52 protein-coding genes (2 of these 52 cut by a window edge) are annotated in these 57,671 nt (G+C 59.2%); 17 read left to right on the forward strand and 35 right to left on the reverse strand.

All coding sequences use genetic code 11. The annotated features are described in order from the left end of the window. The 10 genes from AC07UB_RS08400 to AC07UB_RS08445 all read right to left on the reverse strand — a co-directional run. Positions 1-186, reverse strand: partial view of a cyclase family protein gene (locus AC07UB_RS08400; RefSeq protein ID WP_492792406.1) — the 5' portion only. The gene continues 765 nt to the left of window position 1, outside the view; the window shows 186 of its 951 coding nt (coding positions 1-186); the start codon lies at positions 184-186; the stop codon falls past the left edge of the window. 72 nt (positions 187-258) lie between these two features. Further along, positions 259-963 carry an ABC transporter ATP-binding protein gene (locus tag AC07UB_RS08405; protein ID WP_492792405.1) on the reverse strand — a complete coding sequence of 235 codons (705 nt, stop codon included), beginning with the start codon at positions 961-963 and terminating at the stop codon, positions 259-261. Between the two features lie 4 nt (positions 964-967). After that, on the reverse strand, positions 968-1,735 hold the full coding sequence (locus AC07UB_RS08410; RefSeq protein ID WP_492792404.1) for an ABC transporter ATP-binding protein: 768 nt from the start codon (positions 1,733-1,735) through the stop codon (positions 968-970). Beyond that, positions 1,732-2,718 carry a branched-chain amino acid ABC transporter permease gene (locus AC07UB_RS08415; RefSeq protein WP_492792403.1) on the reverse strand — a complete coding sequence of 329 codons (987 nt, stop codon included), beginning with the start codon at positions 2,716-2,718 and terminating at the stop codon, positions 1,732-1,734. Before AC07UB_RS08415 ends, AC07UB_RS08410 begins: the two co-directional genes overlap by 4 nt. 15 nt (positions 2,719-2,733) lie before the next feature. Beyond that, a complete protein-coding gene (locus AC07UB_RS08420; protein ID WP_492792402.1) occupies positions 2,734-3,618 on the reverse strand; it encodes a branched-chain amino acid ABC transporter permease in 885 nt (294 codons plus the stop codon). A 57-nt stretch (positions 3,619-3,675) separates the two neighbouring features. Further along, a complete protein-coding gene (locus AC07UB_RS08425; protein ID WP_492792401.1) occupies positions 3,676-4,929 on the reverse strand; it encodes an ABC transporter substrate-binding protein in 1,254 nt (417 codons plus the stop codon). A 46-nt stretch (positions 4,930-4,975) separates the two neighbouring features. After that, positions 4,976-7,369, reverse strand: a complete 2,394-nt coding sequence (locus tag AC07UB_RS08430) for a xanthine dehydrogenase family protein molybdopterin-binding subunit (RefSeq protein ID WP_494651395.1) — start codon at positions 7,367-7,369, stop codon at positions 4,976-4,978. Continuing rightward, entirely contained in the window at positions 7,369-7,851 is a 483-nt protein-coding gene (locus AC07UB_RS08435) for a (2Fe-2S)-binding protein (protein ID WP_494651394.1), read from the reverse strand. The genes AC07UB_RS08430 and AC07UB_RS08435 overlap by 1 nt, the downstream gene beginning before the upstream one ends. Continuing rightward, positions 7,848-8,729, reverse strand: coding sequence for an FAD binding domain-containing protein (locus tag AC07UB_RS08440; protein ID WP_494651392.1), 882 nt, complete (start codon positions 8,727-8,729; stop codon positions 7,848-7,850). Before AC07UB_RS08440 ends, AC07UB_RS08435 begins: the two co-directional genes overlap by 4 nt. A gap of 190 nt (positions 8,730-8,919) precedes the next feature. Continuing rightward, the gene (locus AC07UB_RS08445; RefSeq protein ID WP_492792397.1) at positions 8,920-9,867 is read right to left on the reverse strand and encodes a LysR family transcriptional regulator; all 948 of its coding nucleotides are present in this window, start codon (positions 9,865-9,867) and stop codon (positions 8,920-8,922) included. A gap of 101 nt (positions 9,868-9,968) precedes the next feature. Between AC07UB_RS08445 and AC07UB_RS08450 the strand changes: the two genes are divergently transcribed. The 3 genes from AC07UB_RS08450 to AC07UB_RS08460 are packed head-to-tail and all read left to right on the forward strand — an operon-like array spanning position 9,969 to position 12,990. Next, entirely contained in the window at positions 9,969-11,075 is a 1,107-nt protein-coding gene (locus tag AC07UB_RS08450; RefSeq protein WP_494651390.1) for an LLM class flavin-dependent oxidoreductase, read from the forward strand. A gap of 30 nt (positions 11,076-11,105) precedes the next feature. Further along, the gene (locus AC07UB_RS08455) at positions 11,106-11,981 is read left to right on the forward strand and encodes a polysaccharide deacetylase family protein (RefSeq protein WP_494651388.1); all 876 of its coding nucleotides are present in this window, start codon (positions 11,106-11,108) and stop codon (positions 11,979-11,981) included. A 19-nt stretch (positions 11,982-12,000) separates the two neighbouring features. Beyond that, positions 12,001-12,990: a Gfo/Idh/MocA family protein gene (locus tag AC07UB_RS08460; RefSeq protein ID WP_494651387.1), complete on the forward strand. Its 990-nt coding sequence runs from the start codon at positions 12,001-12,003 to the stop codon at positions 12,988-12,990. On the opposite strand, the gene AC07UB_RS08465 is transcribed toward AC07UB_RS08460, so the two are convergent. The 7 genes from AC07UB_RS08465 to AC07UB_RS08495 all read right to left on the reverse strand — a co-directional run bounded on the left by AC07UB_RS08465 (position 12,958) and on the right by AC07UB_RS08495 (position 19,438). Then, positions 12,958-13,659 carry a TetR/AcrR family transcriptional regulator gene (locus tag AC07UB_RS08465; RefSeq protein ID WP_492792393.1) on the reverse strand — a complete coding sequence of 234 codons (702 nt, stop codon included), beginning with the start codon at positions 13,657-13,659 and terminating at the stop codon, positions 12,958-12,960. The genes AC07UB_RS08460 and AC07UB_RS08465 overlap by 33 nt on opposite strands. Before the next feature lie 15 nt (positions 13,660-13,674). After that, complete coding sequence (locus AC07UB_RS08470; RefSeq protein ID WP_492792392.1) at positions 13,675-14,211, reverse strand: flavin reductase family protein; 537 nt, start codon at positions 14,209-14,211, stop codon at positions 13,675-13,677. 12 nt (positions 14,212-14,223) lie between these two features. Beyond that, a complete protein-coding gene (locus tag AC07UB_RS08475) occupies positions 14,224-15,450 on the reverse strand; it encodes an acyl-CoA dehydrogenase family protein (RefSeq protein ID WP_494651384.1) in 1,227 nt (408 codons plus the stop codon). Between the two features lie 16 nt (positions 15,451-15,466). Further along, positions 15,467-15,976, reverse strand: a complete 510-nt coding sequence (locus tag AC07UB_RS08480; RefSeq protein ID WP_494651382.1) for a VOC family protein — start codon at positions 15,974-15,976, stop codon at positions 15,467-15,469. A gap of 241 nt (positions 15,977-16,217) precedes the next feature. Beyond that, entirely contained in the window at positions 16,218-17,120 is a 903-nt protein-coding gene (locus tag AC07UB_RS08485; RefSeq protein ID WP_494651380.1) for an NAD(P)-dependent oxidoreductase, read from the reverse strand. A gap of 626 nt (positions 17,121-17,746) precedes the next feature. Next, positions 17,747-18,082 (reverse strand): hypothetical protein, encoded by a 336-nt coding sequence (locus AC07UB_RS08490; RefSeq protein ID WP_494651379.1) that lies wholly within the window; start codon positions 18,080-18,082, stop codon positions 17,747-17,749. A gap of 288 nt (positions 18,083-18,370) precedes the next feature. Beyond that, positions 18,371-19,438: a glycosyltransferase family 4 protein gene (locus AC07UB_RS08495; protein ID WP_494651377.1), complete on the reverse strand. Its 1,068-nt coding sequence runs from the start codon at positions 19,436-19,438 to the stop codon at positions 18,371-18,373. Between the two features lie 288 nt (positions 19,439-19,726). Here AC07UB_RS08495 and AC07UB_RS08500 point away from each other — a divergent pair, with 288 nt between their 5' ends. From AC07UB_RS08500 to AC07UB_RS08515, 4 genes are all read left to right on the forward strand, one after another. Then, entirely contained in the window at positions 19,727-21,490 is a 1,764-nt protein-coding gene (locus tag AC07UB_RS08500) for an ABC transporter ATP-binding protein (RefSeq protein WP_494651376.1), read from the forward strand. Between the two features lie 71 nt (positions 21,491-21,561). After that, positions 21,562-23,757 (forward strand): amylo-alpha-1,6-glucosidase, encoded by a 2,196-nt coding sequence (locus AC07UB_RS08505; protein ID WP_494652645.1) that lies wholly within the window; start codon positions 21,562-21,564, stop codon positions 23,755-23,757. Positions 23,758-23,809: 52 nt separating this feature from the next. Further along, the gene (locus tag AC07UB_RS08510; protein WP_492792385.1) at positions 23,810-24,355 is read left to right on the forward strand and encodes a PRC-barrel domain-containing protein; all 546 of its coding nucleotides are present in this window, start codon (positions 23,810-23,812) and stop codon (positions 24,353-24,355) included. Between the two features lie 72 nt (positions 24,356-24,427). Continuing rightward, positions 24,428-25,699 carry an MFS transporter gene (locus tag AC07UB_RS08515; protein WP_492792795.1) on the forward strand — a complete coding sequence of 424 codons (1,272 nt, stop codon included), beginning with the start codon at positions 24,428-24,430 and terminating at the stop codon, positions 25,697-25,699. 148 nt (positions 25,700-25,847) lie between these two features. On the opposite strand, the gene AC07UB_RS08520 is transcribed toward AC07UB_RS08515, so the two are convergent. Further along, the gene (locus AC07UB_RS08520) at positions 25,848-26,741 is read right to left on the reverse strand and encodes an alpha/beta fold hydrolase (RefSeq protein ID WP_494651374.1); all 894 of its coding nucleotides are present in this window, start codon (positions 26,739-26,741) and stop codon (positions 25,848-25,850) included. Positions 26,742-26,755: 14 nt separating this feature from the next. After that, positions 26,756-27,769 (reverse strand): LacI family DNA-binding transcriptional regulator, encoded by a 1,014-nt coding sequence (locus AC07UB_RS08525; RefSeq protein ID WP_492792383.1) that lies wholly within the window; start codon positions 27,767-27,769, stop codon positions 26,756-26,758. A 138-nt stretch (positions 27,770-27,907) separates the two neighbouring features. On the opposite strand from AC07UB_RS08525, the gene AC07UB_RS08530 reads away from it, so the two are divergent. From AC07UB_RS08530 to AC07UB_RS08555, 6 genes are all read left to right on the forward strand, one after another. After that, on the forward strand, positions 27,908-28,798 hold the full coding sequence (locus AC07UB_RS08530) for a dioxygenase family protein (RefSeq protein ID WP_492792382.1): 891 nt from the start codon (positions 27,908-27,910) through the stop codon (positions 28,796-28,798). A gap of 7 nt (positions 28,799-28,805) precedes the next feature. Beyond that, positions 28,806-29,552 carry an SDR family NAD(P)-dependent oxidoreductase gene (locus tag AC07UB_RS08535; protein WP_492792381.1) on the forward strand — a complete coding sequence of 249 codons (747 nt, stop codon included), beginning with the start codon at positions 28,806-28,808 and terminating at the stop codon, positions 29,550-29,552. Between the two features lie 10 nt (positions 29,553-29,562). After that, positions 29,563-30,459, forward strand: coding sequence for a beta-keto acid cleavage family enzyme (locus AC07UB_RS08540; protein ID WP_494652643.1), 897 nt, complete (start codon positions 29,563-29,565; stop codon positions 30,457-30,459). Positions 30,460-30,481: 22 nt separating this feature from the next. Further along, positions 30,482-31,489: a quinone oxidoreductase family protein gene (locus AC07UB_RS08545; protein WP_494651371.1), complete on the forward strand. Its 1,008-nt coding sequence runs from the start codon at positions 30,482-30,484 to the stop codon at positions 31,487-31,489. A 66-nt stretch (positions 31,490-31,555) separates the two neighbouring features. Beyond that, positions 31,556-31,843 (forward strand): cupin domain-containing protein, encoded by a 288-nt coding sequence (locus AC07UB_RS08550; RefSeq protein ID WP_494651369.1) that lies wholly within the window; start codon positions 31,556-31,558, stop codon positions 31,841-31,843. 29 nt (positions 31,844-31,872) lie between these two features. Further along, a complete protein-coding gene (locus AC07UB_RS08555; RefSeq protein ID WP_494651368.1) occupies positions 31,873-32,838 on the forward strand; it encodes a Bug family tripartite tricarboxylate transporter substrate binding protein in 966 nt (321 codons plus the stop codon). Positions 32,839-33,022: 184 nt separating this feature from the next. Here AC07UB_RS08555 and AC07UB_RS08560 read toward each other — a convergent pair whose 3' ends face one another. The 10 genes from AC07UB_RS08560 to AC07UB_RS08605 form a co-directional block, all read right to left on the reverse strand. After that, positions 33,023-33,076: a hypothetical protein gene (locus tag AC07UB_RS08560; RefSeq protein WP_494652641.1), complete on the reverse strand. Its 54-nt coding sequence runs from the start codon at positions 33,074-33,076 to the stop codon at positions 33,023-33,025. Then, positions 33,057-34,079, reverse strand: coding sequence for an NAD(P)H-quinone oxidoreductase (locus tag AC07UB_RS08565; RefSeq protein ID WP_494651367.1), 1,023 nt, complete (start codon positions 34,077-34,079; stop codon positions 33,057-33,059). Before AC07UB_RS08565 ends, AC07UB_RS08560 begins: the two co-directional genes overlap by 20 nt. 7 nt (positions 34,080-34,086) lie before the next feature. Next, positions 34,087-35,592 (reverse strand): tripartite tricarboxylate transporter permease, encoded by a 1,506-nt coding sequence (locus AC07UB_RS08570; protein WP_494651366.1) that lies wholly within the window; start codon positions 35,590-35,592, stop codon positions 34,087-34,089. Beyond that, on the reverse strand, positions 35,583-36,044 hold the full coding sequence (locus AC07UB_RS08575) for a tripartite tricarboxylate transporter TctB family protein (RefSeq protein WP_494651365.1): 462 nt from the start codon (positions 36,042-36,044) through the stop codon (positions 35,583-35,585). The genes AC07UB_RS08570 and AC07UB_RS08575 overlap by 10 nt, the downstream gene beginning before the upstream one ends. A 13-nt stretch (positions 36,045-36,057) precedes the next feature. After that, a complete protein-coding gene (locus tag AC07UB_RS08580) occupies positions 36,058-37,056 on the reverse strand; it encodes a Bug family tripartite tricarboxylate transporter substrate binding protein (RefSeq protein WP_494651364.1) in 999 nt (332 codons plus the stop codon). Between the two features lie 28 nt (positions 37,057-37,084). Further along, on the reverse strand, positions 37,085-38,302 hold the full coding sequence (locus tag AC07UB_RS08585) for an alpha/beta hydrolase family protein (RefSeq protein WP_494651363.1): 1,218 nt from the start codon (positions 38,300-38,302) through the stop codon (positions 37,085-37,087). A gap of 48 nt (positions 38,303-38,350) precedes the next feature. Beyond that, a complete protein-coding gene (locus tag AC07UB_RS08590) occupies positions 38,351-39,481 on the reverse strand; it encodes an alpha/beta hydrolase family protein (protein WP_494651362.1) in 1,131 nt (376 codons plus the stop codon). Between the two features lie 409 nt (positions 39,482-39,890). After that, positions 39,891-40,679: an XRE family transcriptional regulator gene (locus AC07UB_RS08595; protein ID WP_494651361.1), complete on the reverse strand. Its 789-nt coding sequence runs from the start codon at positions 40,677-40,679 to the stop codon at positions 39,891-39,893. Between the two features lie 155 nt (positions 40,680-40,834). Then, positions 40,835-42,601 carry a hydantoinase B/oxoprolinase family protein gene (locus AC07UB_RS08600; protein ID WP_494651360.1) on the reverse strand — a complete coding sequence of 589 codons (1,767 nt, stop codon included), beginning with the start codon at positions 42,599-42,601 and terminating at the stop codon, positions 40,835-40,837. 8 nt (positions 42,602-42,609) lie between these two features. Continuing rightward, positions 42,610-44,673: a hydantoinase/oxoprolinase family protein gene (locus AC07UB_RS08605; RefSeq protein ID WP_494651359.1), complete on the reverse strand. Its 2,064-nt coding sequence runs from the start codon at positions 44,671-44,673 to the stop codon at positions 42,610-42,612. 175 nt (positions 44,674-44,848) lie between these two features. Between AC07UB_RS08605 and AC07UB_RS08610 the strand changes: the two genes are divergently transcribed. Then, positions 44,849-45,610, forward strand: a complete 762-nt coding sequence (locus AC07UB_RS08610; RefSeq protein WP_494651358.1) for an SDR family NAD(P)-dependent oxidoreductase — start codon at positions 44,849-44,851, stop codon at positions 45,608-45,610. Positions 45,611-45,646: 36 nt separating this feature from the next. Here AC07UB_RS08610 and AC07UB_RS08615 read toward each other — a convergent pair whose 3' ends face one another. From AC07UB_RS08615 to AC07UB_RS08625, 3 genes are read right to left on the reverse strand one after another with little or no spacing between them, the layout of a single operon-like run. Beyond that, positions 45,647-46,447, reverse strand: a complete 801-nt coding sequence (locus AC07UB_RS08615; protein ID WP_494651357.1) for a GntR family transcriptional regulator — start codon at positions 46,445-46,447, stop codon at positions 45,647-45,649. Positions 46,448-46,488: 41 nt separating this feature from the next. Then, positions 46,489-47,814, reverse strand: a complete 1,326-nt coding sequence (locus AC07UB_RS08620; RefSeq protein WP_494652639.1) for an aspartate aminotransferase family protein — start codon at positions 47,812-47,814, stop codon at positions 46,489-46,491. A gap of 23 nt (positions 47,815-47,837) precedes the next feature. Continuing rightward, entirely contained in the window at positions 47,838-48,887 is a 1,050-nt protein-coding gene (locus tag AC07UB_RS08625) for a phosphotransferase (protein ID WP_494651356.1), read from the reverse strand. A gap of 852 nt (positions 48,888-49,739) precedes the next feature. Here AC07UB_RS08625 and AC07UB_RS08630 point away from each other — a divergent pair. After that, complete coding sequence (locus AC07UB_RS08630; RefSeq protein WP_494651355.1) at positions 49,740-51,131, forward strand: FAD-dependent oxidoreductase; 1,392 nt, start codon at positions 49,740-49,742, stop codon at positions 51,129-51,131. Between the two features lie 36 nt (positions 51,132-51,167). On the opposite strand, the gene AC07UB_RS08635 is transcribed toward AC07UB_RS08630, so the two are convergent. Further along, positions 51,168-51,881: a GntR family transcriptional regulator gene (locus AC07UB_RS08635; RefSeq protein WP_494651354.1), complete on the reverse strand. Its 714-nt coding sequence runs from the start codon at positions 51,879-51,881 to the stop codon at positions 51,168-51,170. Positions 51,882-51,953: 72 nt separating this feature from the next. Here AC07UB_RS08635 and AC07UB_RS08640 point away from each other — a divergent pair, with 72 nt between their 5' ends. Further along, on the forward strand, positions 51,954-53,633 hold the full coding sequence (locus tag AC07UB_RS08640) for a GMC family oxidoreductase (RefSeq protein ID WP_494651353.1): 1,680 nt from the start codon (positions 51,954-51,956) through the stop codon (positions 53,631-53,633). A gap of 29 nt (positions 53,634-53,662) precedes the next feature. Beyond that, positions 53,663-54,694 (forward strand): Bug family tripartite tricarboxylate transporter substrate binding protein, encoded by a 1,032-nt coding sequence (locus AC07UB_RS08645; protein WP_494651352.1) that lies wholly within the window; start codon positions 53,663-53,665, stop codon positions 54,692-54,694. A 547-nt stretch (positions 54,695-55,241) separates the two neighbouring features. Here the strand turns inward: AC07UB_RS08645 and AC07UB_RS08650 are convergent. Both AC07UB_RS08650 and phnY read right to left on the reverse strand, forming a co-directional pair. Further along, positions 55,242-56,558 carry an MFS transporter gene (locus tag AC07UB_RS08650; protein ID WP_494651351.1) on the reverse strand — a complete coding sequence of 439 codons (1,317 nt, stop codon included), beginning with the start codon at positions 56,556-56,558 and terminating at the stop codon, positions 55,242-55,244. A 110-nt stretch (positions 56,559-56,668) separates the two neighbouring features. Beyond that, positions 56,669-57,671: the 3' portion of a phosphonoacetaldehyde dehydrogenase gene (phnY, locus tag AC07UB_RS08655; RefSeq protein WP_494651350.1), read on the reverse strand. The gene runs 446 nt beyond the window's last position; the window shows 1,003 of its 1,449 coding nt (coding positions 447-1,449); its start codon lies beyond the right edge, outside the window; the stop codon is at positions 56,669-56,671.

Genomic DNA, 57,671 nt, shown 5'->3' on the forward strand with positions numbered 1-57,671 from the left:
CTGAATGGGCTCCTTCAGCGACAGGCCGAGCGAGAATACCTTGCCCTTTTTGATGAGCTTGCCCGCGTTGATGACGTCCTGAGGGCTCACGTTGTTAAGCGTGCCGATCTGGTCGTCTGCGCCCCAGCGGCCCCAGTTGGAAAGCTTTTTCGCAGCTTCATAGATAGCGGCTCTGTCGACCTTCATGATCTTGTTCCTTTTCTTTATTTATCAATCGATAATTATATCGGCGCAGTCGGGCGCGCCGCCAGCCATCTGTCAGACCGAGCAGTAGCGTTCTTTGATTTCATCGTCCGCAAGCAGCGCAGCCGCCGTGGCATGATGCACAACCGAACCCTGATCCAGCACGTAAGCGCGGTCGGCGATATCGAGCGCGAGTTCGACATTCTGCTCAACCAGAAGAATCGTCGTCCCTTCTGACTTCATTTTGCGGAACAATTCGAACATTTCGTCGACCAGCACCGGCATGATGCCCTCCGAAGGCTCATCGAGCATGATGAGATCCGGCTTTGCAATCATGGCACGCGCAATCGCAAGCATCTGCTGCTCACCGCCTGACATCGTGACGGCTTCCTGATCCAGCCGCTCGGCCAGACGCGGAAATATCTCCGCTATTTGGGCGATACGTCGAACCTCGTCCTTCTTGTCGGGCGAGGCGACAAGGCCGAGACGCAGATTTTCGCGGACCGTCAATCCCTGCACGATGCGCCGCTCTTCCGGGACGTAAGCAAGACCCAAGGCAAAGCGGACGTGGGCGGGCTGACCCAAAACTTCCTTGCCCTTGAAAGTCACCGACCCGCTAGTCTTGTCGAGCAGCCCGATAATCGACTTCAGCGTCGTGGTCTTGCCGGCGCCATTGCGACCGATCAGACAGACGATCTCGCCTTTGTTCACTTCGAGACCAATGTCCTGAAGCACATGGCTTGCGCCGTACCAGGCGTTGAGATTTTCGACACGCAACATCGCTTCAGTGCTCCCGCTGGCCAAGGTAGACCCGCTTGACCTGTTCGTTCTGGCGGACTTCCGTTGGTGTGCCCTGCGCCAACAGTTCTCCATGATGCAGCACGAGAACGCGGTCGCTGATCCCCATCACCAGTTTCATCTTGTGTTCGACGAGAATAACGGTGCGCTCCTTCGCCAATTTGACGATGAGGTCCATCATCACCCGGGTCTCTTCCGGGCTCATGCCCGCCGTCGGCTCGTCCAGCAGCAACAGCCGCGGATTGGCAGCCAGCGCCATTCCGATTTCGAGCGCACGCTGTTCGCCATGCGCCAGTTCCTTGGCAAGCCGCTCGCGGCGATCCCACAGTCCGACCAGCGCCAGCAACTCATCCGCTTTCTCGACGAGCCCCGGAAGTCTGGCGCGCGGGCGCCAGATATCATAGCGCGAGACGAAGGCTTGCAGTCCGACGCGGACATTCTCCCGCGTCGTAAGGAGCGGAAACACGTTGGTGATCTGGAAAGACTTCGCGATGCCCATATGGGCGAACTCGTGCTGTGCGACATTGGTGACATCGCGGCCTTCAAACTCGACCTTGCCGCTGGATGGCGGGAAGGCGCCGGACAACAGGTTGAAATAGGTGCTTTTCCCAGCACCGTTCGGTCCGATGATCGAGGTGATCGCGTCGCGCGAGAACTCGGCAGAGATATTGTTCAAGGCTACGAATTTGCCGAACTTCTTGCTCACGCCGGTCGTGCGCAAGATGACTTTTGAAGTGTCCACCGAAGTCGTCATGGCTTGACCCGCTTCAAGATCGTTCCCCAGATTCCGGCCGGGAAAAACAACACACAGATCACGAAAACCGCACCGACAATCAGCTGCCAATGAACGGTCCAAAGCGAAACCAGATTCTCGAGCAGCAGGAAAACGGCCGCGCCAATGAACGGGCCGAAGAATGTTCCCATTCCTCCCAACAGCGACATCATCACCACCATACCTGATGTCTCGATGTGCAGGATCTCGATCGGCACAATGGACAGATGGAGGGCCATCAGCGCGCCAGCCAAACCACAGAACGCACCGGACAGGATGAACGTAATCAGCCGGGTTCGCGTCACGTCATAGCCGGAAGCCCGCGCTCGCGCCTCATTTTCCCGGACGGCTTCGATGACAGCGCCAAACGGCGACGCCAATATTCGCGACAGCACGAACAGAGCCATGATCACGAACGCCGCGATGACATAATAACGCGTCAGCGGATTGATGAAGTCGAATTTCAGGCCGAAGATATCGATGATGCGAACGTTAATACCGCGCAAGCCGTTCTCGCCACCGGTCCAATCGACCGCCTGATAAAAGAGATAGAAAACGCATTGCGAGAGAGCCATCGTCACCATGGCGAAATAGATTCCACGGGTGCGGATCGCCAATGCACCAATACCAGCCGCCATGACAGCACCACCCACTATGCCCATCACGATCGCGGCATACCATGGCCATCCAAAATGGACGATCGCGATGCCGCAGAGATAGGCACCTGTGCCAAACAGCGCCGCATGCCCGAACGACAGAAGTCCGAGATACCCGAACAGCAGATTGAACCCGACCGCATAGAGGCCATAGATCAGGATGTTCACCGCCAGCGCGGTGAATGGCATGACCAGCGGAAACACCAGCACGGAGAGACTTGCCAGGATGGCGCGGTGGCGCTTGGCAAAATCGAACCAGCCGGCCGATGCGACGCCCGGCGGCGTCAGAGTTTGAGAAAGCTCATTCATCTTTGTGTACTCGCCTCAGCTCATGAGCCCGGCACGGCCGAAAAAGCCCTGCGGACGGATGAGGAGAACAATTGCCATCAAGGCAAAAATTGAAACCTTGGCCATTTCCGGCGCGAACAACGACGTCATGCTGACAACCACGCCGACCAGAAGACCGGCAATAACGGCGCCGCCGATCGAGCCCATGCCGCCGACAACCGTGACAACAAATGCCTCGGCCAAAATCGTTGCTCCCATTTCGGGGATCACACCCTGCAACGGCGCGGCGAGAAGTCCTGCAAGTCCCGCGATACCGGAACCAATCCCGAAAACAAACAGCCAGACCCGCGCGACATTGACGCCCAGCACACGGACGATCTGCGGATCGCGAGCACCCGCGCGGATGATCAGGCCGAAGCTTGTGCGCTCAAGGAAGAGCCAGAGCCCGAGCAGAACTGCTGCCGCGATGCCGATCACAAACAACCGATAGAGCGGGAAATATCCGACGCCAATATTGACGGCGCCCTGGAGAATTTCCGGTGTGTCGAACGGATAGCCGCTCTTGCCGAAAGCAATGCGAATAAGTTCGACCATTACATAGCTGAGGCCGAACGTCAGCAGCAGCGGATAGTCGATGCCGCGGCCATAAAGCGGCCGGATCAGGAAACGCTCCACGACAAGGCCGACTGTGCCGACGATCAACGGAACGGCAACCAGACAAAGCCAGAAGTTGCCTCCCAGGGAGAGAAGGAACAGCCCGACATAAGCTCCCACCATATAGAAGGCGCCATGCGCGAAGTTCACGACGGTCAGCATGCCGAAGATCAGCGACAGACCGATGGCGAACAGCACATAAATCGCACCGAGCGCAAGACCCGTGAACAACTGCAACGCGATCAGATCAAAACTCAGGCCGGCCATGAATATCTCCAGTTATGACGCGCGCCCGCGACGGGCGCGCGTCCGTCAGTCAGCGGCTCAGGACTTGTGACCAAGCGCTTCGCAGGTCCGCAGGTTCTGTTCGCTGGGTTCTTCCGTCGCCACAACGTTGAACACGTCGGAATCGCCCCTCTCCGGCTTGCTTTTGGACTCGATGATGAGAACCGACTGCACAGCCTGATGATCGCACTTGCGATAGTATTCGGGGCCCTTGTAGTAATCGTACTTCAGCGCTTCGACTGCGGCGATCACCTTGTCAGTGTCGAGAGTACCAGCCGCCTTGGCGCCCATCAGCAGCGTCTTTACACCGGCATAACCCAATGCGCCGTAATCCGATGGCACCTTGCCGCCGTGCATCTTGCGGAACCGATCGTTGAACGCCTTGGCCGACGCAACCTTGTCTTCGATGCCCCAATAGTACGAGGTGCCGCCAATGACGCCCTCGAACGCCTGAGCGCCGGCTGCAATACGGCCCGTGTACAACAGAATCGGCGCAACGATCTTCATGCTTTTCTTCAAGCCGAAGTCGGTCGCCTGCTTGAGCGCAATCTGCTGATCGCGTCCGAAATTGCTGATGACGAGAATATCCGGCTTCAACGCCTGGATACGCGGCAGAAGCGCCGAGAAGTCCGTGGTGCCGAGCGGGTGACGAATATCCGCCAGAGTCTCAACGCCGAGGGCCTTGCCTGCGGTCTGGAAGCCACGAACCATTTCATGGCCGTAGGCGTAGTCGGCCGTGAGGAATGCGACCTTCTTGCCGAACTTCGAGAACGCGTAACGTCCGACGGCACCCGCGGTGAGATGGGGCGTCAGCGCTTCGTGGAAGGTGTACTTGCTGAAGTCCTTCGCTTCGTTGATTTCGTCAGACTGGCTGATCGAATTGTAGATGATCTGGCGTTCCTTGGTGACGTTGTTCACGGCAAGCTGAACGGAGGCTGAGAGGCTGCCGACGATGAAGCTGACCTTCTCCTTCTCGATCAATTCCAGCGTGCGCGTCGCGGCCTCGCCCGGATTGAGCTTGTCGTCGCGAACGAGCAACTCGGCCTTACGACCGTTGAGGCCCCCACCTTCATTGAATTCCGCGATGGCTACTTCCGCGGCGCGAACCTGGTCCTGCGCTTCGGTGCCGTAAGGTCCGGTCAGCGGAACGGGGAATCCAACCTTGATGGTTGCTTCCTGCGCTTGAAGAAGATTGATGCGAAATGGCGATGCCGCCAGAACAGCGCCTGCGCTTGCCGTCGTCAGCAGGCGGCGGCGCGAGATCGAGCTAGAACCCGTTGTTTTCTTGGCCATGTATTCCTCCGTGGTTGGGTGTTTGGTGTTTTTGCAGAAACTTCGGTCAGATGTGTCCGAGCGCCTTGAGAATGATCCGCGGCGTCAGCGGTATTTCAGTCACAGTGACATTGAACGGCGAAAGCGCATCGTTCACCCCGTTCGTGACGACAGCGGCAGCGGCGGCGGTTCCCGCCTCTCCGGCTCCCTTGGCGCCAAGTTCACTCTCCATTGTCGGCGAGACGACGTGTCCGACATCGATATCCGGAATTTCGCCTGACATCGGGACAAGATAATCCGCCATGTTGGCGTTGGTCAGCTGACCCCGGTCATCGTAAATGCAGTGTTCGTAAAGCGCCGCGCCGAGGCCCTGAACCACACCGCCTCGAATTTGCTCATCCACGAGTTGCGGATTGATGACGGTGCCGCAATCCTCCACCACCCAGTGCTTGAGAAGCTTGATGAAGCCCGTTTGCGTATCCACCTCCAGCCACGAGGCCTGAATGCCGTTTGTGAACGCGAAGGGATACTCGCGTGGCACAAAGTGACGGGTTGCCATCAGCTCGGGCTGGAAGCCCGGCGGCAACGTGTCGGGCCGGAAGTAAACAATGCGCGCCAGTTCATGCAGTTCAATGCGTTGCTGGCCACCCTGAACATCCACTACGGAATTATCGACGATGTCCAGGTCGCTGGGCTTCGCTTGAAGAATGGCAGCAGCGACGTCCAGAATATTCTTGCGGAGCACCTTGGCCGCCTGCAGCGCGGCTTCGCCGCCGATCCCCGCGCCGCGCGAGGCCCATGTGCCGCCGCCATAAGGCGTGTTGTCGGTATCGCCGAGAATCACGCGCACGCGCTCCATCGAAACCCCGAGCACACTGCCGACGATCTGGGCGGTGAGCGATTCCGATCCCTGGCCCTGCTCGGTGATGCTTGTCTGGCAGATCACGCGGCCGGTCGCGTCCAGACGCACGGCCACGCCATCCTGCGATGAAATCCGCGCGCCGCCGACACCGTAGAAGGCCGCACTCGGATTGGTGACTTCGATGAAGCTCGCAATGCCGATGCCGCGATAAACTCCGCGCTTGCGCAACTCCGCCTGCTCGGCGCGCAGCGCATCGTAATTCATCATCGCAATCAGCTTATCAAGCGACGCGTGATGCGATAGCGATTCGAATTTCAGCCCTGATGGAGATCCACACGGATATGCGTCATCGCGAATGAGGTTTTTGCGGCGGATCTCGATCGGATCCATACCAATTCGCTGCGCGGCGAGATCAACGAGCCCCTCCGTGATGGAGCACGCAATGGGGTGACCCACGCCGCGATATTGGCAGGTGACGTTCTTGTTCTGATAGACGACACGGGTCCGCGCTCGATAGTTGGGCGTGGTGTATTGTCCGCCGACCAAATTGACCACCTGATTGGCTTCGATGGCGCTGGTGCGCGGATACATCGAATACGGCCCTACCCCGGTGAGATCATCGATCTCGAAGGCGTTGATCGTACCGTCCCTGCTGACTCCAATGCGCGCCTTGCAGACGTGGTCGCGTGCATGGATATCGGTGTTGAAACTCTCGACCCGGTCGGCGACGAACTTGACCGGGCGACATAGCAGCTTCGACAGCGCAAGGGTGGCCATCTCGTCGGCATAGATATGAACCTTGATGCCGAACGAACCGCCGACATCCTTGCAGACCACGCGAACCTGCGACTCATCCAGACCCAGATGTATCGCGGCAATATTCTGCACCATGTGCGGCGCTTGAGTGCCGAGATAAACGGTCAGGCGCTCCTCTCCGCTGTTCCAGTCGGCAAGCACCGCGCGCGGCTCCAGCGTGACGCCGGTGTGACGACCGAATACGAACTCGGTTTCGACAATCTCGTCGGAATCCTTGAAAGCCTGATCGACTGCGCCGGCATCGAGATTGCGCTCAAACGCCAGATTGTCCCCGAGATCCGAATGAATCACCGGCGTGCCGGAGTCTAGCGCGGTGCGCATGTTCGTGACCGGAACAAGCTCTTCATATTCGACCGACACGAGTTCGGCTGCATCCTCGGCGAGAGCGCGGCTGGTCGCGACGATGGCCGCCACGGCCTCGCCCTGCCAGCAAGCACGGTCAATCGCGATGGCATGCTGGGGCGCAGATTTGAGTCCCTTGAGATGCGAGAGGACGCCAACCCACGGCGTGATGACTTTCGCCAGTTCGGCACCGGTCACAATCGCGATCACACCGGGCATCGCCCTTGCCTCGGTCGCATCGATCTTCACAATTCTGGCGTGAGCGTGGGGCGAGCGCAGAAACGCGACATGCGCCATGCGCGGCAGCACCATGTCGCTGACATACTGCCCACGGCCTTGCATCAGCCGCCCCAGATTAGGTCGCGGGACGATCTTGCCAATATACGAATTCGGGCGATCCAGAACCGAAAGGCTGGGTTGTTTTCCGGAGCTATCGTTCATCACACCCGCTCCGAACGCTTACGCGCCGTCGTCTCCACGGCATCGACAATCGCATGATAACCTGTACAGCGGCAGTAGTTGCCGGACAGATGCTCGCGGATCTGTTCGCGATCGGCTTGCGGCTTTTGCTTCAGGATATCCTGCGCAGCCATCATCATGCCCGGCGTGCAAAATCCGCACTGAAGGGCGTTACGATCCTGGAAGGCCGCCTGCAAATCCGAAATCTCTCCGCTGTCCGATAATCCTTCGATTGTTTCGACGGACGCGTTTTCCGCCTGCACCGCCAGCAGCAGGCAAGAACGAATGATGTCGCCGTTCACACGGACAGTACAGGCGCCGCAAACGCCGTGCTCGCAGCCAACATGCGTTCCGGTGAGACCCAGATGCTCGCGAAGAAAATCCGCCAGATTCAGCCGGGGAAGTACATGCGCGGAAACGCGCTCGCCATTGACGATCAGCGAGATCGGCGTCGGGGCTGTCATGCCGGCATCCTTGCTTCGAGATCTGGCCGGCCAAGGAGCACCGTCACACATCGAACCATCAACAGACGAGCGAGATGGCGGCGCATCGCGATGGAAGCCTGCTGGTCTTCCTGTGGATCAAGTTCTGCGTCAAGCGCGGCCTGCGCATCGGCCAGCATCGATGCCGTCACCGGCTTGCCGACAAGATGCCGTGACGCCGCTGCGAGCAACGGCCGGTCGCCAACGGCAAAGAAGCCGAGCCGAAGATCGGTGAGCACATCGTTATCGAGAACTCCACACGCCGCCAGTCCGACGATGGCGTAATCGCCCTTGCGGCGCGCGTACTCGTGGAAAAAATGAACGGTGTTCGGTTTAGCGACAGGCACCTCGACTGCAACCAGCAACTCTTGCGGTGACAGCACCGTCTCGTAAATGCCGGTAAAGAAATCGACGGCCGGAATGCGCCGCTCACCGCTCCTGCCACGCACGACAATGGTTGCGTCGAGAGCAACAACGCAAGCCGGAAGCTCCGATGCGGGATCCGCATGCGCAAGGCTCCCGCCGATGGTGCCTCGGTTCCGAATTGCGGGATGCGCAACATGCGCAATGGCTTCTGTCAGAAGCGGTGCATGCTTCGCGATATCGGGAGAGTTCAGAATATCGACATGACGGGTCAGCGCGCCAATCGTCAGGACGCCCTTCGAGGCGGAAATCCCGCGCAGCTCGGAGATCGCGCCAATATCGACCAGCAGTGCCGGAGCCGACAACCTCAAGTTTAATGCAGGCATAAGACTTTGCCCGCCGGAAAGGACCTTTGCCTGGTCACCGTGCAGGGCAAGCAATTCCAATGCGTCAGTTACGCTCAATGCACGCGAATAGCTGAAAGCCGAAGCTTTCATTCCGGCCGCCTCCCTCACTCGCCTCATTTTCTGATGGGCTTGAACAGATTAGACGGCGCGGACAATTAAACGTCAAGCGTTATTTATCGAACGATTATTTCATGATCGTGACGCTGTGCCTCGGACGACGATTGAAAACCACTTCAAAGTCAGAAAACGCCGATCGGAATATCGCGTCGCACCATCGTGATCAGGATTGCTTTCGTCCCATGCGACGCCGTGGTGTTCGCTGTGAGCCTGTACGTTCCCGGAACACAAGCCGCGATTGTTTGGCCCCCATTTCAAGAATATCGGCGAATAATGCTGCAGCCGGAGACATGACCTTGCGTGCAGGTTCGATCAAAACGAACTCGGAATAAAACGGTGGGTCCAGCGGCCTGACGTCGAACCGACCGCCATCGAGGTCCGATACCATCATTACAAATGGTAAAATGGCGACCCAGTCGCTCGCTGCGACAAATTGCAGCGTTCCCATCATCGCATCGAGTTCGAGTCGCTGGGCAACGGCAATGCCATTCGCGCTAAAGTAGGTTTCGATGTTGCGTCGCCGGGTATTCTGAAGGCCGGGCAGCACCACTTTCAGCGGACCAAGCTCAGATAACTTAACTGGCTTCAAGTTGTGGCCCCGCTTCGCGCTGACAAGCATCTCCCTGTCCCGCGCAAGCAGACGATGCGATATTCCGGTGGCTCCCTCGAAGGCAGGGACCACGGCAAAATCCAATTCACCCTTCAGGGTCATGTCCGTCAAAACACCCGAATAGGCTTCGATGACGCTGATCTCCGAGCCGGGCGCGGAGCTGAGAAACTTGTCGAGTGCGGGAGCGAGAATCGATCTGGTGAAGGTCGGCATCAAGCCCACGCGGATCGTGCCGCGGACGTGGTTGACCGCAACGCTTTGCTGAGCCGCTTCCAGCTTCTTCAGAACGTCGACGCATTCACGGTAGTAAAGCTTCCCTGCGAGGGTTGGTTCGACGTCGCGGCCATCACGCTCCAGCAACACAGCGCCAAGTTCAGATTCCAGTTGTTTGATGTGTTGCGAAATGCCCGACTGGGTCGCACCTTCCCGTCTGGCCGCCGACGTGAACGAGCCTTCCTCATAGACAGCGACAAAAGATCTGATCTGGCGAAGCGAGAGCATCCATCAAATTTCCTAATGCGGGAAAGTAAGAATAATCATTTTTCTAATAGCTCACAATCGCTAGTCTTCCCGACAACCATAAGCAATGCAGGAAATGCGCTATGAATCTGGGCTTTTTCACCATGCCGATCCATCCCCTGGATAAGGACTGGCGGCAGTCGCTGGCTGAGGACCGTGAGGCCTTCCTGCTCGCCGACGAGCTTGGATTTACGGAGGCCTATGTTGGGGAACACGTCACCGACAAGGCCGAAAACATCACATCCTGCGTGACGTTTCTGGCGTGGGTCGCCGCCGCTACCCGGCAAATCAAGTTGGGTACAGGCACCGTGAACATGCCCAATACACATCCCGCGACAGTGGCAGCCGGCATCGCCATGCTGGATCACATGCTTGATGGCCGTTTCATTTTCGGCATCAGCCCGGGCGGACTTTTGTCTGACGCTGAACTGTTCGGCAATCTCGATTTCAACCGCAATGAGATGTTTCTCGAGGCGATTAATCAGGTGCTCGGCATCTGGTCGGGCGAGCCGCCCTATAACCTCCAAGGCAAATACTGGACAGTTTCGACACAGCGCACCCAGATCAAGGAAATCGGCCAGGGCTATATCCCCCGTCCGCTGCAACGTCCCCATCCTCCGATTGTCGTGACGGCCGTTGCTCCGTTCTCCAAGGGAGTGACCGAAGCAGCCGTGCGCGGATGGGACCCGATCTCGGCAAACTTCCTGATGCCCGCATGGGTCAAGAGCCACTGGCCGAAATATGTGGAAGGCTGCGAACGTGGCGGCCGTGCTGCGGATCCGGCCAACTGGCGCGTCGCCAAGAGCGTTTTCGTCGCGGACGACGCAGCAACCGCGAAAGCCTACGCCACTGACCCCGACGGTCCGTATGTGAACTACTATCGGTCGCTGTTTACGAAGCTCAAGAAAAACGGACGCATCGAGCTTTTCAAAACACGCCGTGACCAGCCTGATGACGAGGTCACGCTTGAGATGATCTGCGACAAGCTGATCATCTACGGCACGCCCGATAGCGTCGCCGATCAGCTTCTTGCCTTTCAGAGCGAAGTCGGCACATTCGGGACGCTGCTCTACGCCGGCAAGGATTGGAAAGATCGCGAACTCGGGCGAAGGTCCATGATACTGACGGCTGAGAAAGTCATGCCGCTGGTGAACGCCAGCTCGCCCAGACAAATCAAGGCCGCGGAATAAGCGGAATAACAAGCAAGACAGGACGTTCAGTTGGCCCTCACCGATCGCATCCCCTATCAGGCTCTTATCGACCGTCCCAAGCTCGTCCTTCCGGGCGGCAAGAAGCTCGCGGTCTGGATTATTCTGAATGTCGAGGAATGGCGGATCGAAAACGCCATGCCCCGCACAGTGCTCAGTCCGCCGATGGGGCAGCCGCTGCTTCCGGACGTACCGAACTGGTCATGGCATGAATATGGAATGCGCGCCGGCTTCTGGCGTCAGTTGAAGGCGCTTACGGACCGAAACATTCCGACGACGCTGGCAATCAACGGAAACGTCTGCACGTCATATCCGCGTGTCGCGGAGGCCGCGCGCGAAGCGGGATTCGAGTTCATGGGGCATGGCTTCCTGCAGGGCCCGATGCACAAGCTCGAAAATCAGAGCGACGCCATCAAGCGTGCCGTAGACACCATCGCGAAATTCGCCGGCAAGGCGCCGCGGTCGTGGGAAAGCCCGGGGCTCACCGAAACCGAGGAGACGCTCGATCTGCTGCGATTGAACGGCATCGAGTATGTCGCGGACTGGGTGATCGACGATCTCCCGCAGGATATCGCGACACCTCATGGAACCATGACGACAATCCCCTACACCGTCGAGACCAACGACATCGTCGTTCATGCGCTTCACCATATGGCGTCGGACCAGTTCCTGCGCCGCTGTATCGATCAGTTCGACCGGCTCTATCTCGAAGGCAATGACAATGCCCGCGTGATGGCGATCTCGATTCATCCCTACATCACCGGCGTACCGCACCGGATCAAATATCTCGAACAATTGCTCGATTATATCATCGGCCACGATGGCGTTGCCTTGATGACTGCGAGTGAAATCGGCGACTGGTATCGCGGCCAGATGGCCAAATTCTAATTTTTGCTGGAGCGCAAACATGATCCGTGCCGCCATTGTCGGGCTGGGATGGTGGGGACAGACCCTGGCCAGCAGTCTCGCGACCAGCGACGTCATCAAGCCAATTCTGGGGATAGACCCACTCGAGCCGATGCGCGCCAAGGGCGCAGCCCTGGGACTTGAAACGTCCGCAAGCTTTGAAGACGCACTGGTGCGAACGGATATCGATGCCGTTATCCTCTGCACCCCGCAGGATCATCATGCCACGCAAATCGAGGCCGCAGCGAAGTCAGGCCGTCACGTATTTTGCGAGAAGCCTCTTTGCACGACGGCTGCTGACGCCGAACGAGCGATTGCAGCGGTGAGAAAGGCAAAGGTGCAACTCGGCATCGGCCACGAGCGACGCTTCGAACCGGCCGTGATCGAAATGCGCAAGCGATTCGCGGACGGCGAATTCGGTAATGCACTCATGCTGGAGGGAAATTTCAGCCAGGACAAATTTCTCAACCTCCCGCCCGACAACTGGCGCCTGTCGAACACGCTGAATCCAGTTGGTCCCTTGTCCGCCACCGGCATCCATCTGGTCGACCTTTCGATCGCCATTCTCGGGAAACCGATCCATGTGTGGGCGCGGCTGGCCACGCTCGGAAGCCGTTTTGCCAACGGCGACACGCTTTCGATCACCATCGGTTTCGAGACCGGCACAACAGCCACGCTCAACGCGGTACTTGCCACGCCGTTCATGGGGCGGCTCGCGCTGCTGGGATCTAAAGGCTGGATGGAAATTCGCGACCGGACCCATCCCGAGAGCCCGACGGGCTGGGATGTGACGCGCGTCCACCGCGGTCAGCCGCCGGAAACAGCTTACTATCAGCCTCATCCGGCCGTGCGCGACAACCTGGAATCGTTCGGACGGGCTGCGCTCGGCAGAGGTTCATATCCGGTCTCTCATGACGAGATGCTGTCGAACGTGCGCACGTTCGAAGCCATTCAACGGTCAGCGAGCAGCGGTCGTGTCGAGGCGGTTTGATTTTGTCGCCGGCCGCTTCGCGGCCGCACCGGACACCCGGGCGAAGCCGGCGAGATAACCATCGATTGCGTTGGCAATCATTTCACTTTTATCCTGAATATCAGGCATCTCGTAAATGTATCGTCGAACGCCGTAGTAGAAAACACCGCCGTGGAAAACCCACGCCATTTCGATTTCGGATGCCGACGGCTTGGCCTGCGTCGGCAGGCCAAATTCGAACCTGCATTCCTTGATGATGCGGGTCAGGATCTTGTCGCGCACGACACCGACATACCAACGGTTGATATCGAGACCCTTGAGGCCTGAGAACAGATAGATTCTGAGCCATTTTCGCGTAAAAATCACATTGGTGTAAGCTTCGTAGAACTGCACAAGCCGCTCGCGGATCGGGCTTGACCGATTGGTGAGAAGCTTTTCCCAGCCGGTGTCGAGCGGCTCAAGATACACCTTGCGATAAACTTCCTTGATCAATTCTTCCTTGCTCGGGAAATAGCGATACAGCAGCGGCTGGGTCACGCCCAATCGGCGTGCCAGCTCGCGCGTGCCGCCATCGAATCCCTCTTCGGAAAAGAATTCCGTAGCCTTGCGGACAAATTCCTGACGGCGATCTTCAGGAGACAGACGCTTCTGTTTCACACGCGCGATCGACGAAGATGGTTTCTTTTTCATGATGATCTGCGGGGGTCATGCCTCGGGAACAAAGTGACCGAATTTGCCGCGAGCGAAAAGCAGCGGCTCTGCATGGTTGTAAGCATAAGCCTCCACGGCACCAAGAAAAATCACATGGTCGCCCCCGTAATAGCGGTCGGCGCTGCGGCATTGAAATGTGGCCACCGCATCGGCGAGCACCGGGGCATCGCCTAAACCCGGTTTCCACGTGACCCCGGCAAACTTGTCGTCCGCGCGCGTGGCGAACTGGGTTGCTAGTTTTTGCTGGGACGCGCCCAGCACGTTCACCGCGAAATGGCTGGCATTCTGAAAAATGCTCATGCTCGGAGAATAGCTAACCAGGCTCCAGAGAACGAGCGGCGGATTGAGCGAGACCGACGCGAACGAATTACAGGTCAATCCGGCCCTGCCACTCGGCGTCGCGGCCGTGATGACCGTGACACCCGTGGCGTAGGCACCCAGAGCATTCCTGAAATCGCGAGGATCGATCGAGGAACTGTCGCTCGAGAGCTCTTCGCCATGCTCGGTCGGATGTTGCGAAACAGCAGCCATCGGCCTGACCTCTCAAAGAGTGAGATTTTCGGACGGCAGATCCAGCGCGACGCGGCCAAAATTCGTTCCGGCGGCATCGAAGCTGAAGGCGATGTGCGCGTTGATCGCATGGGCGTCGCGGAACTGCCGCTGAAGCGCGCCCGTTGTATAAAGACCGCGCGCACCGCTCGCCGAAAACAGCAACGAGACCGCTTCCGTGCAAAGATTCACCGCGTAGGCGCCGTCACGCCGGTATCTGGTTTTTTCCGCAAGCTTGGGAATTTCACCGTGACGCGCATCCGTCATCGCATCGATGCAGGTCCGCCGCATGATGAGACGCGCAGCATCAATCTTGGCCGACGCTTCGGCAACCTTGATCTGCGTCGTCTGCAAATCGCCAAGTTTGGCGCGATTATAAGTCGACGCACGATGCCGGGCGATCTCGATATAGTCGTCCAGGCAGGCTTGCGCGTTGCCAAGGGCGGCACCCGACAGAACAAAAGGAAACAGCGCGAACACTGGCAGCGCATACAGCGGACCGGGATTCACAGCGCTTCCCGGCGTAGCGCCTCCGGCGACATCTTTCACCGCAAGCGTCATGTAATCGGGGACGAAGACGTTCTTGGCCTCGACGTCGTTCGATCCGGTCCCCTTCAGGCCGGTTGAATTCCATGTATCGATGATCTTGTAGTCATCCTGCTTCAGCAGAAAAATCCGGTACTCAACGCCGTCTGCATCGTCTTCGGAGGAAACGATGCCCGCAAGCATGTTCCAGGTACTCGAATTGACGCCTGATGAGAACGGCCATCGGCCTGACAAGGTGTACCCACCCGCCACCTTCGTCGCGCGACCAGCCGGAAATACAAATGATGACGCAATGAGAGCGTTGACGTCGTCTTTCCAGATCAGATCCTGCGCACGCGGATCGAACATGCCGAGCATCCAATGATGACTCGCCAAATTCGCGAGATTCCATGCGACCGACGCATCGGCAAGCGCCACGACATCGGCGAAATCGACCAGCGCGACGTAATCCAGTTCCGAACCACCGACCCGCTTCGGCTGAAGAATTCTGAACAGCCCCGCCGTATGGAGGTCTTGCTCGGTCTCCGGTGGGAGACGCCGCATCTCCTCGGTCGTTGAGGCACGTTCACGCAGTTTCGGCAGAAGCGCGTATGCGCGCTCCAGCATCGCGGAATATGCATCGTCTTGACCGTTTGAGCGCCGGTCCAGATCAAGCTTATGGACTGTACCTGCCATGAATCTCTCCCGGACGTTAACGCGCTGCCGCTTTGCGGGGCGCGTTCGGTTTGATATGCGGACGATCGAGATAGAGCGATGCCTTAAGCCCTTCGTCGTCTTGCGTCGCGAACTCCGACAACAGCTTCATCTCTGGAATACGCGAACGGTCCAACGTGGTCACATCCGGCCAATCGATCTCGACCAGATTGCCGGCAGGATCGCGCAGATACATCTGCACGCAGCCATCCGGTAACTCGTTAACCGGATTGCGGAAGGCCGTGGAATCTAGCGCGCCGATCGCCTTGGCCTGTTCGTAAGCGGCATGAAAATCGTCTACGTCGAGCGCGAAGTGCTGATAAACCGGAATATGGTCCTCAAGCTCGAACAGATGGAGTTGAAGGTCGCCACAACGCAGATACTTGGTCTTGAAACCGAAATTGTAGGTCGGGATCAACTCCATGCCCAGCACGGTTTGATAGAAACGAGCGGACTCTTCCAGATCCTTCGCGCCGATGGAAAGATGGTTGAAACCAAGGACTTTCATGTCTGCACTCCCGCGAATTTCATTGAAGCTTTTTGATTTATCACCCGATAAATAACGCGGCCCGGACGAAAATGCAAGCACGTTGGCGCGGAATGCACCGCACAAAGCGTGCTGCGTGTGCGCCATGCTTTATTCAAATTTGGGATAGTGCGTGGTCAGACCAGCTGCGACAGCCTATCCGGCCGTCCGAACGCCCTCGATCATTGCGCCCGCGATGAAACGGCCGCTGAAGCGTGCCCCACTACGAAGCGGGTTTTTTCCGGTCAATTCCATGCATCGTCTCGAGCACGGCGCAGACTGCAGCTGTATCCTGCTCCTTGCGACCGAGGGCCGCGCCTGCATGATAGACCTGCGAAGCGGCGGCGTAGACAGGCAAGGCACAATCGAGATCCGCAGCAAAGTCGTCGATAATCGAAATGTCCTTGAGCTGCATGCGGATCGTTGCCGTCGGCACGTCATACGTTTCATCGCGCATCAACGGACCTCGCATCTGAAACATGCGTGATGTCCCGGCGCTGTCAGCAAGCGTGTCGTAAACCAGCGCCGGATCTATCCCGGCCTTGATGCCGAGAACCATTGCTTCCGCTGCCGCCACGTTGTGAATCGTAACAAGATGATTCGCGATGTATTTCATGACGCTCCCCCGGCCGAAGGGCCCGAGATAGCGCTGCACGCGGGACATCCCTGCGAAGACTGCCCCGCAACGAGCGAAGGCCGCTTCGTCACCACTGCCAAGAATAACGAGATCCTTGGTGACCGCCTGCGCGCCAGTGCCGCTGATCGGACAATCCAGAAGGATCTTCCCGTTCTTTTCCATGATCGCGAGCGCCGCGCGCTTGATGTCCAGCGGGAGCGTGGAGCATTCGATAACGATCTGCCCTGCCCCTTTCGCATAAGCAATGCCGCCGGAACCGCCAATCGCTTCGGTCAATGCCTCTGCCTTCGGCAACGACATGACGATGATCGGTGCGACCTCAGCCACCTCACGGGGTGAATCCAGAGCCTGACCACCCAATTCTTCCAGCCGCACACATGCCTCTGGCGTCGGGTCGAATCCAACCACGGCAAAGCCAGCCTCGCGCAAATTCCGCGCAATGGCCGTACCCATAATTCCAACGCCTACAATGCCGACTTTCTGATTCATCAAACAAACGCCTTCACCAGGGAAAAATGTGACTCACGATGTGAACGGACAATCGACGATCCGACGGCAAGCGTCAAATGACCGCGATCCTGACGTAGCCGTCGTATCCACAGACCGTTGAGCCCCTGCCAACAGTGACGACCGGGGCCCTGAGTTCCCCTGCCTCATACTTTTCATCGTCCTGCCTTGGTATGGTCAAAGCGCGATGCCCCTCTGCATCCGCAGATTGGCTGGATTATTCCGCCGCGCATCGCACCTCGTAACATCACGGAGCGTCAATGCAATTCAAGTTGCAACATGCGGACTCGCAAGCCGACGATCCGCACGACGTCATCGCAGCGCAACTGCGCGACCTGGCACCCCGCCTCTCACCTGGTCCGGACGCGCCTCCCCTCACGCCTGCAGTACCTGCGGAGCCCTCCAGCAGCGAACCGTCGCCTCGCGCTGCGCCTCTGAATGACAACTCAGGCCACGTCCATGATTTGACGCCGCGCCCGCGGTCCGGTCGAGGAGCTATGCTGCTCATCGCCTGCGCTGGCATCGCCGCAGTGGCGGCCTGGCATTCTTATGGGGACGAGGCGAAGCAGAGGCTTTCGTCTCTTCTGCCGCAGCTTCTCGCAGGCACTTCAGTTCCAGCGCAAAATGCCAATGCCGCCGAACCGCAGGACGCGGCCTCTCAGGTAGCGCCTCCCCAACCGGCCGGCGATCCGGCCGTGCAAGAAGCGGCCGGCGCGGCATCTGTGACGCCGACAGAGCCCGCGGTAGCGGCTCCCTCGACTGCCGAGCCTCCCCCGGCACAGGCGGCGCTTCCACCCGAGCTTGCGCAATCGATTGAAACGATGGCGCGCGAAATCGTTTCGCTCAAGCAAACGGTGGAGCAGCTTCAGGCTGGCCAGCAGCAACTGAGCCGCGATGTTGCGAAGGCTGCCGAGCAGGAAGCGCGCCGCAAGTCGGCTGTGCAAGCCTCGAAGCCGGCCGCACCGCGACCGCAGCGCGCATCAACACCCGCTCCGGCCCCACGCGCTTTCGCGCCGTCATCCCAAACCTATCCGCAGGGACAGACTTATCCGCAAGGTGCCGCGCAACGTGACGCTTACATTCCACCCCCGCCGCCTGCGCCCGCGCAACTACCGCCACAGCCCGGCGACTTGAGTGCCCCACGGCCACCTATGCCACTGCGGTAGGTCTACAACCCGGCAAGTCCTGTTCAAGGTTCAATCCTCTTCGGGGACTTGCCAAGCGCTTACATGCTATTCGGCGCTGCTGACCAGCCGCATTCGCGGAGCCGCTGCGTCCGTCAATCCCTGATAGGCGGCGAGATAGTCCAACGCCATGCGACGCGCTGTGAACCGTTCATCGAACCGCTTGCGAACGGCGCCCCGATCTATCTGTGGCAGCAAGCCGACGGCTGCAACCGCACTGATTTCGTCCTCCACGACAAAGCCAGTGACACGCTCGTCAACAATCTCCGGAACGGAACCGCGATTGTAGGCAATCACGGGCGTTCCACAGGCCATTGCCTCGATCATGACAAGACCGAATGGCTCGGGCCAATTGATCGGCAACAACAGTCCGAGCGCGCCACTTAAGAAAGCGGATTTCTCATGGTCAGCGATCTCGCCGATATACTCTACAAGCGGATGGTCGATGAGTGGACCGATGACCTCGTCATAGTACTCCTGGTCGGCACGATCGATCTTCGCCGCGATTTTAAGCGGCATGCCGCATCGAATAGCGATCCTGATCGCCGTATCCACTCCCTTCTCCGGCGCGATTCGGCCTAGCACCGCCAAATAGCTGGGCGTCACCGGCCGGGGCGTCAGAAGCTTTTCGGGAATTCCGTGATGAATGGTGCGTATCCAATTGGCTTGGGGTACCGGTCGCCGCTGCGTGTTCGATATTGAAATAACCGGGATTGATGAGAACGTATTAAACACCGGCTGGTGCTCCGGCAGGTCTAGCCGACCGTGCAGCGTCGTGAGAAATGGCGTCGGCTGACGCGCGAACAACGAGAACGGATAGTAGTCGAGATGAAAATGCAGGAAGTCGAATTCCTCATTGTCGCATTTTCTTCGGACCCGTTCGAGCATCACCATGTGAAGCGCATTGGCATCGCGGACCGATCCGTCGAGACGTAAGGCCCTCGGCCATGTTGCGTCCAGCTTCGCGGAGGATTGAGAGTCCCCGCTGGCGAATAGCGTAACGTCGTGGCCAAGCGAGACCAGTTCTTCTGTCAGCCAATGCACAACGCGCTCGGTTCCACCGTAAAACTTGGGTGGAACAGCCTCGGTGAGCGGAGCAACCTGCGCAATCCGCATACATCTCTCCCATCGTCCCAAGGGGTGAACAATTCTGTGGTCTTCAGTTTGTGCTGAAGTCCCGAAGCGGAACGTTCTCGCAGATGCGAAGTTCCTATTGAGGGTCCATTACTTTCCACGACGCTGTCTTGTTAACGCCATCTCGGTCGATCAGCCTTCCTCAAACCGACGGTCGAGAGGTTTTGCATTAACGATGGCAAAACGATGAGCATCGCGCGGATGCGCATGGTGTGACCGGAAGGAAACTTTTCTGCAGGATCGATTCCTGCAACGCTTCTCAGGGGTTACATGGATAGTCTTTCGGGATACACACATCGTCCCTTCGCTTTCGTGCTGCTCTACCTTCAGCAGCGAATGATGTCGCATGTCGTGATCGTGACTACAGTTGCAGCAGCCGTTGCTTGCTCGGTAGGCACACAGTATGGCGTGAAATATCTCGTCGACTGCCTTGCCGCCGGACCGACCCACAATGCTGTATGGCTGGCATTCGGAATTCTTGTGGCTCTGATCGCGGCCGACAATTTCCTTTGGCGGGTCGCAAGCTGGATCGCGAGTTTCACATTTGTGGGCGTGACCGGAGATTTACGCAGGGATATTTTCCGCCATTTGACCGGCCATGCACCGGGTTATTTCTCAGATCGGCTGCCAGGAATGCTCACCAGCCGCATCACCGCAACGTCCAATGCCGTGTACACCCTGGAAAACATGTTCGTCTGGAACGTGATGCCACCGTGTATCGCGACTGTTGCCGCGATCGGGTTAATTGGAACCGTCAGCTCCATGATGGCGGCGGGATTGACCCTTGTCGCAAGTGTGGTCGTAATCGCGATGTTCCGCATAGCGGCAGCGGGGAAACCCCTGCACGACGAGTTCGCCAACAAGGCCGCCGCGGTGGACGGGGAGATGGTCGACGTCATCAACAACATGCCGCTGGTGCGGGCGTTTGGCGGTCTCGATTACGAACACGAACGCTTCGATGCCACGGTCAATCGCGAGCTGAGCGCAAGGGGTCGCAGCTTGCGCTATCTCGAACGGCTGCGGCTCACGCACGCGGCTATCACCATCGTCCTCACGATCGGGCTGCTGGCATGGGCGATCCGGCTTTGGCAGCAAGGCAGCGCAACCACCGGCGATGTCGTACTGGTTTGCACGCTCGGTCTCTCTATCCTGCATGCCACACGCGACCTGGCCGTGGCGCTCGTCGATGTCACCCAGCATGTCGCAAGGCTGTCCGAAGCCACTGCAACACTCCTTGTGCCGCACGAATTGCGCGATCATCCCGAAGCCGAACCTCTGGTGAGAGCCGGCGCCGTCATTGCCTTCAACAACATCTCGTTCAGCTATCCTGGCGGCACGCCGTTGTTCGACAAGTTCAGCCTTCGGCTCAATTCAGGCCAGCGGGTCGGGCTTGTTGGTCAGTCCGGCGGAGGGAAGTCGAGCTTGTTTACTCTGCTGCAGAGATTTTACGACGTCCAGAGCGGCAGCATCACCATCGATGGTCAGAATGTTTCGAAAATCACGCAGCAAAGTCTACGCGAAGCGATTTCCGTCGTCCCACAGGACATCTCGCTGTTTCAGCGTTCGATCATGGAGAACATCCGTTACGGCCGCCCAACGGCGACCGACGACGAAGTCTTGCGTGCGGCCATCGCGGCGCGCTGCGATTTTGTCGAGGACCTGCCGGACGGACTTGAAACCATGGTCGGAGATCGCGGCCTCAAGCTATCCGGCGGGCAACGTCAGCGCATTGCAATCGCGCGCGCGTTCCTGAAAGACGCGCCGATTCTTCTGCTTGACGAGGCGACTGCGGCTCTGGACAGCGACTCCGAGGAAGCCATTCGGGAAGCACTCGCGAGACTTATGCGCGGAAGAACCGTGATTGCAATCGCGCATCGCCTAGCGACGCTGCGCAACTTCGATCGTGTTATTCTGCTTCAGGCAGGACGGATCATCGAAGACGGTTCACCAGATCGATTGATGCAGCGTCCAGGACCCTACCGCGAACTGGTGACACGAGAAATGAACCGACTGGCGAAGCACGCCGCTGCCTGACACGTCCTCCGGCCCGCTTGACCTGCCAACCACTGGCCGCCCTGTCATCATCTGAGGGTCAACACATGGCAATGGAATCTTTGACGGAAATAACGGCGATCCGCGAAATGGAAACACTTACGGAATCGCCATTCTACATCCCGATGACCGGTCCCGCCGCGCGTCCGCGCCGCGCGCTGAAGCATGACGACACCTTCATCGTGCTCGATAGTCATGGCGACATAGGAGCTTCTGCCGGCGGACCTGATGGTCTTTTCAACACCGATACCCGGTATCTTGCACGGCTGGAATTGCTGCTGGATGATATGCAGCCACTGCTGCTCGGTTCCAACCTGCGTGACGACAACTCGTCACTGACAGTTGACCTCACCAATCCCGATGTCTTCCGCGATGGAAAGATCGTACTGCGAAAAGACATGCTGCACATCGTGCGCACGATCTTCTTGTGGCGCGGTACTGCATATCAGCGGATCGGCCTTCAGAACCATGGGGAATGCCGCGCCAGTTTCAATTTGAGCCTGCTTATCGACAACGATTTTGCGGATCTGTTCGAGGTTCGGGGCGAGCAGCGCCCACGGCGCGGGGTTGGCTCCGGCCGCCTTCTCAGCCCCGCCGATGTTTTCTTCGAGTATGTGGGACTCGACGAAAGGCTCCGGGACACCACATTGCATTTCGACCCTGCTCCGTCGCATCTCGCTGTGAATCGCGCAATCTATCATCTGGATCTCGCCCCACGACAGACGACCTCGCTATTCATAGCCGCGTCCTGCAACAAATCAGCCGCCCATAAGCCCATCCCCTTCTTCCGCGGCTTGCTGGCCCACCGCCGCGAGATGCGACAGTCGACGGCGGGCGCAACAACCATCGAAACCTCCAACAATATCTTCAACGAGGTGCTCTGCCAGGCAAGCGCCGATCTTAACATGCTGATGACGGAAACGCCGGAAGGCCGTTATCCTTATGCGGGAATTCCATGGTATTCGACCACATTCGGGCGCGATGCCCTGATTACCGCTTTGCAAATGCTGTGGATTGATCCGCGCATCGCGCGCGGCGTGCTGAAACGGCTCGCGAGGCATCAGGCCAGGACGGTCGATCCGCTTGCTGACGCCGAGCCTGGGAAAATCCTGCACGAAATGCGCGGTGGGGAGATGGCCGCGCTGCGCGAGGTGCCGTTCGGAAAATACTACGGCAGCGTCGACTCCACGCCGCTGTTTGTTTTTCTCGCCGGCCTGTATGTCGAACGTACGGGTGACGAGGAAACGTTGCGCGAACTCTGGCCCGCAATCGAAGCAGCCTTGCAATGGACCGACGGCGACGGTGACCCCGATCAGGACGGCTTCGTCGAGTACCGGCGTGCTTCCGAGCAAGGGCTTGCCAATCAGGGCTGGAAGGACTCGTTCGATGCGATCTTCCACGCCGATGGCCAGCTTGCCGAAGGATACATAGCCCTCGCGGAAGTCCAGGGCTACGTTTTTGCCGGCAAGCAATTGGCCGCATGTTCCGCGCGGCGCTTGGGTCTGGCTGATCGGGCGGCGAAACTCGAGGCCGAGGCACACCTTCTCGCTGAGCGTTTCGAGGCAGCGTTCTGGTGCGAGGAACTCGGCACATACGTCCTTGCGCTGGACGGAGACAAAAAGCCCTGCAAGGTACGAACGTCGAACGCCGGGCAGGTTCTCTTCACCGGCATTGCGAGCGAGAAGCACGCACGCATGGTCGCCGCAGAGCTGTTGCGACCTCACTTTTTCACAGGGTGGGGCATCCGCACGGTTGCGCGCGGCGAGGCCCGATATAATCCGATGTCCTATCACGACGGCTCCATCTGGCCGCATGACAATGCACTGATTGCTCTCGGACTTGCGCGTTACGGCCTGAAGCATTCGGTCGAGCAGGTGTTCAAGGGATTGTTCGACGCCGCGACCTATATGGATCTGCGGCGACTTCCCGAATTGTTCTGTGGTTTTCAGCGTGAACGCCGCCAAGGACCGACACTTTATCCCGTCGCCTGCGCGCCGCAGGCCTGGGCCAGCGCAACACCGTTTACGCTGCTCGAAGCCGCACTCGGTCTTGAGTTTGACCCAGAGCGTGGTGAGATTCGTTTTCGCAACCCACGGCTGCCGGCTTTCCTCAATGAGGTCATTCTGCGGAATCTTCAACTCGGAGATTCCAGCGTCGATTTGCGGGTCCAGCGTCAAGGGGAAGATGTGTCGCTCGAAATTCTGCGCACCCGCGGCAAAATTCAAGTTTCGATCGTTCTGGCTCGCTGAGCGGATCGCCATTCCAAGACGGCGACAAATCAGCCTGCAAGGAGTGTTTTGAATGAGCGCCATCCGTCATGCCGAGGCCATCGCGATCATCGTGGCGGCGACAGTCTGTTTCAGCGGCCCTTCGAAAGGCGAAGATGCCATATCTCCACTAGTTGCCCCAAGCTCATCTGCGGCAAGCGACGGTGCCTCACGGAACATCCAGCCACCCAAGGCTCCTGCCGTGCCCGCGCCAGGAGAGGCTTCGCCGCCACCCTCGATCTCAGTGATTGATGCGATAGAGGCGCGAGGCATTCTCGGCCGCGACGTTCGCAGCCCGGCCGACGAAAACATGGGCCGGATTGTCGATGTGATCGTCGATCGCGGTGGCAGCGTACGCGCCGCGGTGATCGATTTTGGCGGATTTCTTGGCGTCGGCAGCCGCAAGATTGTGGTCGACTGGAGCGCATTGCATTTCTGGAACGTCGCGAACAAGCGCGAGAGCATCACCCTCGAATTGACGCGTGACCAGGTAAAGGCTGCGCCCGAATACAAGGAAGACAAGCCGATGGTGGTGCTCGGCGCATCCGGCAGCCTGTCGCCACTACGCTTCGTCCCCTAGCCGTGGAGTGTTAAGTTGTCCAGCCAGACGACCATACACACGGCCGAACGGGATGGCGGCGACCATAGTGACATTCCGCGAAATGATGCGCCTGGAAGCGCACCCGATTCCGGCGAGCCGCAGGTTCACTCCCCTTCGCGCCGAAGTTTGCGCGGCCTCGACTGGTTCATTTTCTTTCTAGCTGACGTGCAAACGGGATTCGGCCCCTTCGTCGCCGTGTATTTGACAACTCAGAAATGGACCCAGGTCGAGATCGGTCTCGTGCTCTCGGTAGGCGGCCTCGTCGCCCTAATCGGACAGATGCCCGGCGGAGCCATCGTCGATGCTACGCGTTCGGCACGCAAGGCGGCCGGTCTCGCACTCTTCGTCATCGCAATCAGCGCACTTTCATATGCGGCATGGCCCATCTTTCCCGTTGTGATGACCGCCGCCACGCTCCATGCCGCCGCAAGCTGCGTACTCGGTCCGGCGATTGCCGCGATCAGCCTCGGGCTGGTCGGGCCCCTCGCAGTCGGCGAACGGCTGGGACGCAACGCGCGCTATGCATCGCTCGGCAACGGAGTTGCAGCAGCCGTCATGGGTGCATGTGGCTACTTTCTATCGAGCCGATCGGTGTTTCTTGTCACCTTCATTATGGCCATTCCCACGCTCATCGCCCTGTCACGCGTGCGTGACCGTGAAATTATCTCTGAACACGCACTGAAAATCAGACTTGAGAACGCGCAGGTCAGCAAAACCACGAGCATTCGCGATCTCGTCCGGCAGCGGCCGCTTTTGATCTTCGCAAGCAGCGTTCTGCTGCTTCAGCTGGCGAATGCCGCCATGCTGCCGTTGATGGCCGGCGTGGTCACGACCCGCTCCGCCCAGTGGGCACCGGTGCTGATTGCTGCGTGCATCATCGTTCCGCAAGCCATCGTGGCGCTCACCTCGCCCTCCGTCGGACGCATTGCGCAGAAATGGGGACGAAGGCCGCTGTTGCTGCTCGGCTTCGCTGCATTGGTCGTTCGCGGCGTGCTGTTCGCATCCGTCAGCGATCCATATTTGCTCGTCGTGGTTCAGGTATTCGATGGCATCACGGCTGCCGTCTTCAGCGTGATGATTCCGCTGATCGTCGCCGACATCGCGTTCGGCAGTGGTCATTTCAATCTTGCCCAAGGCATTGTCGGTACCGCAACCGGGATCGGCGCCTCGCTCAGCACGGTATTGGCCGGATACGCGGCCGATCGTTTCGGCGGCAGCATTGCCTTCCTTGGGCTTGCCGCGGTCGCAGCTGTGGGTCTGGTGATGATCTGGACCATCATGCCGGAGACGCGGCGCAGTCCTCGCAACCCGGCCGTGGGGTGAGTTATTTTACTCTTGATGGGCAGCAGGCTACGTTTCAGCCGCTCAATCGCCAGCAATTCCATGAATGAAGACAACCGGCGTTCCCTGCCCTTCGTTCAGATAGTTCAACTCATAACGACCAACGTGAACAATCGGCATCTTCGCAATCCTATGCTTTCGCCCGCGAGCAAGACGTCTGCCTCAAGTCGAGAAATGAGGAAACCACCTCGATAAACTCGTCGGGCGATTGCGCCATAGGTGCATGACCGCAGCCCGGCATTTCGATCAAGCGCGCGTTCTGAATAGCGGCCGCCAGTTGGCGAGACATCTCGGGCGGTGTAGCGACATCAAGTTCACCAACCACGACCAGTGTGGGATTGCGAATGTTGCCGATCGATGGACCGAGATCCAGCGCCGCCAAAGCCTGACAAGCTTCCGCAAAGAATAACGGATTCGTTTTGACCAGCGAAGCGCGACGCTCGACCACCACTCCGGGATTCGCCTTGACGTAGTCTTCCGGAAACAGCCGCTTCATAGCCACATCGACGATGCTCTCCATACCGCCCTTCCGGACCTGCTCCGCCATGCCATAGAACGCTTCCTTGCCGGGCTTCGGAAAACCGAGACCGGTATCGGCGAGTATCAGGCGATCAAATCGTTGACCGTGACGGATCGCCAACGTGCTTGCGACGAAGCCGCCAAACCCGTTGCCGAGAACATCTGTCGTTGTCCCGAGGTCGAGAGCATCGAACAGTCCCGATATCCGGTCAGCGATCCCCTCAATCGTCGCGCCCGCCGAGGATGACTCTCCAAAGCCCGGAAGGTCCGGAACAATGACCCTGCGCTCGCGTGCCAAAAGCGGCACAAGCCGATCGAAGATAGACCGGTCCGCCAGCAGCGAATGCAAAAGAAGAATCGGCTTCCCCTGCCCCGTCTCGATGACATCGAGATTTCCATTGCTCACCTGAATGGAAGCCATAGTTCGCCCTTTCAATAAACGCCCAAATTGTTCGATGAGCCGGTTGTCGGATTTGATGGATTCGACGCTTTCGACATGCGCCACGCGTCCGCGCTCAACTAAGCCATTGGCGGTCGGGTCGAGCGGCGTACGATCAGCCACGGACGGGTGACGACTTGCGGCACACCCTGATGAGTGCCGTTGATCAGATTGAGCAGAAGCTCGCCCGTGTGTTCGCCCATCTCACGATGGCTGATCCGGATCGTCGACAGCGGCGGATTGACCAGATCGACCATCGGCATGTCGTTGTGGCCGATGACCGAGACATCCTCCGGACAGCGCCGGCCTTGCTCGTGCAGAGCCTCATAGACTCCCAGCGCAAGCAGATCATTCGCGGCAACCACCGCCGTGGCATCGGGACATCGAGCGAGCAGCAGCCGCGCGGCCGGAAGCCCCGCCTCGCGTGTGAAGGCCGCAGCCTCCTCAATATCAGGTGCGGCGGGGTGGAGCCCCGCAGCACTCATCGCCTCGACAAAGCCGCGCCGGCGCAGCGAGCCGGTTGACAGCATTTGTGGTCCGGCAACGTGGACGATGCGGCGATGTCCGAGTTCGATCAAATGTGCGACGGCCAAACGCATGCCGGCGATATCGTCGGACACGACCGAGGGGACGCGCGCTTCACCTTCCGCGCGGTTCACCAGCACGACCGGCACCTGCCACCGTAGGCAACGTTCCACCGCGTCGTCCTTGAGCGCGACATTGGCGAGCACCAGTCCATCGACCCGGCGCGCCACCAACATTTGGATAATGTCTCCCTTGCCCGCGTGCTCGAGTGCCTGATCGGCGACAATCAGCGCATAGCCCCGCGCCGACAGCGTGTGTTCGAGTCCGCTGATGATCGGCGAAAAGACCGGGTTGGCGATGTCCGGAACGATGATGCCGATCAGCTTCGAACGGCCGCTGCGCAGACTCGCCGCCGCCGAATCCGGACGGTAGCCGAGCCGGTCCGCGGCCTCGAGCACACGGCGAACCACGGTTTCACCGAGCTGGCCTCGGCGCGCCGGATCCAGCGCTCGCGACACCGTCGATGGGTGGACGCCCACCTCCCGCGCCAGGTCCTTGATGGTCGTCATTCCAGCCACGAATCGCACCTTATGCCTGGCGCTTGACTTATGCAATCGATTGCATTAGAAAGCGTGCAATCGATTGCACGATTCAAAAAGCGCGATACGGCGTGACCAACTGCACCAAGGGCCAGGCAGGGAGGCCGGATGATCATCACGCGCCAGCAAGACGTCACCGAAGTGGTGCTCGACGCCATGAACGGCGCGCCCAACCCACGGCTCCGCCAGGTGATGGGGTCTTTCGTTCGCCATCTGCACGATTTCGCCCGTGAGGTCCGGCTGACCGAAGCGGAGTTCGAGTTTGCGATCGATTTCCTCAACCGGATCGGCCAAGCCACAAACGACAGCCACAACGAAGGTGTGCTGTTCAGCGATGCCGTTGGCCTGTCGACGCTGGTGTGCCTGCTGAACAACGGCCAGGACGGCGCGACCGAGACAGCTGCGGCGTTGCTCGGTCCGTTCTGGCGCGCAAACGCACCCCGCACCGAAAATGGCGCCTCGATCGTGCGCTCACCGACGCCTGGCCCGCCGCTCTTTGTTGATTGCGTGATTCGCGATTCCCACGGCGCGCCGCTGCCGGGTGTCCGCGTCGATGTCTGGCAGGCCTCGCCGTCGGGAATGTACGAGAATCAGGATGACAGTCAGGCGAATATGAACTTGCGCGGCGTCTTCCAGACGGATGCTGACGGCCGTTTCGCATTCCGTTCGGTGAAGCCTGCGGGCTATCCGGTACCGACCCATGGCCCAACCGGCGAGATGCTGGCCGCGCAACGTCGCCATCCGTTTCGTCCCGCGCACCTGCATATCCTCGCGCATAAACCCGGTTTCAAAACACTCATCACGCAGATCTTCGTCGACGATGACAAGCATCTCGAAAGCGACGTGGTGTTCGGCGTGACGAGCGCGTTGATCGGCGACTTCCGCAAGGGCGAGGGCCCTGCACCGGCGCCGGATGTCACCGGCGAGTGGTTCAGCCTCAGCTACACATTCACGATGGAGCCCGGTGAATCCGTGCTCCCGCATCCTCCAATCAAGTAAGTTGTCAATGACGAAACCTCTGTCGGACAAGGTTGCAGTTGTCATCGGCGGCTCTGGTGGCATCGGTGCTGCTGCCGCGCTGGCGCTCGCAGCCGAAGGCGCGGCCGTCGTCGTAACGTGGCGCTCCGGCGAAGCTGCTGCCAACACTCTGGTGGCGAAGCTGCCAGGCACAGGCCATCTCGCGCGACACGCCGTGGTGGAGGACACCGCGACGCTGACCGCCCTTGCCGCCGAAGTCGAACGTACGCTTGGCCGCTGCGATATTCTCGTCAATACCGCCGGCTATACGAAGCCGGTTCCGATTGGCGATCTCGATGCCCTCACGGATGATTTCATCGACGACATGTTCAAGGTGAACTGGCGCGGCCAGTTCGCTGCGATCCGCGCCTTTGCGCCGCTGCTGAAGGCGTCCGGTGATGGCTTGATCGTCAATGTCTCGTCGATTGCCGGACTGAGCGGCGTCGGCTCCAATCTCGCATATGCGGCGATCAAGGCCGGCATCGACACCATGACGAAGTCGCTCGCACGTGCGCTCGCCCCTGCCGTGCGCGTGATGTCGGTGTCGCCGGGTGTAGTCGCGACCGATTTTGTGCCGGGCCGCGACGCCGCAGCACTTGAGAAAGTCGCGGCGACCATTCCGCTCAAGCGTGTCGCGACAGCCGAGGATGTCGGCCGCGCCATTGCGGCTTGCGCAACCCACCTCACCTATTCAACCGGCTCGCTGATCGTCATCGACGGCGGCCGGGCGCTGTAAGGAAATCATGATGCGTCCGATGCTCGACAAGATCGTCATCACCTGCGCCGTTACCGGCAATCTGACCCGGCCGGACCAGACGCCGCATCTGCCTATCACTCCTGAAGAAATCGCCGAGGCTTGTCTCGGCGCGGCAGACGCAGGCGCCGCCATCGCACATATCCATGTCCGCGAACCCGGCTCCGGCGCGCCATCGATGAAACTCGAATATTATCGAGATGTCGTCGCGCGCATCCGCACCCGCAACCGCAGCCTGGTCCTGAACATTACGACCGGGCCGGGCGGGCGCTTTGTTCCCTCGAAGGACGATCCAAAAATCGCCGATGTCGGCACCACGCTGATGAATCCGGAAGAACGCGTCGCGCACATCACTGCGCTGAAGCCGGATATCTGTACACTCGATCTCAATACGATGAATTCCGGCGCTCAGGTGGTGATCAACACGCCCGGCAATGTCCGCCGCATGGCCAGGGTCATTCGCGCGGCCGGCGTGAAACCGGAGATCGAACTGTTCGATTCCGGCGACATCGCGCTGCTGCACGATCTGCTGGGCGACGGCACGCTTGGCGGTCCGGCACTCACGTCTTTTGTGATGGGCGTGAAATACGGTTTCCAACCGTCACCGGAAACCGTGCTTTATGCGCGGGGGCTGCTTCCGCCCGGTGCGCATTTCACGGCGATCGGCATCGGCCGCTCCACCTTCCCGATGGTGGCGCAGTCTATCCTTGCCGGCGGACATGCGCGCACCGGCATTGAGGACGGCGTATATCTCGAGCGCGGCGTGCTCGCGCCATCCAATGCTGCCATGGTCGAGAAGGCTCGGCGCATCATTGAGGAGCTCGGAGCACAGATCGCGACACCGGCAGAAGCGCGCGCCCTGTTCGATCTGCCGAGCAGCGCCGCATGACATCGCATTGCCGAGGAAACGCATGACGACACACACCGGAATCACGGCCACCTGCCTGCGGATTGCCGCCAAGGTCGAACGGATCGAGCTGGTCGCGCCGGTGATCGAGCAGCGGACACTCGTCCGCGGCAGCGATGCTGATGCACTCGTCGAGGTCAGGGCCGCCGCTGTGAACCCGTCCGACGCCAAGGCCGCGATCGGGATGATGCCCCATGCCGTATTCCCGCGGACACCGGGCCGCGATTTCGCCGGCGTCGTGCTCGAAGGGCCGGCCGAACTTGTCGGCAAGGAAGTGTTCGGCTCCTCCGGCGAGCTCGGCATCCGGCGCGATGGCACCCACGGCACTCATCTCTTGGTCGAGGCTCAAGCGCTGGTTCAGAAGCCGGCAAATATCAGTCTCGCTGAGGCTGCCGGCATCGGCGTGCCATTCGTGACGGCGCAGGAAGGTTTCCGCCGCGCCGGCATGCCGAAGGCGAGCGAGACTGTGCTGATCCTCGGCGTCAACGGCAAGGTCGGACAGGCCGCCGCACAGATCGCCTCGTGGCAGGGCGCGCGCGTGATCGGCGTTGTGCGCAAGGACGAACCCTATGTCGGTCACGCGCATGGCGAAGTAACCGTGATCGATTCCAGCCGCAGCGACGTTGCGGCTGCGGTGCGCAACCTGACCGGAGGCCATGGCGCTGATCTCGTCTACAACACAGTCGGCGAACCCTACTACGACGCCGGAACGAAATCGCTCGCCCATGCAGGCCGGCAGGTCTTCATCGCGTCGCTCAAAACGGCCGTTCCCTTCGACATCTTCGCCTTCTATCGCGGCCGGCACACCTATTTCGGCGTCGACACGCTCGCCTTCTCCTCAATCGCAGCGGCCGAAGTGCTGCGGGATCTCGTGCCGGGCTTCGCATCCGGCGCGTTGAAGCCCTTTCCGATCGAAGCAAATGCGATCTATCCGCTGGAGCGCGCGGCGGAGGCCTATGCCGCCGTACTCGGCTCCTCGCGCGACCGCGTCGTCTTCCTGCCAAACGGGTGAACAATGCATATCGTCCGACTGAACGATGCTCCCCGCTACGAGGCTCCCGGCCACAACGATATGCGAATGTTTCGCCTGCAGGGCCGCGACGCAGGCCCCGCCGACACGATGTGGCTTGGCATGAGCCAGATCCTGCCTGGCGGCGGCATTACACCCTCCGCATCTCCAGAAGAAAAGCTTTACGTCGTCCTTGATGGCGAGGTGACGTTCGAGACGCCGGACGGCATTGCTGTTCTCGGCACCTGGGATTCCTGCCGCATCGCGCCGAACGAAACACGCGCGTTGCGCAACGAGACGAAACGACCGGCAGTGGTATTGCTTGCGATGCCGCTGCCGAACACCGCCAGAGGCTGAAAGCCCAACATTACACAGGGAGAGAAATTATGGATCGTCGACAATTTATGATCGGCTCCGGCATCGCCGCAACCGCAGTACTGACCGGCAACCGTGCCAACGCGCAAACCTATCCCAGCCAGCTCGTGCGGATTGTGGTGCCGTTCTCCGGCGGCAGCATGACCGACATTCTCGCCCGCACAGTGGCGGAAAAGCTCGCGGCGAAGTGGAAACAGCAGGTCATCGTCGAGAACAGGCCCGGCATCGCCGGTGTCAGCAGCATCGCCAAGGGGCCGACAGACGGTTCGCAGATCATGCTCACGTCGAACGGGCACAGCGTGGTCGGCGCCGTCAACAAGAACCTCGGCTTCGACCCGGTGAAGGATTTCGTGGCCATCAGCCGCGTTGCAACCACGCCCGCGATCCTGATCGTGCCGCCCGATGCGCCATTCAAGACGCTGGCCGAACTGATCGCGGCGGCCAAAGCCAAGCCGGATTCCCTGAGCTATAGCTCCGCCGGCATCGGCAGCTCGACCGGTATCGCTGCCGAGCTGTTGAAGCAGGTCTCTGGCACGAAGATGGTGCTGGTGCCGCATCGCGGTCTTCCGGAATCACAGGTCAGTATCATGCGCGGCGACACGGTCCTTGCTTTCACCTTCTTCAATGTGGGCGGCGACCTGATCCAGTCCGGCAAGTTGCGGGCACTCGCCGTGACGGGCAATCAACGGCTGCCGCAACTGCCCGACGTGCCGACCTTCGCGGAAGCGGGGTTGCCGGCTTTTGAATACAACAGCTGGTTCGGAATGCTGGCGGCTGCGGCGATGCCGAAACCCATCGTGAACCAGATCGCCCAGGATATCGCCGAAGTCCTCAAGGATTCGGCCGTCATCAAACAATACGCGGTGCAAGGCGTCACGATCACGAGCTCGACGCCTGACGCATTCGAAGCGGAACTGCGCAGCGACGCGGAACGCTATGGCAAGCTCATCCTGGCTTCGGAGTCATCGACCCGCTGATTGCCAGGATGATAGACGGCGTGTTCGCCGCCTGGCTGATTCTGCATTGGGCATGAATGACCAAGGCACGACCGGCTGTTGCATGCTGACCCGCAGCTAACCGCACGGCTACGGCGTTTCAACGCGAATGCGTCAGCATAAATCGATAACCGTTATTTCATCTCAATGAGCAGATCATTAAACATTACTGGAACGCTCGCTTTGGACAATCCTGCCGCTTACAGACCTTGCAACCCATTCCGATCAGCATCGCCTCCACTTCGGATCGATGTTAGCACCAACTTACCAAATTGAGTTCCGGTCTCCATGTAGCGATGGGCGTCTGCCACCGCTTGCAGCGGAAAGCAGCGATCGACCACCGGCACGATCTTTCCGACCTCTATGAGCGGAAACACGTTCTCGCGCACCTCAGCTACGATGCGCGCTTTGGCCGAGACCGATTGCGGTCGTAACGTCGATCCTGTGATCGATAAGCGACGTCGGTAAAGCGACCAAAGCTGCAGGCTGACGTCGCCCCCTGTTAGGGCTGCGATCCCGACCATCCTGCCGTCGTCAGCCAGTGCGCGAAGGTTAGCGTCGAGGCTGCTGGCGCCCAGAATGTCAAGGATCACATCGACGCCGCGTCCTTTGGTGAACGCCAGGGCCTCGACGTCAAATGCCTCAGTTCGGTAGTTGATCGAGCGAGCCGCTCCGAGGGCTTCGCTGCGACGGCATTTTTCAACAGTGCCCGCAGTGCTGAGCACCGGATGGCCGAGCGCCGCAAATAACTGGCTCGCATATGCGCCGACGCCGCTCGCGCCGCCATGCAAAAGCACGCTCTCTTCGGGGGCCAGACCTCCCTTCATCTTGACGTTGAACCAGGCCGTACAAAGGGCGCCAGGCAGGGACGCTGCGTCGCGCAATGTCCAGTTCGCAGGAAGCGGCAGACAAAGACCGGCAGATGTCACCGCATATTCAGCATAGCCACCGCCGGCGAGCAGCGCGCAGACAGGATCACCAATCTTCCAACTGCTCACGCCCTCTCCAAGCTCGGCTATCGTGCCACTGACTTCGAGGCCCAGAATGTCCGGGGCTCCGGCCGGTACAGGATAGTTACCCGTGCGCTGCAAGCAGTCAGCACGACTGATGCCGGCATATTGAACCTCGATCAGGACCTCACCCGGGCCGGGGCTCGGTATCGGTCGATCCTCGATCGTGAGGCGCTCCGGCCCGCCGGGTCTGTCGACGATTACAGCGCGCATGCCGGCATCATGTTGCGAGCACTCTGCGCCGCTGGTGCTCTTTCAGCGCGAAGCGCAACATCGGGACGAGTAGAATGAGAACAGCGAGGACCATGAAGCATAGTGATATCGGCCGATGGACAAAGATGCCGGCCGAGCCACCACCCATGCTGAGAGTTGCGCGTAGATTTTGCTCGAGCGGTGCACCCAGGACGAACGCCATCACAAGTGGCGTCGGGTCGCATTTGACTTTCCAGAAGATGTAACCGAGCAACCCGAACGCCGCGGTCGCATAGACATCGAAAGACGAATTGTTGACGCTATAGACGCCGACACAACTGCAAAGGATAATTACGGGAAGCAGCCACCGATAAGGCGTGGTGGCAAGTCGTGCCCACAGACCGACCATCGGAAGATTGAGTAGCAGTAAGAACAGATTTCCGATCCACATGCTCGCGACCAAGCCCCAGATCAGATCAGGTTTGCTCATGAAAGTCGTGGGCCCTGGAGTGACGCCCTGTACCATAAGCGCGCCCAGCATCAGGGCCATGACAGCATTCGACGGGATGCCAAGCGCCAGCAGCGGGATGAACGACGTCTGCGCCGCTGCATTATTTGCCGCCTCGGGTCCGGCCACGCCGCAAATGGCTCCGTTGCCAAATTCCTCGGGTGTTGCCGATATTTTCTTCTCGACGAGATATGACGCGAACGGAGCGGTAATCAGGCCTCCGCCGGGCAACACACCAAGTAATGTTCCAATCGCCGTGCCGCGGAGCATCGCTGGCAGCGACTGTCGCCACTCGCTGACGGTCAGCATGAGGCCACTGATCTTACCCGTCACCGGAGTCACCGGCTCCGGGTCTGCAAGCGTTCGAACAACTTCCAGCAAGCCGAACAAACCGATGGCGATCGGCACGAATCCGATTCCATCGAGCAACTCGGGTACGCCGAAGCTGTAGCGCACATCGCCCGTGGTCGTGTCGGCTCCCACCATCGCCAACGCCAGTCCGAGAAGGATGGCAGCCAGCCCGTTCAGCACCGAGCCATCCGAGAAGAGAAGGCAAGAAAAGATACCAAGCAACATCAGCGAAAAGTATTCAGGTGGGCCGAAAGAGATAGCTATCTTGCTAAGATCCGGGCCGATGAAGGCAATCGCGGCTGTGGCGATCGTTCCTGCGATAAAGGACCCGATGGCCGCAACAGCCAATGCCGTCCCCGCCCGCCCAGCCCTCGCCATTTTGTACCCGTCGATCGAGGTCACGATCGAACTCGCTTCACCCGGAATGCGCATCAAAATAGCCGTTGTCGAGCCGCCATATTGCGCGCCATAGAAAATTCCGGCCAGCATGATCATCGCGGTCGTCGACCCCAGAGTATAGGTGAACGGCAGCAGCATCGAGATCGTGACGAGCGGCCCGACTCCGGGAAGAACTCCAATGAGCGTCCCCAGAACCGAGCCGATCAAGCAGAACAGTAGGTTGTTCCAGCTCAGCGCGACGCCGAATCCGGTCACCAGATTCTGAACTAGATCCATTTCGGCCACACCTCCAATGGAATTCCCAGCACGTACCGGAATACGACCACAGAGAAAAAAATGAGGCCCGCCAGCAGCAGCGCAAAGCTTCGGATTGATGTCTTGTGGTTCCCTGCGAACTCCACTGCGATCAGCATGAGCGCAACGGCTATCACCAGTCCCAGCCACTCGATGGAAAGGCCGAAAGCGATGAACGCAACCGTGATGAGCACCAGGGATCGCGGCAGTAAAACCTGTATCCGCTCGTCGTCACGTCCGATGCTGAGCAGCAGTTTTACGATCCCCAGCAAAACGATGCCCGAGAACGTCAGCCGGGGCATGAAACCCGATCCGATCTGAAGCATGTTTCCGAACGGCAAGTTTCGTCCGAACCAGAGACCGCCTGCTCCAATCAGGACAAACAGAATCCCCGCAGCTCGATTGGTACCAATTGTAACCGCAGTGCTATCCATGGAATGTCACCCGCTACTGAATGCTGACACCTGACTTAGTAACGATGTCCGACCATTCCTTCGCCTTCGCATCAATGTGCTTGTCGAACTCCTGCGGCGTCTTCACGCGACCGGGCGCGCCAAATAGCATTGCCAGCTTTTCGAGGTATTCAGGATTGCTTGCCAGTGCATCGATTTCCTGCGCCAGCCGATCGACCACCGCCGCCGGCGTTCCTTTCGGCGCCATCAAGAAATAGTCCGCGACATTCTCGAGAATCGGCATTCCTTCTTCAGTCACGGTCTTGACGTTCGGAAGCTTCGCGAGGCGCTTTCCGCCGGTTACCGCAAGCGGCTTCATCTGAGCGGTCTCGAAATACTGCATCACCACGCCGGGCGTCAGCACCGTAACGTCGACATCGCCGTTGAGCAGGGTCGTCATCAGGTTTGGTCCGACCATCACCGGGACATCCTGAAGTTTGTTCTGCGCCTTGTACTGCTCCCACAGCATGTGAAACTGACTGCCGAGGCTTGGATTGCCGAAGCGGAGCTTCCCAGGCTCCCGCTGCATCAGCGCAGTGAGTTCGGTCAGGCTGTTGGCTGGCAGATCCTTGCGGCCGAGGAAAACGAACGGCACCTCCGCTACCTGGGCAATCGCGGCGAATTGATCGCGAGCATAGATCGGATTTTTGTAGAGCGACGGATTGACCAAGAACAGGCTGCCGCCGGCGAACAGCAGTGTGTAGCCGTCCGCGTGGGCCCGCGCGACAGCCTGCGCACCGACGCCGCCTCCGGCGCCGGGCTTGTTTTCGACGATCACCGGCTGCTTCAGACTTCTTCCGAGAAACTCGGCGAGAAGCCGCCCATAGGCATCGGGCGCTCCCGGTGGATATGGAATCACCAACTTGATGGGCTTGTCCGGGAAGGCGGCCAGGCTTGGCCCGATAGAGACGAGTGTGAACAGCGTGACCGCAAGGGCGATGAAGAGACGCGAACATAGGATGTGGGCGGGCCTGACGGTTTCAGAAAATGTCACGGGCTTGACTCCTTGCTCGATGCAAAAACTAGAGGCTTGCGCTGCTGGCGAATGCAACCGGCTGCTTTCGGAGGTTCGCCTCATCGACCTTCAGCACCCTGGCGAGCCAGTCGCATACATATTCCATTCCCAGCGTCAGATTATCGATCTGGCAGTGGGAAGCCCCAGTTTCCTCGGCAGTAAACCATTTGATCTCGACATTTACGCCGTTCTTCTTCGCGTAGTCGTATGCGTCGATCGCGGGCTGCGTGCCGACAAAGTCCTCCTCGCCATGTACGATCAAGAACGGGCATTTGATCTTGTCGATATGTCCCTCGAGCGTAAAGGCATCAGCCTTCTTGATGACGCCTTCGATGGTATCGCTGCCGAAGACCCACTTCAAATGGCGCCAGATCAGGAGGTCTGGCTGATTGGCCCGCTCACGAAAGTCCATCCGATAAATAACGCAGTCTGCCACGATTGCTGCCAACCGGTGCTCATATGACGCGGCGCGCGGCGCGTAGTAACCACCCAGGCTCGCACCGTAGAGAGCGATGCGTACGGGATCGACGTCTTCGCGGCTCAACAGCCAGTCGATGCACTTGCCGACTGGTACCTCTGTATCAACGCGGTTCACGATCTTCTGCCGGCGCAACGTTCCGCCTTGGCCGGGAAGATCGACCAGAAGCAGCGACAATCCGCGAGCAAACGCGTGGCGCGTGATTTCGTGCAGCAGTTCGTCCTTGTATTCGTCGAGCCCGCCGAAGCAGATCACGACCGGCGTCTTCGCCGGCGCGCGGGGCGCCCGCAGGAAATATGCATCCAGATGCGCTCCCTTCTCATAGGGTATCTTGACGACTTCGCCTGCCGGGGTCATCAACGCCATGACGCGGCGTGAGCAGGCTTCGATCTTGTCGAACGTCTCGACCCGGCGCGGATCGTGACCCTCCAGGTAGAATTCGGACGAGCGATAATAATTTGCGGCGCGCAGCCAATTGTTCTGGGCCGTCTGCAAATGACCTGCCTGAGCCGCTACCTCGGCTCGCGCCGAACTTGTCTCGCCCAAACGAAACCATTCGCGGTACCAGCTCTCGACGTCGCCGGGCTTCATATTGCTGGCGGCGCGGAAGCACTCGCTAATCGTGCTGGCGCCCTCCTGAGCTGCTGCCAACACTCGCGAAAACTGGAAGCTCAATTCCGGATGCCCGGGCCACTGAGTCCAACCATCGGCTTGGTAGCGGCCGGTCGATTCTGATGCTGCGGTCATCCCTCAGGTCCTCCTGTGAAGTGTTGATGGGTGTTGTTTTCGATTGGGTCAGACCACCTGCATGGCCTCGTCCAGCCAGTCGAAGATCTTCTGACCGCCGATACCTTCCGCGCCCGCCTGGCAGTGCGCGGCTGCAGCCTCGGCGCTGGTGAAATTCATCAGCGTCTTCTGGCAGTTCAGGCGGTCGTAGAGTTTGATCGGCTGGCCTGCGAAGAAACCCTCGTGTTCGGCATCGAGCACCAGAGTGTTGCAGCGGATTTCGCCGGCGTCGCGCGCCTCATAGCTCCGCAACTTTTCCAGGTAGTCGTGCATGTCGGTATAACCGAAGACGAAGCGCCCGTGGTTGCGCGCCCAGCGCAGATAAGCACTCGTTTCTGCGACCGCGCGCTGATGGGATTCGAGCTCTTCTCTGCCCGGCAATTCGGCCGGATAGCGCCCGCGAACGACCTCGTAGTAACTGTAGAGACCACCATTGGCGATCAGCGCTCTGATTCTGTGCTCCTTCGCTGCTGCTAGCGGCGCAAGGAGTCCACCCAGGCTGATACCCATCAGAGCAATCTTCGACGCATCGACGTCGTCGCGGCCGATCGCATAGTCGATCACCGGGCTCACCACATTGTGCCAGTCCGGCCGGAATGTGAGGCGTTGCTCGCGGATTACCTCGCCTTGGCCTGGCCCCTCGAAGACGATGACGACATAGCCGCGCTCGGCTGCCGCCATGCCAGGCCAGATCGCAATCTCTTCCTTCGTTCCGTCGAAACCCGAGTGACACACGAGCGTCGGACAACGTCCCGCGAGGTCATGCCGCTTGATGACGTAGGCCGGCAGCGTCGTTATCTCGAACGGGATTTCGATGCGCACAATGTCGTAATCAAGACCGCCGGCGGCCGCCATGAAACAGGTTCGGCTGGCGCGGCTGGAAGCGACGATCCGCGGATCGTCCGGATTGCCGTGCAGATAGAAGTCGGCTGCGAAATGATAGATCGCGGCGCGCAGATAGGCCTTAGCCGCGCTGCGCCGATGTCCGCGGGCGAGGGAATGATCACCCGAAACTTGTACACGCTCCGCAAGCCGGTGCCATTCCCGATACCAGCTCTCGTCGTCTCCGGGCGTGACCGCCGCGATAACCTGCAGGCATTCTTGCACGTCAGCGCCGCCATAATAGCTGTGGCCAAGCATCCGGAGAAATTCGAAGTGATGAGAGTTATCTGAGGATAGAAGCATGACCGTTGTTCACTCGATTGCCGAAGTGCGCCTCTAGTGGTTCTCGGAATGGCTGGCGCATAAACGGTTGCGCCGCTGCAATTGAACGCGTCGCTGGAAGACAGGACGCGAAAACCTGGCTTCGCTGCAGCGCGTCGATCGCGCACCCGACGTAGCGTTACCCGTCACACCGTATGCTGCTCTTCTTGCTGATGATGGCGCGCAAACATTCATCGTCCAGTCGCCCTTGTTACTTCCCGATCCGCAAATTGCATCTTGCGGATCGGGAAGTCAACAAATAATTCTGATACATCAGATATTATCCTAGACGCCAGATGATCTAGATTCAGGTCGAATTACTCTGCTGTAGAGGTGCCCAATTCGCCTAACGGCTCGGCGTAACAGACGCGCGCGAACGAAAATTGCGCTGCGCGAGCGCAGGTCTAGTCGACTTCTGCCCAGCCCGGACGACAGCGTTATCTCGAACCGAACTTATAAGGGATGAGAATATTCGAGCATTAGACACAATCAGCAGTCTCACCGGCTTTCCGCCATAAGCAACATAGGCATGCGCCTGATTGCTATCAAAAAAGATGCTGCTGCCTTCCGGCGCGAGGATGATCTCGCGATTCTCGACATGCAGTTCGAGCGTGCCCTTAAGCACGTAGCAAAATTCGATGCCGGGATGGCCGACCAATCCACCAACATATTCCGGTTTGGATGCCGTTACTTCCAGGATGACAGGGATGAATGGCGAGCCCGGCCTTTCGCCGTGAGGGAATGTGTAGGTTCCGGTCTTCATCGTCACGCTGCTCGGAAGATTCTGCTCAGCCTTGCTGAAGAATGGTGCAGTGCTCGGGCGCTTCGCATGTCGGCGCGCCTGCGCGGCAAGGTCGGGCCATTCCATTTCGAAAAACGACATCAGCTTCAGCAGCACCGCGAAAGTCGGAGCCATCTTGCTGTTTTCAATGCGTGACAGGGTACTGCTGGTGATACCTGTCAACTTGCTCACGTCGAGCAATGTCAGCTGTTTTTGCTCCCGCATCTCCCGCATCGCGGTGCCAAACGCAGCGCCCGCGTCGAGGTCTTCTTCCGCGCGCTTCCAGACCGACCGCTTGCGGACCGCGCCGTCCCGCGCAGTCTTGCGCGGGGGATTTGCTTTTGATTTTTTCATAATCTCTCACTGCTACGATCTGTTCACGATGGTTCGCGGATGTGATCAAAGGGTAGCAACGCGCCGCATGCAATCAAAAAAACGTGGCTCGCATCGCCGCGCTTCTCACCCGGCACCAGACGAGATCGAACGGAAAGGATGACCGGATCGACAGGTCAGACTGATCTCAGCAGGGCCGTTGCGGCTTCGTCGATCCCAAAGGCCTCCGTGATTGCGACGCGATAGACGTCGCGGGCGCGCTCGCGGGACACGAGCTTCTCGCGCACGTCCTCCAGCACGCGCGCAGGCTCGCGAAGCGCGGGAGTGCCGTAGCCGCCGCCCCCGCCCGCGACAGAGATCAGCGTCTCTCCGGCCTCCAGCCAGGTGTCGCAATATTGGGGCAGCGCATGGGTCTGACCATCCTTGCGCAACGCCAATTGCTGCGAGCGAGCCGCAGCATCGCCGCCACGGGCGCCCTTCGGGTTGTTGATATTACCGTCTGCAATGAAAATGGCCTGCATCCGGGCTCCGACCGGGCCGTATTCCACCAGAATTCCCGGCGCACCCCTATATGTGCCTGCCCCTTCGCTATCGGTGACGAGCCTGCGCGTCTTCACAATGATCGGCGTGTAAACTTCGTCGAGTTCCACGCTGTCGATGAAACACATGCCGCCGTTTCCCGCGTGCAGCATGGTGAGCCAGGCGTCCTGCGTTGCCGCGCCCGCGCCCCCCGTATGACCAAGGAACAACTGGTTTACATAGGGCTTGCCATCGCGCGGGTCGATGCCTGAGACGACCGCAGTCGATGGAGGGCAGAAACATCCGATCTCGCCCATTCCCGCATCTGGCGAAATCTCCGCCAATGCAAGCTGCGTCGCATTCTGGATCCGATCGGCCAGATTCGTGGTGGAGGCCGAGCAGCTGATCGGATGCGCCGGGCGGCCGACGACACCGCCATCTCTGACCTGGACTTCGATGCAACGAAACGACCCTGCATTCTTAGGCACCGACGGGTCCACCGAATTGAAGACGGCTATCATCGCGGAGGTTCTTGTGCAGGCTTCCGACACGTTGAGGCCGCATGCCATCTGGTCGGGGTTGTCCGTGAGATCGATATCGATCTTTCCAGCCGATGGATCGACTCTCACCTTCGATGTGATGGTAATGCCATCCGCAGGCGTTCCTGGGATCGCATCATGCGTTGAGCGCGCCTCGGCCTTGCCTTCCGAAAGCTGCGATATGGCTTCGACCATACGACTTTCCGAATAGTCGAACCATTGTCGCGAAAAGGCGTCGAGATTTTCCCAACCGAGTTCGCCGCCCATCGCGAGTAGCTCCCGCTCGCCGATGAATGCAGCACCCAGCATGGCGAGGAAATCGCCGTGCCATTGGTCCGGCACGCGAATCCGCATGCGGCACATCCGAACGATATCGTCGTTGACCGCGTAATTCGTGGCGACCTTGACCGCGGGAAAGATCAACGCTCCTTCCTCGTACACGTCCCTTGCCGTTCCGTGATAAGTCGTCGGCACCGAATTTCCGATATCGGCCTGGTGGGCCTTTGCGACCACCGTAAACCGATGAATGCCCTCATCGTCGATGACCGGCATGAGCAGCGTGTGATCGGCGGGATGGGAATTACCGTGGTATGGCGAGTTGTGCAGAAACACATCGCCACGTTTAAGAATAGGGTGATGCTCCTTCATACACTTTCCCATCAGATCCGGCCCTGACAGAACGTGGATCGGAAGGCTTTCTTCGGCCGTGAGCAGATCAGACTCCGCCGTCAGAATGCAGCATGAGAAGTCCTTTGCGCGATTCAGAACGCCCGAGCGACCCGTTCGCAGCAGGGTGTTGCCCATCTTCCTGCACACGCCACCAAAGCGGTTCGCGATGATGGAGAGTCGTGCCCCATCGAGGCGAATTCCTGATCTCTGTTCCATTTCCATTCTCACGGCTTGATGAGCAGACTGCCCGAGTCTTCGAGGAGGAACGAAGCCCGGGGGTCGATCACAATCGTCGTAAACGGCGTCTCCACGATGGCCGGGCCGCGCAACTCCTCACCTGGCACAAGAGCCCCCATTGGAATGACGGGCGCCTCGACCAGGCCTGCATCACGAAAATATGCTTCGCGGACTGCATTTCCCCTCCGCTGCGAACCAGTGAACGTCAGCCGACCCATAGGTTTGTCGCGCAAACCGATCGATACAGCCGCTGTCCAGCAGACGAATTCAATTGCTGAGTGCTCGTCCCTGACCGCAAAAATTTCCTGATGATGCGCGTGGAAGTCCTGCACCAACGCGTCGAGCTCATGCGGCGTGGAGAGGTTCTCCACTCTCACCGGGATCTCGATTTCCCATACTTGTCCCTGATACCGCGCTTCAACGGCAAATTCCACGCGCGCGGATTCACGCGGCTTCCCGGCCCGATCGATAAAGGCCCAGCACCGTTCACGAAGTTCGTTCAAGACTTTGTTGACAGCCTCTGCTCTCCATTCGGACGACCGAATGAAAAACATCGAGCGGAATTCATCGCGCAGATCCGACATCAAGGCCCCGGCGCAACTCAAGGCGGCACCGGTCTCGGGCATGATCAGCAAAGGCGATTGCAGCCGGCGAGCAATGAAAACGGAATTGAAGCCGGCCGCGCCACCGCCGCCGATCAGTGCGGCTTCGCTTGGGTCGATGCCCTGGTTGATGGTGATCTCTTCAATCGCCTGCACCATATTCTCGGTCGCCACCTCGACGATCGATACCGCCGCTTCCATCAACCCCAGACCCAATGGTTTGGCGATCAAGTCGTTGATGGCCTGTCGGGCAGCGACGATGTCCAGCTTCATGCGCCCACCGAGGAAGTAATCGGGATCCAGATGTCCAAGCACCAGTGACGCATCCGTCAGCGTGGGCTCTTTTCCTCCGGCGCCGTAGCATACCGGCCCCGGCACCGAACCCGCGCTTCCGGGGCCTACATGCAGCACGCCGCCGGCGTCCACCTTGGCAATGGACCCGCCGCCGGCGCCGACGCTCTTGATGTCGATCGAGGGAAAGCCCGTCATGTGACCGCGATAGGGATTGCCGATCCACGTCTCCCGCGACTTCGGAATCCGGCCGCGTCGCACGACACTCACATCATAAGTCGTGCCTCCGGTATCTGCGACGATGGCAACCGGCAGCGAACTGCTCAGGTTGGCGTAATAGCGCCCGGCGATCGGCGCCATTGAGGGACCCGAATTGATGGCGTGAATCGGCTGCTTCGCGAGTTCAGCGGCATCCATCATGCCGCCCTGTGAGGTCAACACGAGCGCTCGACCTTTGAAGCCGCTACTGGTCAGCCGCGCAACCAGGCCACCGAGATACCGACTCATCAATGGTTTGAGCGACGCATCGATCGCTGCCGATGAAGCCCTTCGATATTCGCGCAGCGTGGGGTTTACCTGGTGAGATAACGTGAACGGCATTTCCGGGAACCGGTGTTCGATCGCCTCGCCGACTCTCAGTTCGTGAACGGGATTAGCAATGCTCCACAGAAGACAGACCGCGACCGCTTCGATACCCGCGTCGGCGAGTTCATCAAGCGTACGCTTGAGCGCAAAATCGTCGAGAGCCTCCACAACCTGACCTGACGCATTGACGCGCTCGCTGACCTCGAAAGTCAGCGCCCGCGGGATGTAAGGTGCGGGATAGGCAATCCTGAAGTTAAAGGGCTCGGACCGGCCGCCCTCGCGCAGGGTGAGGATATCGGGATGACCCGCCGTGGTTAGCAACGCTGTTTTTGCGGTTCGGCCGGTGATAATCGCGTTAATTGCATGCGTTGTTCCGTGCACGATCAATTCACAGCGACCGAGAAAGTCGTCCAACGTGGCACCTTCATCAGCAGCTGCAGCCGCGGCCGCATCGAGAACGCCCTGTGCCGGATCGCTGGGCACAGTGGAAGCCTTGAACATCTTCACCGTCCCGTCGTCGTACTCCACGATCAGATCGGTGAATGTTCCTCCTGTATCGCAAGCCAGTCTCATGTCGCCCCGTCTATTTGGCCGATGCCGAACGAACCGCCGTCACCCTCGATTATGCATATTATTCTGATATTGCAGAATAACAAGTCTCGTTTTGAGGCCTGGCTCAATTCCGCACGTTGCAGCTTCCAATTATTTCTGATATTTCAGAATCAATATATCAGAAGGGAGACTATTCATGCGCCTAAAGGACAAAGTAGCAATCGTAACCGGATCGACGCAGGGTATCGGCGAGGCCATCGCGCTGCGTTTTGCCCTCGAAGGCGCCAAGGTTGCCATTGTGGCATCGCGTGATCCATCGCGTGCCGAAGCAGTCATCAAGAAGATCGAGGCAAGCAACGGCACGGGCGCCGCCTTTGTTGCCGACTGTTCGAGGGTCTCCGACATCAAGGCGCTGTCTGCAGCCGTGGTCAGCAAATTCGGCCGGGTCGATATCCTGGTCAATAATGCCGGCATCATGCACACTGCCCCCATCGAGGACACAACCGAAGAAATGTGGGACTCGCAGATCGACCTGAACCTGAAGGGTGCCTTCTTCATGACTCAGGCCGTACTGCCGGAGTTTCGCAAGCTGGGCCGAGGCAAGGTCATCAACATCTCGTCAATCTGGGGGATCGGCGCCGGACCCAACTGCCCCGCTTATTGCGCGGCGAAGGGAGGGATCGTGAACCTGACCCGCGCCCTTGCAGTGGAGATCGGTCGCGAGAATATCAACGTAAACTCAATTGCGCCGGGCAATATCGCAACGCCGCTGAATGCCCATCTTCGCGGCGAGGATATGGCCCCTTACATCGCGCAGATGCGGGCATTAACGCCGACCGGCCGGGACTTTCTGAAGCCTGAGGAACTTACCGGCACCGCTGTCTATCTGGCAAGCTCCGACTCCGACGCAGTCCATGGCGTGACTGTTCCTGTCGATGCCGGCTGGGGAGCCTGGTAGACGGAATTCGTCTTCAGACCAAAACACAGCAATCGGCTAAGGACGACTGTCCATCTTCGCCGATTGCTGTTTCATCGAAAGCACCGGCAATCGCGGCGCTATCACTTTGATGGCTTCGTTCAGATCTTTTCTGAGCGCTGACTCCGCTGCTTCCGGATCATGCTTCTTCAAGGCCGTAATGATACGCGCGTGATTATTGACGACGTCTGCCACCTGATACGATTGCATGTACAAATGCATTGACGGACCAATTCGAACCCAAAGGTTCGAAATGACATCGAGAAGAATCGTAGATCCGGCAAGCTTGTAGATTCCGAAGTGAAACAAAAAGTTTTGCCGCATGCTCTCCGTCATGTTGCGCGCAACCGTGTATCTCGCGTTGATCTTTTCCAGGTACGCGATATCCGACAGCGTTGCAGCCTTCGCTGCCAGGCGGGCTGCGTAGCATTCGATCTCACAGCGCACATTCATGATCTCTATATATTGATCACGCGTCAGCTCATTGACGAAGTACGCGCTCTTGTTTCTGCCTTTTATGACTCCGTCCGCTTCAAGCCTTTTGAGCGCATCACGGACGGGCGTTGGACTGATGCCGAAGGCCTGCGCGATCGAACGACCGGTGACGGCGGTCCCTGGCGCCAGCATACCAGCCATAAGCGCCTCCTTGATCCGTCCGTAGACCTGGCGCTCAACGGTCTCGTCGCGGCCTAGATCGATCGAGCCAAGTTGGGGCGATTCAGTCTGCTTGCGTCCGCGGGCGTCTCTCGTCTTTTTCATCGGTGTCGTGGCTGTGATGGAGGCTGAAGCTTTCCTAGCAGACATGGCGAAGGCTTGCACGTTCGGCGCTCCGGTTATCCCTGCCGCTCCATCGGGACCGGCTACTTTTTACTCGAGGCGTTCCCTGACAGGATGGTGTCCAGCGTATCCACCAGCAGATCGGCGTGGTCCATTCCGAAGACCAGCGGCGGCCTGATCTTGAGGACGTTGGCGTCTGGCCCCGTTGCGCTGATAAGGACGCCAGCACGTCGCGCGGAATTGACGACATCAGATGTCAATTCGGAATGCGGCTCCTTGCCTTCGCGGCTCTTTACCAATTCCACTCCGATGGAGAGACCCGCGCCCCTTACGTCACCGATCTGTGGGTGTCTGACCGACAGCCCCCCGAGTCGCTCGCGCAGGTAATTCCCAACGAGTTGGGCATTCTCGATCAAGTTCTCATCTTGGATGACCCGAAGCGTCGCAAGCGCTGCCGCACATGCCACGGGATTTCCACCAAACGTATTGAAATAGCGGCTTGTTCGCCCAAACTCGTTGATGATTTTCGGCTTCGCAACGACGCCGGCAATCGGATGGCCATTTCCCATAGGCTTCCCCATAGTCACGATATCCGGAATGACCCCATGACGCTGAAATCCCCACATACCGGCTCCGGTTCGCCCGAACCCTGCCTGGACCTCGTCCGCAATAAAGACTCCGCCTTCCGAACGGACGACATCAATCGCTTCCTGCAGAAATCCACCTGGTTCGGCGAAGACACCGTCACTTGAGAAAATCGTATCGCAAAGAAATGCGGCCACGCGAATACCATTGCTTCGCATATCGGCGATAGCGGTGCGAACCTGGGACGCAAGTTTGGCGCCCACATCCCGCGACTTGCTGCGATACAAATCCGGCGCGTTTACCGTTCGCACGAACCTACCCTGTTCTACGCCGGCGCCAAGCGACGGTGACAACCTTGCGACCGCGTCGGTTACGCCGTGATAGGCAAGCTTTGTAACGATGAAGCCTTCAGCGCCTGTGTAGGACTTTGATATGCGAATGGCGAGATCGTTACTTTCGCTCCCGGTGCAGGTGAACATGACGTTCGAGAGCTCGCTCGGAAACGTTGCAAGTAACAACTCGGCATATTCGACGATCGTCTCATGAAGATAGCGCGTGTGGGTATTCAGCACCTTGGCTTGATTGCAGATTGCCTCGACAACCTTCGGATGGCTGTGGCCAACAGCAGCCACGTTGTTGTAAGCATCGAGAAGGCGGTTGCCCTCTCGATCGAATAGCCAAACCCCCTCGCCCTTCACAATGTGAATTGGTTGTTGATAAAATAGCCGATATGCGGGCCCCAGAGCCGCTACTCTTCGATCGAGGAGTTTGCCGTCCGTAGCATTCAGCGCCGCATTGCTTCCAGGATCGAACGAATTCACCATCCCCGGGACAAACGTCTCAGTCACTACGAATCTCCCCGGCATGCGTCAAAGAGAATTCCTCGAAACTTTTCACGAGGAATATCGTGGAGGAATTGCAACCCCCTCCATGCCCGAACGCTGTTCCTCAGGATATAGATACTATTGTCAGGTTGTCGTGCTGCACGCCATGCCGAGATAACGCCGACGAGCACTTGCCGCGCGCGAACGAGGTCAAGAACGACATCGAGTTCTGCGGAAAGCAGCGGCGTGTTCGCGTGATAAGATCGGACAACATCGGCTATCGCACGGAGCGGCTCACCTTCGCCATACTCCAGGTACGCCAGAGCAGTCGACACTTCGCTGACCAAAGGCGCCTTAACGAGATCGCCAAAATCGATGATGCCTGAAATCTGATGCGGAAGAGCGTCATCGATGAGTATGTTATGCGGATTGGCATCGTTATGGATGACTTGCTTCCGCAACCGGCTTATGACCGGACCAGCGGTTTCTTCGTATCGGTCCAGCGCAACCTCTGCCAAGCTACGTTTCTCTTGATCGTCGACGAAGTGGATGGCCCCTCGAACGCGGAGCGGATCCGCGGCGTTCCAGAGCAGAGTATGCTCAGATGCTGGATGCTCGAAGCCATCTAATCCTGCATCGAGCAGACCGAGCGATGCGCCGAGGGCCAATCTCGTTTCTTGAGTAGCTTTTGACGCGCTCAACGGGATGCCGGGCATAAATGACATTAAACGCACGATGTGCGCTTGATTACCGAGGATCTCTTGCGGTTGGTCACTTCCATCCAACGACGGCACAATGCGCGGCACACGGAGCAGAGGCATACTCTTTTCCAGATGTTTGAGCGCTGCCGTCTGCAGATCCGTCACCGCTGGATCTTCAGCGGGGTTAGTTATTTTCAGCAAATAGGGGCCCGCCGTCGTATCAATCCGTACATTCGCGTCACGTTCACTCGACAGCACGCGCATCGACCCGGACAGGCCGAAACGCCTTTGTAGAATTCCAGCGACCTCTGCTGCAGAGGCGACCACAGGAGGCGACTCCAATACGCCGTCAAACTCAAATTCTAACGACATAATTCGGAACCGGAATAAGATGGTGCAACTCGCACCCCAAGCCTTGCATTATATCTGGTATATCAGAAAATATTCGCCGCACAAGGGCTGTCTGTGGACCGAAAGCTTAAGCTCGGGCGTAGTGATGATGAAGTCCGCCGAGGACGGGGATGATTCGACGCTCCTGGGCGAGAGACCGGTGCATCTTTGTCCAAAGACCGATGCGTTCTGATGTCGTTGTAGCAGCGAGCGTAGGAACGCAGAATCCGGCACAGATGGCTCTCGCCCAGAACAATCATATGATCGACGCATTAGCGGCGGATCGACCCGATCAACCGTTCGGCAACGTCATTCTGCCAGAGCGAAGTGGTGCAGTCTGCTTGTTCCGGATTATCCATGGCGCACAGTCTGTGACGACGCACCATAGATGCAATCAGGATCGCGAATGAGGTCGCGAGGGGCCTCGTTCCAGGGAAATGCCCCTGACAGGCGATCGGTCGCGTGAAAGACATTTCGAACATCGGATCGACGGGTTGTCAGGCCCCACTATTCCATAATCCGTCAATTCCGCGAATCCTTGCCCGTACGTGGCCGCGCAAACTCCGATCACAACGATCAATGTTAGCGGCAGCATGTCGCCATCGAACCATGTAACATTGACCCCTCTGCCTATTCATGATTGGATCCATGATCATGGCGACATGTGTCGGAGGTTAAATGCGCGTATCTGGGTTAATAGCGGCAGGTCTGCTGGCGGGTTGGCGCAGCGGTTGCTGATCGCCGGCCTGACCGCTGGCGCGGTCAAGGGATAACGCACTTTCGAAAATTCAAATCACGCCATGCGATCTTGCAAACCTTGTGAAAGTAGAACCGATGCAAAAGAAGCAGTTTGATGTTGTCGTTGTGGGTGGAGGCAGCGCGGGCATTGCGGCGGCGGTATCCGCGGCTCGAAACGGCGCCAAGGTCGCGCTGGTCGAAGCGGGTCCGATGCTGGGCGGCGAGCTTCTGACCGGCATGACCATCGACGGGGCTATCAATGGCCGTGGCGAATGGATCGTCGGTGGTATCGTTCAGGATCTTCTCGCACTCTGCCGTCAGTTCGATGGATTCGTGGCGCCTCTGAACGATTGGCGTCTGATTCAGTATGTCGCGTACGATCCGGAAATCATGAAGATCGCAGTTGCGCAACTGGTGTTTGAGGCGGGTGTTGAAGTTTACTTGCACAGCTTCGCCGATGACGTTGTGAGCAGCGACGGCCAGATCGACGGCATTATCGTTCGTAACAAGCAGGGACGGACATTATTCGCGGCGGAAACATTCGTCGATGCATCGGGAGACGCGGATCTGTGTTTCATGGCGAATGCGGCCATGCTGCCAAGCGAGCAACAATCAAATCCTCAGCCGGTCTCGATGATGTTCCGGATGTCCGGCGTCGTAACCGAACCACTGCTGACATTCGTACGTGACAATCCGGATTTTGTCGCAGTCGGTGAAAGCGAGGCGATCCGCGGCGGGCGCACCGACAAGGAAATCGTCGAGGAAATCTATCGTCAGGGTCAGCCCTGCGTGTTCTTCAAGGGAAATGCAGGCTTTCTCGGCAATGCGATTGCGCGCGGCGAGATGTTTCCGACCGCGCTGATCATGATCCAGCCCACCTCCGCCCTGCGCAAGGAAGTCTGCATCAATGCCACGCGGGTGTCGCTGAAGGATCCACTGTCTCCGACCTTGATGGCGGGTGCGATGCGCACACTGGTCAGCCAGGTGCTGCAATGCAGCCGATTCCTCAAGGCCAATGCGCCGGGCTTTGAAAACGCCACGCTGTCCGGAATCGCCCCGCGCATCGGAATCCGGGAAACCCGTCGCGTCGAAGGCGACTACGTTCTCACCGAGGCGGATGTGCTTGGCGCGCTCAAGCGCGACGATGGTGTCGCCAAGGGCTGCCACCATGTCGATATCCATCAGGATGGCACCGGCCAGATTCGCATTCCTGTCGCCGACGGTGGGTCCTACGACATTCCGCTCGGCAGTCTGCTGCCGAAGGGGTTGCGCAACGTGGTCGTGGCCGGTCGTTGTCTCTCGGCGTCACGCGAAGCCCACGGCTCGGCGCGCGTGATGGGTGGATGTATGGCAATGGGTCAGGCCGCCGGAACACTGGCGGCACTGGCCACGCAGCAAAACAGCAAATCGGATGTTCGCGCGATCGGCGTCGCGCGCCTGCGCCAGACCCTGATCCAGCAGGGCGCGGTTCTCGAGGGCACGCGGTAGAGGTGTCCTGCAAAATGCCCGCGGGCGCTTGTCGCTTTAGCTTTTGGTCAGCGACTTAATGTGGGCCTCAACGGCGGCCTTCGTGCCGCCGTTGTGTTCGTCGATCAATTCGATCAGCCGGGCGCGGTCCTTGTGGGTGATCGCCGCCACCATGTCGGCATGGTCGGCACGCGAGCGCTTGATCCGGGCGGTGTGCGTCAGAGCCGTACGCTGGTATCGCTCCGAAAGGTCGAACATCATCGTAATCGTGCGCAGCATGTGACGATTGCCACAGGGCTCATACATCGCCAGATGGAACGCCCGGTTGGCTCGCATATAGCCGTCGAGGTCGGCTTTAGGATCGATCTGGTCGAGCGTCTGCTGGATCGCGACGATCTGCTTGCGAAAATCTGGGGTGAATTTGGGCCAGCTTTCGCGCACCGCCCAGCGTTCCAGATGGCTGCGCGCGCTGTACAATTCTTCCAGATCCCGCGTCGAAATTTCAGCCACCACCGCGCTGTGGTGCGGATTCAGCAGAAGGAAGCCGCGCTCCGCCAGCCGCTCTATGGCCTGACGCACCGGATGGCGGCTGACGTCGAGTTGAGCCGCCAGCTCGATCTGGTCGATCTTGGCGCCGGGCAACAGGTCGCCGTTCAGGATCAGCCGCTGGATTTCGGCAGTCGCATAGTCGGCAGTGCTTTTGTAGCGAACGGTCTGGTTCATGATCTCCCAACCCTGCGAGCGGATGCGTATCCTGCCCGCGCCTTGCAAGGCAACCTAACATACCGCGCTCGATTTGACAGGATCCCTGCGGCAGCTTGACAGCACTTGCCACAAGGATCCATGATCCAATACTGCTTATCCGGAATTCTCGTTTTGGCCAATTATGACTATGTAATCGTCGGTGCCGGCTCAGCCGGGTGCGTGCTGGCCAACCGGCTGAGCTCCGATCCGGACGTCCGCGTGCTGTTGATCGAGGCAGGTGGACGTGACGCCAATCCGTGGATTCATATTCCAGGCGGTATCTTCAAGCTGATCAACGACCCGCGGTTCGACTGGTGCCTTTCGACCCGTCCTGAAAGGCAGTTGAACGGCCGCACGCTTCAATGGCCGCGCGGCAAGGTTCTGGGCGGATCGAGTTCCATCAACGGCATGATCTATATTCGCGGACAGCGCGAAGACTTCGACCATTGGCGCCAGCTCGGCAATGTTGGCTGGTCCTATGCGGACGTGCTGCCCTTGTTTCGGCGCAGCGAGCAGCAGCTTCGCGGCGAATCGGAATTCCATGGCGCGGGCGGCGAACGTTCGGTGTCGGATCCGCGGTTCAAGCTGCCGATTGTCGATGCTTTCGTTCAGGCCGCGACGGAAGCGGGGCTTCCGGTTAATCCCGATTTCAACGGAGCCACGCAGGAAGGTGTCGGTCACTACCAGCTGACCTTGGGCGGTGGGCGCCGCAGCAGCGCCGCGCGAGCATTTCTGGGTCCCACGCGCGCGCGCCCGAATCTGAGGGTTGTAACGCAGGCTCATGTGCGCCGCATTCTGCTGGATGGGCATCGCGCAGTCGGCGTCGAGTATGAGCGCGCGGGCGCGAAGCAGGTGGCTCGCTGCGCGGGCGAGATCGTGCTATCTGCGGGCGCCATTGGCTCGCCGCATCTGTTGCAGCTCTCCGGGATCGGCGATCCGGATTCACTTCGGGCGGCCGGTGTCGAAGTTCTGCAGCCGCTCCCCGGTGTCGGGCGCGATCTGCAGGATCACTTGCAGGCGCGATGCGTCTACAAGACGAAGATACCGGTGACGCTCAACGACAGCACCAGAACGCTGATGCAGCGCGCGGGAATTGGGCTCGACTATGTGCTGCGCCGGCGCGGTGTGCTCAGCTTCGGCGCCAGTCTGGCGGGCGCGTTCGCTCGCACGCTGCCGCATTTGGCGGTCCCCGATGTGCAGTTCCATTTCCAGCCGCTCAGCCTCGACCGCTACGATGGCGGCCTGCATCCGTTTTCCGCCTTTACGATTTCGGTCTGTCAGCTTCGGCCGTTCAGCCGCGGCCGCGTGACATTGAATTCTGCCGATCCGTTCGAGCCACCCGCCATCGAGGCCAACTATCTGGATGCCGTCGAGGACCGGAAGATTCTGGTCCGGGGTGTGCGCCTATTGCGTAAAATCGCTGCGGCGCCGGCGCTGGCGCAGCACGTCGGGAGCGAGTGGAAGCCCGGTAGCGATGTCGCCTGCGATGACGACATTCTCGATTACATCCGGAGCACCTCGACATCGATCTTCCATCCGGTCGGCACCTGCCGCATGGGCCGGGACGCGGATGCCGTGGTGGACGATCAGTTGCGCGTCAACGGCATTGGAGGCCTGCGGATCGAGGACTGCTCGATCATGCCGACCATCACGTCCGGCAACACCAACGCCACCGCGATCATGATCGGCGAAAAGGCTGCGGCGATGATGATCGCGGATCGGAAGAAGCCTGCGGCTGATGACGGAAAATTTCAGGCAACATTTGCAACGGCTGTCTGACAGGCAGCTCATTGAGTTTGGAGAGCATCATGACCATGACGTCGCCCCGTCCGATCCGCCGGCCCGCCGGCCTGTTGTCGCGCACTGCAGTCTCGGCTCTCGCCGTCGCAGGCCTGATGTCGCTCCTTGCAGCGACAGCGCGGCCGGTTCGCGCGGACGATGCTTATCCAAGCCGCAACATCCAGATGATTGTGCCGTTCTCGGCGGGCGGCGCCACTGACATTCTGGCGCGCCTGATCGCCGATCGCTTCCGCGACAAATGGGGACAGGCGGTCGTTGTCGATAACCGCGTCGGAGCGAGCGGAAATCTGGGCGCCAATTTCGTCGCCAAGGCTACGCCGGACGGTTACACGCTGCTGATGGGCGCGATTGGCACCAACGCAGTCAATGTCGCCCTGTTCGATAACATGCCGTACGACACCGCCAACGATTTTACCCCGGTGACGCAGGTTGCAAGCTTTCCCATGCTGCTGGTGGTTCATCCCTCGGTGCCGGCCAAGTCGCTGGCTGAGCTGATCACGCTGGCCAAGGAACAGCCTGGCGCGCTCAATCACGGTTCCGCAGGGAAAGGCGCGTCGCAGCATCTGGCCGCGCTGCTGTTCGAGTCGATGACCGGCGCCCGGTTCCAGCATATCTTTTACCGTGGCGCGGCGGCGATGCTGCCGGACCTTCTCAGCGGCAGGGTTCAGCTGTCGTTCGGCGATATGGCTTCCATACTTCCTTACATCAAGACCGGCGAACTGCGGGCGATTGCGGTCACCGCCACCAAGCGCTCGCGCCTGCTGCCGGACGTCCCTACCCTCGATGAAGCCGGCCTGAAGGGCTACGACGCCTCCGCCTGGTATGGTCTGTTCGCGCCGGCCAAAACCAGCCCCGCGACTGTCGACAAGCTGAACACGGAAATTGTCAGCGCGCTGAAAACCGAGCAGATGATCGCTCGCCTTGAGCAGTTGGGCGGCGAGCCGGTAGGCTCGACCCCTGCGGCCTTCAAGGCCTTCGTGCAAGGCGAGATGACACGCTGGAGCGATGTCATCCGCAAGGCCGATATAAAGGCGGAGTAGCTCGCCTCAAGTTATAATAGTGTCGAGAATGGACAACTCCTCAAACATAAACGCTGGATTATGTTTAAGCTCAGCGCGTCAATTCCGCGAATGAGGAAATCCCGCCTCCAAGAGGCTTCGCGAGGCCTGCCTCGCAAATAATCTTGTGAATTACCCCCCATAAACCGTTCGTCAGGTGATCGGCTTTACTTCGCCTTCAACCCACCTCGAGCTGGAGGGCGCTGGCAGAAAAACGGTCTCTCCAGAGAATGACCTTGTGTGGAAAAGCCCGCCATTGGGGCCTTTTATCGCAACTAAGAGAGAAATTCTCTGAAAGCCGGACTGAATGGCTGGAGTGAGAGGATTCGAACTCACGCATTCCTGACCGAACTTTGTCTCCGAACCGCTAAACCCGCAATCGAGAATTTCAAGGGATTAAATCCTTGATCTGCACGGCGGTGCCGCGGCCAATCAGCACCATCGCCTTGGTGTGAACATTGATCAATACGGGTCCAGGCCAATAAGAAGGCCCGCCGTTGGCGGGCCTTTTCAGTGAATGAAGCTAACATTATCGGCGGATGAAACTTGCAACCGTGGCGCTTGCAGCGGCACACGCTGCGACAATCAGGAATACGACCGAGGTTTCGCCTCGCGTGTCCATGAAATGCCCGATGATCGGCTCACCCAACCCGGCGAACAGATACGCACAGAAGTTCATGATGCCGGTCGCGGTGCCTGCCCGCTTGTGTCCCACCAGATCGGGGCACAAGGCCCAGAATGAAGACTGGGGACCATAAACGAAGAAGCCGCACAGAAAGAGGACTGCCAGTCCCTGATACACCGCCGTGGTGGGAATGGTGTACATGTAAAGCGCCGTAATCGCAGCCAGAACCATGTAGAGCACGATCGCGGACGAACGGCGCGAATTGAAGAACTTGTCCGAAACCCACCCATTGGTGAAAGCGCCGAAGGCCATTCCGACAGGAAGCGCGATGCTGATCCATCGGGGGTCGATGACCGATGTATCTGCTGCTGCCTTGGTCCAGTTAGCACCAAGAAAGTGCACCGGCACCCAGACCAGAAGCCCGTACCTAGCGGCATTCTGAAACCCAATGGCAAGACCGGCAACCAACAGCCGCCAGTTGGACAAAACCGCCTTGTATCTGGCCAGCGAGCTTTCAGACTCGTCGACTTGTGCCGTCGCAGCTTCGTCCACCGCATCGTCGTGAGGCGATGCAAAACCCATATCTTCCGGTTTCTCACGCGCGATCAGATAGAAGGCAATACCGCCGACCAGCAAAAGCACAACAGGAATTCGGAAAATCCAGCGCCAATCGAGATGGAAGTAACCAACGACAATCAGCGACGTGACGAACGAGAGAACCGAAGCGAGTCCAGCTGCAAACGTGTACATGCCGTACACCTTGCCCCGCTCGTGACGCCCCCACCAATTCGATAGAAGGCGGCTGCCCGGCGCCCACCCCATCGCCTGGAAGTATCCATTGATTCCCCAGAACGCCGTCAGGCTGACGATCCCTGTAGAAAAGCTGGTCGCCCAGTTCATGATAAAGGACAGAATGGCGCCCGCGCTCATCACGCGACGGCCGCCATACTTGTCGCCGAGGTTGCCGTTGATGGCCTGACCGATGGCGTAACACCATAAAAGCGCAGCGCTGGCCCAGCCCAGTGCCGCTTTGCTCACGCCAAATTCGGCCTGAATGCCCGGGATCGCAAAGCCAAAGGTTTGCCGCCCGGTATAAAAGAAAAGATAGCAAAACATCGCGGCCAGCAGCATGCGCCACTGCGCGCGCCGGAAACTGGTCGCCAATTCCGGATTTGTCGTCCCAACGGAGCCTATGCTCGCCGGGCTTTGCATAACGGACATTCAAGCCTCCCTGTGTTTACCCCGGATATCGGACGGCCCTTCTTTGGAGCCGTTCCTGATTCATGCGATTGAGTGCGCTGTTGCGACCGGATGAATCCGGCCGCCTGTCGTCAGGAGACCCAAGGAAGCGAATACGTCTTCATGTTCGTGAAGCTCTTCATCGCTTCCTGCACGCCTTCCTTGTAGCCAAGTCCGGAATCCTTGATGCCGCCGAACGGTGACATCTCGATGCGATAGCCGGGCACTTCCCAGACATTCACCGTGCCGACGTCGAGTTCGTTGACGAACCGCGTGATGTAATCGAGACGATTGGTGCAAACGCCCGATGACAGACCGAAGGCTGTTGAATTGGAAATACGGATCACGCTCTCGATGTCATTCGGGACTCTGATAATCGGAATCACCGGACCGAACGTTTCTTGCATCACCAGTTCGGACGTGTACGGGACATAATCGACCACCGTCGGCGGAAACAGAGCACCTTTCCGCTCATCTCCATAAAGCAGGTGTGCACCGTCCTTCACAGCGTCCTTGACCCGGCGCTCGAATTCTTTCGCCGCGCCTTCATGGATAACCGTCCCGACATCCACCGACGGGTCCATCGGATCGCCGCACTTCAGCTTCTTCGCTTTCTTGAGCACGAGTTCGGCGAACTCATCGGCAACCGCTCCGACGCACAGGATACGTTTAACGGCGGTGCAGCGCTGGCCTGAGTTCTTGGTGGCACCCAACACCGCCAGCTCTGCCGCCTTATCAAGGTCGGCATCTTCCATGACGATCAGCGGATCGTTGCCGCCGAGTTCGAGAACCAAGCGCTTGTAGCCGGCGGTCGCGGCGATATGCTTGCCGACGCGGACGGAGCCGGTGAAAGTGACGAGATCGGCGTCAGGATCGGTAATCATGGCGTCCCCCATCGAATGGGGATTTCCGGTCACGACCGAAAGCATTTCCGGCGGGAGACCTGCTTCATAGAGAACGTCGGCCAAGGCCAGGGCGGTGAGTGGCGTCAGTTCGGTGGGCTTCAATACGATCCGGTTGTTGGTCGCGATCGCCGGCGCGATCTTGTGGCTCACCATGTTTAGCGGGTGATTGAACGGCGTGATTGCCGAGATG

The sequence above is a fragment of the Afipia sp. GW821-FHT04G03 genome (genome assembly GCF_059419985.1).

Excerpts from the sequence above, each read along its gene's own strand:
- AC07UB_RS08495 (WP_494651377.1), bottom strand. The coding sequence starts at position 19,438 with ATGCGGATTGCGCAGGTTGCTCCGCTCACCGAGGCTGTTCCACCCAAG.
- AC07UB_RS08445 (WP_492792397.1), bottom strand. The coding sequence starts at position 9,867 with ATGCTCTCGCTTCGCCAGATCAGATCTTTTGTCGCTGTCTATGAGGAA.
- AC07UB_RS08570 (WP_494651366.1), bottom strand. The coding sequence starts at position 35,592 with ATGGATCTAGTTCAGAATCTGGTGACCGGATTCGGCGTCGCGCTGAGC.
- AC07UB_RS08630 (WP_494651355.1), top strand. The coding sequence starts at position 49,740 with ATGCAAAAGAAGCAGTTTGATGTTGTCGTTGTGGGTGGAGGCAGCGCG.
- AC07UB_RS08650 (WP_494651351.1), bottom strand. The coding sequence starts at position 56,558 with ATGTCCGTTATGCAAAGCCCGGCGAGCATAGGCTCCGTTGGGACGACA.
- AC07UB_RS08595 (WP_494651361.1), bottom strand. The coding sequence starts at position 40,679 with ATGAAAAAATCAAAAGCAAATCCCCCGCGCAAGACTGCGCGGGACGGC.
- AC07UB_RS08535 (WP_492792381.1), top strand. The coding sequence starts at position 28,806 with ATGACGAAACCTCTGTCGGACAAGGTTGCAGTTGTCATCGGCGGCTCT.
- AC07UB_RS08545 (WP_494651371.1), top strand. The coding sequence starts at position 30,482 with ATGACGACACACACCGGAATCACGGCCACCTGCCTGCGGATTGCCGCC.
- AC07UB_RS08440 (WP_494651392.1), bottom strand. The coding sequence starts at position 8,729 with ATGAAAGCTTCGGCTTTCAGCTATTCGCGTGCATTGAGCGTAACTGAC.
- AC07UB_RS08415 (WP_492792403.1), bottom strand. The coding sequence starts at position 2,718 with ATGAATGAGCTTTCTCAAACTCTGACGCCGCCGGGCGTCGCATCGGCC.
- AC07UB_RS08480 (WP_494651382.1), bottom strand. The coding sequence starts at position 15,976 with ATGAAAGTCCTTGGTTTCAACCATCTTTCCATCGGCGCGAAGGATCTG.
- AC07UB_RS08500 (WP_494651376.1), top strand. The coding sequence starts at position 19,727 with ATGGATAGTCTTTCGGGATACACACATCGTCCCTTCGCTTTCGTGCTG.
- AC07UB_RS08620 (WP_494652639.1), bottom strand. The coding sequence starts at position 47,814 with ATGGTGAATTCGTTCGATCCTGGAAGCAATGCGGCGCTGAATGCTACG.
- AC07UB_RS08550 (WP_494651369.1), top strand. The coding sequence starts at position 31,556 with ATGTTTCGCCTGCAGGGCCGCGACGCAGGCCCCGCCGACACGATGTGG.
- AC07UB_RS08465 (WP_492792393.1), bottom strand. The coding sequence starts at position 13,659 with ATGAAAAAGAAACCATCTTCGTCGATCGCGCGTGTGAAACAGAAGCGT.
- AC07UB_RS08420 (WP_492792402.1), bottom strand. The coding sequence starts at position 3,618 with ATGGCCGGCCTGAGTTTTGATCTGATCGCGTTGCAGTTGTTCACGGGT.
- AC07UB_RS08405 (WP_492792405.1), bottom strand. The coding sequence starts at position 963 with ATGTTGCGTGTCGAAAATCTCAACGCCTGGTACGGCGCAAGCCATGTG.
- AC07UB_RS08605 (WP_494651359.1), bottom strand. The coding sequence starts at position 44,673 with ATGAGACTGGCTTGCGATACAGGAGGAACATTCACCGATCTGATCGTG.
- AC07UB_RS08435 (WP_494651394.1), bottom strand. The coding sequence starts at position 7,851 with ATGACAGCCCCGACGCCGATCTCGCTGATCGTCAATGGCGAGCGCGTT.
- AC07UB_RS08600 (WP_494651360.1), bottom strand. The coding sequence starts at position 42,601 with ATGGAACAGAGATCAGGAATTCGCCTCGATGGGGCACGACTCTCCATC.
- AC07UB_RS08425 (WP_492792401.1), bottom strand. The coding sequence starts at position 4,929 with ATGGCCAAGAAAACAACGGGTTCTAGCTCGATCTCGCGCCGCCGCCTG.
- AC07UB_RS08450 (WP_494651390.1), top strand. The coding sequence starts at position 9,969 with ATGAATCTGGGCTTTTTCACCATGCCGATCCATCCCCTGGATAAGGAC.
- AC07UB_RS08510 (WP_492792385.1), top strand. The coding sequence starts at position 23,810 with ATGAGCGCCATCCGTCATGCCGAGGCCATCGCGATCATCGTGGCGGCG.
- AC07UB_RS08590 (WP_494651362.1), bottom strand. The coding sequence starts at position 39,481 with ATGCTTGGCCACAGCTATTATGGCGGCGCTGACGTGCAAGAATGCCTG.
- AC07UB_RS08460 (WP_494651387.1), top strand. The coding sequence starts at position 12,001 with ATGATCCGTGCCGCCATTGTCGGGCTGGGATGGTGGGGACAGACCCTG.
- AC07UB_RS08475 (WP_494651384.1), bottom strand. The coding sequence starts at position 15,450 with ATGGCAGGTACAGTCCATAAGCTTGATCTGGACCGGCGCTCAAACGGT.
- AC07UB_RS08430 (WP_494651395.1), bottom strand. The coding sequence starts at position 7,369 with ATGAACGATAGCTCCGGAAAACAACCCAGCCTTTCGGTTCTGGATCGC.
- AC07UB_RS08525 (WP_492792383.1), bottom strand. The coding sequence starts at position 27,769 with ATGACGACCATCAAGGACCTGGCGCGGGAGGTGGGCGTCCACCCATCG.
- AC07UB_RS08485 (WP_494651380.1), bottom strand. The coding sequence starts at position 17,120 with ATGAATCAGAAAGTCGGCATTGTAGGCGTTGGAATTATGGGTACGGCC.
- AC07UB_RS08530 (WP_492792382.1), top strand. The coding sequence starts at position 27,908 with ATGATCATCACGCGCCAGCAAGACGTCACCGAAGTGGTGCTCGACGCC.
- AC07UB_RS08540 (WP_494652643.1), top strand. The coding sequence starts at position 29,563 with ATGCGTCCGATGCTCGACAAGATCGTCATCACCTGCGCCGTTACCGGC.
- AC07UB_RS08640 (WP_494651353.1), top strand. The coding sequence starts at position 51,954 with ATGATCCAATACTGCTTATCCGGAATTCTCGTTTTGGCCAATTATGAC.
- AC07UB_RS08555 (WP_494651368.1), top strand. The coding sequence starts at position 31,873 with ATGGATCGTCGACAATTTATGATCGGCTCCGGCATCGCCGCAACCGCA.
- AC07UB_RS08610 (WP_494651358.1), top strand. The coding sequence starts at position 44,849 with ATGCGCCTAAAGGACAAAGTAGCAATCGTAACCGGATCGACGCAGGGT.
- AC07UB_RS08645 (WP_494651352.1), top strand. The coding sequence starts at position 53,663 with ATGACCATGACGTCGCCCCGTCCGATCCGCCGGCCCGCCGGCCTGTTG.
- AC07UB_RS08585 (WP_494651363.1), bottom strand. The coding sequence starts at position 38,302 with ATGACCGCAGCATCAGAATCGACCGGCCGCTACCAAGCCGATGGTTGG.
- AC07UB_RS08575 (WP_494651365.1), bottom strand. The coding sequence starts at position 36,044 with ATGGATAGCACTGCGGTTACAATTGGTACCAATCGAGCTGCGGGGATT.
- AC07UB_RS08410 (WP_492792404.1), bottom strand. The coding sequence starts at position 1,735 with ATGACGACTTCGGTGGACACTTCAAAAGTCATCTTGCGCACGACCGGC.
- AC07UB_RS08470 (WP_492792392.1), bottom strand. The coding sequence starts at position 14,211 with ATGGCTGCTGTTTCGCAACATCCGACCGAGCATGGCGAAGAGCTCTCG.
- AC07UB_RS08505 (WP_494652645.1), top strand. The coding sequence starts at position 21,562 with ATGGAATCTTTGACGGAAATAACGGCGATCCGCGAAATGGAAACACTT.
- AC07UB_RS08625 (WP_494651356.1), bottom strand. The coding sequence starts at position 48,887 with ATGTCGTTAGAATTTGAGTTTGACGGCGTATTGGAGTCGCCTCCTGTG.
- AC07UB_RS08565 (WP_494651367.1), bottom strand. The coding sequence starts at position 34,079 with ATGCGCGCTGTAATCGTCGACAGACCCGGCGGGCCGGAGCGCCTCACG.